Origin of the sequence: Coprococcus eutactus, from assembly GCF_025149915.1 — a bacterium.
Classification (GTDB): Bacteria; Bacillota; Clostridia; order Lachnospirales; family Lachnospiraceae; genus Coprococcus; species Coprococcus eutactus.
Genome location: NZ_CP102278.1, coordinates 576,715 through 634,385 on the forward strand (window position 1 = coordinate 576,715; position 57,671 = coordinate 634,385).

At 43.8% G+C, this 57,671-nt stretch carries 48 protein-coding genes, 1 pseudogene and 1 other annotated feature (2 of these 50 only partly in view); of the genes and pseudogenes, 48 read left to right on the forward strand and 1 reads right to left on the reverse strand.

Translation table 11 applies throughout. The features are described 5' to 3' along the window. The 35 genes and pseudogenes from NQ536_RS02470 to feoB form a co-directional block, all read left to right on the forward strand. Positions 1–796, forward strand: partial view of a Rossmann-fold NAD(P)-binding domain-containing protein gene (locus NQ536_RS02470; RefSeq protein ID WP_004851489.1) — the 3' portion only. Its footprint begins 320 nt before the window's first position; the window shows 796 of its 1,116 coding nt (coding positions 321–1,116); its start codon lies beyond the left edge, outside the window; the stop codon is at positions 794–796. A 95-nt stretch (positions 797–891) separates the two neighbouring features. Beyond that, positions 892–1,728: a nitrilase-related carbon-nitrogen hydrolase gene (locus NQ536_RS02475; protein ID WP_167530860.1), complete on the forward strand. Its 837-nt coding sequence runs from the start codon at positions 892–894 to the stop codon at positions 1,726–1,728. Positions 1,729–1,771: 43 nt separating this feature from the next. Further along, on the forward strand, positions 1,772–2,380 hold the full coding sequence (locus NQ536_RS02480; RefSeq protein ID WP_004851487.1) for a cytidylate kinase-like family protein: 609 nt from the start codon (positions 1,772–1,774) through the stop codon (positions 2,378–2,380). Between the two features lie 23 nt (positions 2,381–2,403). Continuing rightward, positions 2,404–3,192 carry an ABC transporter ATP-binding protein gene (locus NQ536_RS02485; RefSeq protein ID WP_004851485.1) on the forward strand — a complete coding sequence of 263 codons (789 nt, stop codon included), beginning with the start codon at positions 2,404–2,406 and terminating at the stop codon, positions 3,190–3,192. 10 nt (positions 3,193–3,202) lie between these two features. Beyond that, complete coding sequence (locus NQ536_RS02490; RefSeq protein WP_155803848.1) at positions 3,203–4,003, forward strand: ABC transporter permease; 801 nt, start codon at positions 3,203–3,205, stop codon at positions 4,001–4,003. A 97-nt stretch (positions 4,004–4,100) separates the two neighbouring features. After that, the gene (locus tag NQ536_RS02495) at positions 4,101–5,174 is read left to right on the forward strand and encodes an ABC transporter substrate-binding protein (protein WP_004851480.1); all 1,074 of its coding nucleotides are present in this window, start codon (positions 4,101–4,103) and stop codon (positions 5,172–5,174) included. A gap of 97 nt (positions 5,175–5,271) precedes the next feature. Further along, positions 5,272–5,484, forward strand: a complete 213-nt coding sequence (locus NQ536_RS02500) for a hypothetical protein (protein WP_155803846.1) — start codon at positions 5,272–5,274, stop codon at positions 5,482–5,484. Positions 5,485–5,520: 36 nt separating this feature from the next. Next, a complete protein-coding gene (locus tag NQ536_RS02505) occupies positions 5,521–5,793 on the forward strand; it encodes a hypothetical protein (RefSeq protein ID WP_004851477.1) in 273 nt (90 codons plus the stop codon). Positions 5,794–6,090: 297 nt separating this feature from the next. Beyond that, positions 6,091–7,269, forward strand: coding sequence for a sugar transporter (locus NQ536_RS02510; RefSeq protein ID WP_004851475.1), 1,179 nt, complete (start codon positions 6,091–6,093; stop codon positions 7,267–7,269). Between the two features lie 351 nt (positions 7,270–7,620). Further along, positions 7,621–8,136 (forward strand): cysteine hydrolase family protein, encoded by a 516-nt coding sequence (locus NQ536_RS02515; RefSeq protein ID WP_044998079.1) that lies wholly within the window; start codon positions 7,621–7,623, stop codon positions 8,134–8,136. A gap of 33 nt (positions 8,137–8,169) precedes the next feature. Beyond that, the gene (locus NQ536_RS02520; protein ID WP_004851470.1) at positions 8,170–9,147 is read left to right on the forward strand and encodes an NUDIX hydrolase; all 978 of its coding nucleotides are present in this window, start codon (positions 8,170–8,172) and stop codon (positions 9,145–9,147) included. A gap of 47 nt (positions 9,148–9,194) precedes the next feature. Further along, the gene (gene pnuC / locus NQ536_RS02525; protein WP_004851467.1) at positions 9,195–9,929 is read left to right on the forward strand and encodes a nicotinamide riboside transporter PnuC; all 735 of its coding nucleotides are present in this window, start codon (positions 9,195–9,197) and stop codon (positions 9,927–9,929) included. A gap of 13 nt (positions 9,930–9,942) precedes the next feature. After that, positions 9,943–10,989: an AAA family ATPase gene (locus NQ536_RS02530; protein WP_004851466.1), complete on the forward strand. Its 1,047-nt coding sequence runs from the start codon at positions 9,943–9,945 to the stop codon at positions 10,987–10,989. Between the two features lie 237 nt (positions 10,990–11,226). After that, positions 11,227–12,114, forward strand: coding sequence for a DegV family protein (locus tag NQ536_RS02535; RefSeq protein ID WP_004851464.1), 888 nt, complete (start codon positions 11,227–11,229; stop codon positions 12,112–12,114). 140 nt (positions 12,115–12,254) lie between these two features. Continuing rightward, complete coding sequence (locus tag NQ536_RS02540; RefSeq protein WP_044998078.1) at positions 12,255–13,952, forward strand: putative bifunctional diguanylate cyclase/phosphodiesterase; 1,698 nt, start codon at positions 12,255–12,257, stop codon at positions 13,950–13,952. Between the two features lie 254 nt (positions 13,953–14,206). After that, positions 14,207–14,353: pseudogene (locus NQ536_RS02545) on the forward strand (polar amino acid ABC transporter ATP-binding protein); the annotation flags it as partial. A 59-nt stretch (positions 14,354–14,412) separates the two neighbouring features. After that, entirely contained in the window at positions 14,413–15,351 is a 939-nt protein-coding gene (locus NQ536_RS02550) for a DMT family transporter (protein WP_004851459.1), read from the forward strand. A 166-nt stretch (positions 15,352–15,517) separates the two neighbouring features. After that, positions 15,518–15,806: a binding site (T-box leader), on the forward strand. Between the two features lie 159 nt (positions 15,807–15,965). Beyond that, complete coding sequence (locus tag NQ536_RS02555; protein WP_004851454.1) at positions 15,966–17,687, forward strand: carbon starvation CstA family protein; 1,722 nt, start codon at positions 15,966–15,968, stop codon at positions 17,685–17,687. A gap of 336 nt (positions 17,688–18,023) precedes the next feature. Further along, positions 18,024–21,917, forward strand: coding sequence for a leucine-rich repeat protein (locus NQ536_RS02560; RefSeq protein ID WP_259805373.1), 3,894 nt, complete (start codon positions 18,024–18,026; stop codon positions 21,915–21,917). Positions 21,918–21,947: 30 nt separating this feature from the next. Beyond that, positions 21,948–26,021 (forward strand): InlB B-repeat-containing protein, encoded by a 4,074-nt coding sequence (locus tag NQ536_RS02565; protein WP_004851451.1) that lies wholly within the window; start codon positions 21,948–21,950, stop codon positions 26,019–26,021. A gap of 19 nt (positions 26,022–26,040) precedes the next feature. Further along, complete coding sequence (locus NQ536_RS02570) at positions 26,041–26,985, forward strand: AAA family ATPase (RefSeq protein WP_044998077.1); 945 nt, start codon at positions 26,041–26,043, stop codon at positions 26,983–26,985. A gap of 23 nt (positions 26,986–27,008) precedes the next feature. Beyond that, positions 27,009–27,599: a hypothetical protein gene (locus NQ536_RS02575; RefSeq protein WP_004851447.1), complete on the forward strand. Its 591-nt coding sequence runs from the start codon at positions 27,009–27,011 to the stop codon at positions 27,597–27,599. 3 nt (positions 27,600–27,602) lie between these two features. Continuing rightward, on the forward strand, positions 27,603–29,810 hold the full coding sequence (locus NQ536_RS02580; RefSeq protein ID WP_004851445.1) for a transglutaminase-like domain-containing protein: 2,208 nt from the start codon (positions 27,603–27,605) through the stop codon (positions 29,808–29,810). Between the two features lie 13 nt (positions 29,811–29,823). Further along, on the forward strand, positions 29,824–30,873 hold the full coding sequence (locus NQ536_RS02585) for a DUF58 domain-containing protein (RefSeq protein WP_044998075.1): 1,050 nt from the start codon (positions 29,824–29,826) through the stop codon (positions 30,871–30,873). Positions 30,874–31,024: 151 nt separating this feature from the next. Then, entirely contained in the window at positions 31,025–31,900 is an 876-nt protein-coding gene (gene nudC / locus NQ536_RS02590; RefSeq protein ID WP_044998074.1) for an NAD(+) diphosphatase, read from the forward strand. Positions 31,901–32,187: 287 nt separating this feature from the next. Continuing rightward, complete coding sequence (locus tag NQ536_RS02595; RefSeq protein ID WP_004851435.1) at positions 32,188–32,889, forward strand: YgdI/YgdR family lipoprotein; 702 nt, start codon at positions 32,188–32,190, stop codon at positions 32,887–32,889. Positions 32,890–33,055: 166 nt separating this feature from the next. Further along, positions 33,056–33,328, forward strand: coding sequence for a leucine-rich repeat domain-containing protein (locus tag NQ536_RS02600; RefSeq protein WP_004851433.1), 273 nt, complete (start codon positions 33,056–33,058; stop codon positions 33,326–33,328). A gap of 132 nt (positions 33,329–33,460) precedes the next feature. Further along, complete coding sequence (locus NQ536_RS02605; protein WP_004851431.1) at positions 33,461–34,438, forward strand: TAXI family TRAP transporter solute-binding subunit; 978 nt, start codon at positions 33,461–33,463, stop codon at positions 34,436–34,438. Positions 34,439–34,598: 160 nt separating this feature from the next. Beyond that, positions 34,599–35,786: a sodium/glutamate symporter gene (gltS, locus tag NQ536_RS02610; RefSeq protein WP_004851429.1), complete on the forward strand. Its 1,188-nt coding sequence runs from the start codon at positions 34,599–34,601 to the stop codon at positions 35,784–35,786. Positions 35,787–35,801: 15 nt separating this feature from the next. Continuing rightward, complete coding sequence (locus NQ536_RS02615; RefSeq protein WP_004851427.1) at positions 35,802–35,996, forward strand: hypothetical protein; 195 nt, start codon at positions 35,802–35,804, stop codon at positions 35,994–35,996. 126 nt (positions 35,997–36,122) lie between these two features. After that, the gene (locus tag NQ536_RS02620; protein ID WP_004851424.1) at positions 36,123–36,980 is read left to right on the forward strand and encodes a hypothetical protein; all 858 of its coding nucleotides are present in this window, start codon (positions 36,123–36,125) and stop codon (positions 36,978–36,980) included. A gap of 99 nt (positions 36,981–37,079) precedes the next feature. Further along, on the forward strand, positions 37,080–37,754 hold the full coding sequence (locus NQ536_RS02625) for a DNA alkylation repair protein (RefSeq protein ID WP_004851423.1): 675 nt from the start codon (positions 37,080–37,082) through the stop codon (positions 37,752–37,754). A gap of 35 nt (positions 37,755–37,789) precedes the next feature. After that, positions 37,790–38,434 carry a methylated-DNA--[protein]-cysteine S-methyltransferase gene (locus NQ536_RS02630; protein WP_004851421.1) on the forward strand — a complete coding sequence of 215 codons (645 nt, stop codon included), beginning with the start codon at positions 37,790–37,792 and terminating at the stop codon, positions 38,432–38,434. Continuing rightward, on the forward strand, positions 38,421–39,836 hold the full coding sequence (locus NQ536_RS02635; protein ID WP_004851419.1) for an MATE family efflux transporter: 1,416 nt from the start codon (positions 38,421–38,423) through the stop codon (positions 39,834–39,836). The genes NQ536_RS02630 and NQ536_RS02635 overlap by 14 nt, the downstream gene beginning before the upstream one ends. 159 nt (positions 39,837–39,995) lie before the next feature. Next, a complete protein-coding gene (gene feoB / locus NQ536_RS02640) occupies positions 39,996–42,332 on the forward strand; it encodes a ferrous iron transport protein B (protein ID WP_004851415.1) in 2,337 nt (778 codons plus the stop codon). A 58-nt stretch (positions 42,333–42,390) separates the two neighbouring features. On the opposite strand, the gene NQ536_RS02645 is transcribed toward feoB, so the two are convergent. Continuing rightward, entirely contained in the window at positions 42,391–43,695 is a 1,305-nt protein-coding gene (locus NQ536_RS02645; protein ID WP_004851414.1) for an MATE family efflux transporter, read from the reverse strand. A gap of 195 nt (positions 43,696–43,890) precedes the next feature. Between NQ536_RS02645 and NQ536_RS02650 the strand changes: the two genes are divergently transcribed. The 13 genes from NQ536_RS02650 to NQ536_RS02710 all read left to right on the forward strand — a co-directional run. Next, complete coding sequence (locus NQ536_RS02650; RefSeq protein ID WP_004851410.1) at positions 43,891–44,793, forward strand: AraC family transcriptional regulator; 903 nt, start codon at positions 43,891–43,893, stop codon at positions 44,791–44,793. 62 nt (positions 44,794–44,855) lie between these two features. Continuing rightward, complete coding sequence (locus NQ536_RS02655) at positions 44,856–46,364, forward strand: AAA family ATPase (RefSeq protein ID WP_004851408.1); 1,509 nt, start codon at positions 44,856–44,858, stop codon at positions 46,362–46,364. After that, positions 46,348–47,142, forward strand: coding sequence for a hypothetical protein (locus tag NQ536_RS02660; RefSeq protein WP_004851406.1), 795 nt, complete (start codon positions 46,348–46,350; stop codon positions 47,140–47,142). Before NQ536_RS02655 ends, NQ536_RS02660 begins: the two co-directional genes overlap by 17 nt. Continuing rightward, positions 47,120–47,263 carry a hypothetical protein gene (locus NQ536_RS02665; RefSeq protein ID WP_004851404.1) on the forward strand — a complete coding sequence of 48 codons (144 nt, stop codon included), beginning with the start codon at positions 47,120–47,122 and terminating at the stop codon, positions 47,261–47,263. The genes NQ536_RS02660 and NQ536_RS02665 overlap by 23 nt, the downstream gene beginning before the upstream one ends. A gap of 67 nt (positions 47,264–47,330) precedes the next feature. Next, the gene (gene trkA / locus NQ536_RS02670) at positions 47,331–48,761 is read left to right on the forward strand and encodes a Trk system potassium transporter TrkA (protein WP_004851402.1); all 1,431 of its coding nucleotides are present in this window, start codon (positions 47,331–47,333) and stop codon (positions 48,759–48,761) included. Positions 48,762–48,771: 10 nt separating this feature from the next. After that, positions 48,772–50,271 carry a TrkH family potassium uptake protein gene (locus tag NQ536_RS02675; RefSeq protein WP_004851400.1) on the forward strand — a complete coding sequence of 500 codons (1,500 nt, stop codon included), beginning with the start codon at positions 48,772–48,774 and terminating at the stop codon, positions 50,269–50,271. Between the two features lie 303 nt (positions 50,272–50,574). Then, entirely contained in the window at positions 50,575–51,303 is a 729-nt protein-coding gene (locus tag NQ536_RS02680) for a response regulator transcription factor (RefSeq protein WP_022058105.1), read from the forward strand. Between the two features lies 1 nt (position 51,304). After that, the gene (locus tag NQ536_RS02685; RefSeq protein ID WP_004851396.1) at positions 51,305–52,900 is read left to right on the forward strand and encodes a HAMP domain-containing sensor histidine kinase; all 1,596 of its coding nucleotides are present in this window, start codon (positions 51,305–51,307) and stop codon (positions 52,898–52,900) included. A gap of 168 nt (positions 52,901–53,068) precedes the next feature. Next, positions 53,069–54,061: a 2-hydroxyacid dehydrogenase gene (locus tag NQ536_RS02690; protein ID WP_044998073.1), complete on the forward strand. Its 993-nt coding sequence runs from the start codon at positions 53,069–53,071 to the stop codon at positions 54,059–54,061. A gap of 38 nt (positions 54,062–54,099) precedes the next feature. Next, complete coding sequence (locus NQ536_RS02695; RefSeq protein WP_004851392.1) at positions 54,100–54,897, forward strand: tetratricopeptide repeat protein; 798 nt, start codon at positions 54,100–54,102, stop codon at positions 54,895–54,897. Between the two features lie 125 nt (positions 54,898–55,022). Further along, positions 55,023–55,982, forward strand: a complete 960-nt coding sequence (locus NQ536_RS02700; RefSeq protein ID WP_044998072.1) for an AAA family ATPase — start codon at positions 55,023–55,025, stop codon at positions 55,980–55,982. 33 nt (positions 55,983–56,015) lie between these two features. Beyond that, entirely contained in the window at positions 56,016–57,107 is a 1,092-nt protein-coding gene (locus NQ536_RS02705) for a DUF58 domain-containing protein (RefSeq protein ID WP_004851389.1), read from the forward strand. A gap of 38 nt (positions 57,108–57,145) precedes the next feature. Continuing rightward, positions 57,146–57,671: the beginning of a transglutaminase-like domain-containing protein gene (locus NQ536_RS02710; RefSeq protein WP_167530859.1), read on the forward strand. It continues 1,631 nt past the right edge of the window; 526 of the gene's 2,157 nt are visible here — the first part of the coding sequence; it begins with the start codon at positions 57,146–57,148; its stop codon lies beyond the right edge, outside the window.

Below are 57,671 nucleotides of genomic sequence, written 5' to 3' on the forward strand. Positions count from 1 at the left end.
GAGATCAGTACTTATGATAACCTTGAATGATCCGGAGAGCTGTGAGCCGATCTCGTATATGTCGGGCAACCTGATAAGTTCCATGAGAACGGGATGTATTCCAGGGGTGTTCCTCAGATATTTCGGAAATAAGGATGCGAGGACAGCGGCACTCATTGGAACCGGACCGGTTCAAAGGGCAACGGTGCTTGCCATACATTCGGTTTTGCCTGGAGTACAGAAAATATACTGTAAGGCGGCACATATAGAGCATGCCGAGAAATTTGCAGAGTGGGTGAAACAGGAGACCGGAATTAATGCGGAGGCTGTTTTATCCATGGAAGAATGCATAGCTGCGGGAGATGTGGTGAGCATAGCAGCTTCACCAAAGGATCCACTCTATATAAAGAATGAATGGATAAAGGACGGCGCATGTGTACTGCTGACATCCCCGATAGAAGCGGATGATGATTTCTGGTTGAAAAATGGGCTGTGCTTTGACAACACGAAAATGCACATGGCTTACTACGACGAGGCGCTGGGAGTTGGAAGTATACTCAAGGCGAACAACGGCTGGGGAAAAATGTATAAGCTCATGGAGGACGGTCTTATGCCTGATCTCCGTTCCCAGATAAGTATGGGGGATGTGGTCAGAGGAAAGGCTGATGGCAGAATAGAGCATGACAGAAAAGAGATATTTGTGACAAGCGGGCAGGTGCTGTTTGACCTGGCATGGGGCTATAGGCTCTATCAGAAGGCGCTTGGATCAGGTGAAGGAACAAGATTGAAGATATGGGATGACCCATGTTGGAAATAAATAAAAGATACCAGAGGAAGAATCAAAGAAAAATTCAAAGAATGGGACAGAGAAAGCAAAGAGACAAAAAGAGAAGAAAGAGAGGCGTATGTATTATGAACAAAAAGATTTTTAAGGCGGCAGCGGTGAACATGGATTGTGAACTTGGAAATGTGAAGGCAAATCTTAAGAAGATGGCGGATTTCTGTAAGGAGGCATCGACCAAGGGTGCACTTGCCATATGTTTTCCTGAACTGGCAACGACAGGATACAGTCCGACAATACTTGGTGAGAAATACTACGAGATATCAGAGCCGATACCGGGACCTTCAACAAACTATCTGTGCAAGGTGGCAAAGGCAACAGGACTCTATATCGTGACAGGTATCTCAGAAAAGAGCGGTGTGCCGGGAAGACTTTACAATTCACAGATAGCGATATCTCCGGAGGGGAAGATCGTCAGCATTTACCGCAAGATACATGTATGGGGACTTGAAAAGCTCACATGGAGAGAGAGCATAACGTGCGAATATGGAACATTTGACATGCCGATGTGCAAGGCTGGACACATGATATGCTATGATACCTCATTCCCGGAGACAGCCAGAGTATTGTCACTCATGGGAAGCAATGTGATATTTGACTCGGCTGCATGGAGAAATCTTGAAGCTGATATATGGGAACTCAACACGAGAGCCCGTGCAGTGGAAAATCATGTGTTCATGATCTGTTCAAACAGATGTGGTGTGGAGGGGGATTCCACTCTCAACGGTGAGAGCAGGATCATAGGACCAAGAGGAAATGTCCTTGCGGCAGCAGGTCATGAGGAGGAGATCATTTACGCAGATATAGATATAGATTCCTGTATCAAGGACAATGCGATGATGCTCTCATATATGAAAGACAGAAGACCGGAGGCATATTCACTTATATCAGATACAAGAAACTTTTAGTAAGACAGAGGTTTCTGGGGAAGCTGAGAAAGGATGTATACATATGGCAAATGATATTTATATAGTGACGATCCAAAGACAGTTTGGAAGTCTTGGACGTCCGATAGCGAAGAAGTTATCTGAGATATTGCAGATTGAATATTACGACAGGGATATTGTGGAGCTTGCCAGCAGAGAGATGAATAAGTCCAGGGAGGAGCTCTCAGATTATGACGAGAAATCCTATTCTAAGATGAAGTATCCGATGGGCATAGGAACTCCAAAGATGCAGAATTATTTGTTCAGCGTTCAGCAGTGCATCATTTCGGAGATCGCGACGTATGACAAGTCTTGCATCATAGTCGGAAGATGTTCTGATTACATACTGAGACACCTGAAAAATACGATCAATATATTTATATATGCCCCATATGAGAAACGACTGAAGAACTGTATAGAGGTTCTCGGTATGAATGAAAATGAGGCGAAGGATATGATAGCAAAGGTTGACAGGGCGAGAGACAATTATCACCAGTATTATACGGGAATGCCGGCGGCAACCATAAATGGCAGACAGATAATGATAGACTCCAGTTTCGTCGGCGTTGAGCACACTGCGGAGATGCTGGCGGATATGATAAAGAAGAGAGTCGCGATGGGTTTTGAAGAATAGTGCGATAACGGGAGGTGGCAACCATGGAAGGTGCACTGGATACCAACAGAAAAAAAGCAATTGAGATAAAAGGTCTCGGCAAGAAATATGAAAGTTTCAACGATGGAGAAAGTCAGTATGTTTTGCGGGATATCAATATAGACGTCATGGAGAATGAATTTGTGTGTGTGCTCGGACCATCCGGCTGCGGAAAGTCGACACTGCTCAATCTGATATCCGGTTATATCAAACCTTCTGATGGTGAAATAGATATTTTCGGTGAAAAGGTCACTAAGGCAAGTGGCAGAGCGGGAATGGTATTTCAGGAACACGCTCTCATGCCGTGGCTCACGGTCAAGAAAAATATTATGATGGGACCGAAACTGCATCACAAGAGCAAAGAAGAATGTGAGAAGATCGCAAAGAAATACATAGATATGGTTGGACTTGGCGGTATAGAGGACTACTATCCGAGACAGCTGTCAGGCGGTATGGCGCAGCGAGTTGGAATTGCGAGGGCTCTGGCAAATGAACCAAAGATCATCTTAATGGACGAGCCGCTCGGAGCACTGGATGCCATGACAAGGGAAAATATGAGAAGAGAGCTTCTGAAAATATTTCAAAAGACCCAGATCACCATATTTTTTATCACCCACTCCGTGCAGGAGGCTGTGTATCTGGCAGACAGGGTGATCGTGTTGAAGAATGCAGCTGTTGACTGTGATGTAAAGATTGAACTGGACAGACCAAGAGATATGAAATCCCCGGATTTTGCAAAGTATATTGAGTATTTTGAAAAGAGGCTGGGTGACATACCTCTGACGAGTGATTGAGGTGGCAGATATGAAGAAAAAGAAAAGAAATAAAAAAGAACTTATATTGAGTATCACATCACTGATCCTGTTTTTTGCGATATGGCAGATAGTTACACAGATGAACCAGATGCATGAGTGGTTCAATCCAAAGTTCCTTCCGGCTCCCACAGATATCATCAAAAAGGCAGTGGAATATGCTGGTGATGGCACGCTGTGGCTGCACGCTTCCGTATCAATTAGGAGAATACTGCTGGGATTTCTGATAGGTGGAGTTTTGGCGATAACGGTTGGAATTATATTTGCAAATCAGAAACTTGTGGAGGCATGGTTTTCACCGATCATCAATCTGCTCGGACCTATCCCGCCATACGCACTCCTTCCTATCATAATAATATGGTTTGGAATCGGAGAGTCGTCGAAGATAGGACTTATTGCATATTGTACATTTATGACTATGCTGCCATACATAACCGATGGTCTAAAGAATACACCACCGGTTCTGATACGTGCGGCGACTTCCCTGGGGGCAACGCAGTTCCAGATATTTACACGGGTTATGCTTCCAAACGCCGTACCGAATATATTTGTCGGAATGAAGGTCACACTGGCAATGACATTCGGAGCACTCATGGTATCAGAGATGCTGGGCGCATCAAAGGGGCTTGGATATATGATCATCAATGCAAAGCAGTGGTTTAAGATGGACGATATGTTCCTGGCGATCATAATGATCGGTCTGATCTACATAATAATGTTCAGTATAATACAGTTTGTCGAGCATATAGTGCTCAAATGGAAGACAGATGTTACAAATGCCATCGAAAAGTAACGGCATTTCTGACATACAAAAGCAGAAGTAGTATAAGTGCTTATCAACAACTGGAAGCTCAGGGCTTTTCAGAAAAGGTCAAAATAAGGAGGATACTATGATGAAAAACAGAAGATTATCGAAGAAAGTCGTAAGTGTACTTACAGTTGCAGCCATGGGAATGGCTCTTCTGACAGGCTGTGGAGATTCAGGAAAAAGCAGCGGAACAACGGCTGCATCGTCTGATGATGGAGGTCTGATACCGGTCACAATATATGGTGTCACGGATCCACAGGAGGCTGCACAGATAGTAATAGCAAAAGAAAAAGGCTATTTTGAGGAGGAGGGTCTGGATGTCACAAACAAGCTCATCGAGTCTAGTTCGGATCTCCCGGCATATATAGCAAGCGGTGAGGCTCCGGTATCAGCCGAGTCGCAGTATACCTGTACCGAGGTTGCAGCACAGGGCGTTAAGCTTAAGACCTTGATGACGAACAGCAATACTTCAAATACACAGGGACTGATACTTGGTAAAGGTCAGACTATCAAGAGTGCAAAGGATCTTGAGGGCAAAAAATTGGGTATCATGAATGGCGCAGGATTCATGCTGGCAATACAGAATATGTGTGAGGAAATGGGTGTCGACATAAATAAGATAGACATAGTATACTTGTCTCCATCAGAGCAGGTCGCAGCTCTTGAGAATGGTTCGATAGATATGATGGCATGCTGGGAGCCTTATATGAGTCAGGCACTTGATGCCGGAGGGACCCTGCTGTTTACCGGTGTAAAGTCATACTTCCCTGAGAAGACAGGCGACGTAGACTGGTTGAATTTCTATTCAACATTTGAGGTTACAGAAGATTACTACAATGAGAACAGAGACACATGTGTCAAACTTGTCAAGGCAATGACAAAGGCAACTGACTATATCAATGCCAATCTCGACGAGTGCGCGGGAATAATTGCGAAGGAGTTGAACAACGACAAGGATGCCATATATGCGATCATGGCTCAGAATACATACGAAAATATCTTCGATGACACATTTGAAAAGGCTGTAAATGACATGGCCCAGTACATGAAGGATGCCGGAAATATCGATAATGTACCGGATTTTAATAGTTACTGTGACCCATCAGTATTGAAAGAGGTAAAGCCGGAGAATGCGACATACGAACCATCGAAGTAGAAGGCATGCTCTTTAGATAATATTTTATATGGATATACAAGAATAGGCTTTTGCGTCATTTATATAATTGGCGTGAAAGCTTATTTTTATGCAAGTGATGGCAGTGGTAGCGATAATAGGACTGGTTCTTTTATCAAAGAAAGCAAACGTGGCAAATACCGTGATGGGAATAGGATTTATCCTGAGTATAGCAACCTACATATGTGGCGGGTTTGGAACAACTGTGAAGATGTTGTGGAATGTAGCCAGATGGGGCTGGGTATTCTTTCCATTTTCAATCAGCGTATTAGCATTTGTAGTTACACTTTGATTTGGCGTAGCTGCAGTGATATGGGGCACGATCCTTATGGGGATCTCATTTGCCGACAGTTTTGAGCTGTCATTATCGATATTTACGTGTATCGTGCTTGCGCTGGCAACGATAAAGGGCGTCAAGATACTTGGTGGGAAAAAGACGGCCATGATGAGCTTTCTGATTTTGATTGCAGGAATAGTGGGATATATGTGCGACGGATTGAATGCAGCAGAGATTGCTGCTGGTGGCATTGATAGTTATAATCCTTGCGGTTGTGGTCATATTCAGAAATCAGCTTTCAACAATCGTGAAGACTGCCGGTAGCAAGGTTGTGAAGTGGATAAATGCGAATTAGCTTACAATTTGCAACCATGATATAAAGAGATAAAGAGAAGATCGACAACAGAGCTTGAGAAACATCTAACATTTGGACAGTATAATCATGCAAAATTGCATTGACTGTTTTCCCTCTTTCCTATAAGATGTGGCTGGTGATTGGAAATAGAAAAATTTATTCGTGTGAAAACGAATAAAACAAAGTCTGGTCACCCATAATATCACCACAAAAATGTAGATAAGATGTAGATAAGAACACATAATACAAAAAGGAAGAGGAATAATATGAAAAGCAGATTGACGAGAAAAGAAATGCTTCCACTTGTGGGAATGACTGTTTCGGCGTTCATATTCAACACATCGGAGTTTATGCCGATTGGCTTGCTGACCGACATCGCGAAGTCGTTCAGCATATCAGAGTCGAAGGCAGGAATGCTTATAACAGTATATTCATGGATAGTCATGCTGCTGTCCCTCCCACTAATACTTCTGGTGTCGAAGATCGATTTCAGAAAATTGTTCATGGGAACGATCGCATTGTTTGGAATATGTCAGATCATGTCGGTGCTTGCACCGAGCTATGGAGTGCTCATGGCGTCCCGAATCGGTGTTGCCTGCACCCATGCGATATTCTGGTCCATAGCATCGCCGGTGGCGATAAGACTGGTAAATGAGGAACACAGGTCATTTGCACTCAGCATGGTCGTAACAGGAACCTCCATAGCGACCATAGCCGGACTGCCGCTTGGAAGACTTGTGGGACAGTATATGGGATGGAGAGTTACGTTTCTCATTGTCGGAATCATAGCGTTTGCAGTGCTCGTATATATGGCGTTTGTTTTCCCGAAGATAGCGAGCGGAGAGCAGTTCCATGTAAAGGATCTTCCGGCACTCCTGAAGAATCCGGTGCTCATCTGTCTGTATGTCCAGACCATACTTTTTGTGCTTGGATATTACACAGTTTACAGTTATATAGAACCATTCATGCAGCAGGTCGCAAAGCTGCAGAACAATGTCATAACCATAGTGCTCCTGATATTTGGTGCCACGGGACTTCTTGGAAGTTATCTGTTTTCAAAGCTGTATGACAGACATAGATTTGCATTTATAGGTACAGTTATGGCTACGCTTCTTGCATGGTTGCTGCTTTTGCTTCCAGCATCAAAGAGCCTGGCAACTATGGTCATTCTCTGTGCATTCTGGGGAATCACGGCCATGGCGTTTAACGTAACTACTCAGTCGGAGGTCATCAGAAGTGTGGATGAGAAGGGGGCTGCCGTGGCGACAGCCATATATTCCGGACTTTTCAATCTTGGAATCGGAGGTGGAAGCTGGATCGGCGGAATAGTGTGTGACAAAGGTGCGATATCGTATATAGGATTTGTGGGTGCGGTATTTGCGGTTATATCAGTTCTATTCTTTGCATTTGTACTTCTAAGAAAATTGAGACAGAGTGTGAACTGACAGCGTATTTGCATATAATTAAATGTAATTGAAATATAATGGCGCGGCAGTGCTGACGTACAGGTTCGGTTTTGAACATGACATGTCAGGACTGCCGTTTTTTTAGTAAGTTTCAAATAATAGGTTGACAAATTATCAAAATGATAATATCATGTAAACAACTTGCAGATATTATCAAAATGATAATAATGGCAATAGTGATGACGCATGTAGATGTACTTATATGTTTTATAAGGAATCTGTGCCTTTGGGGATTTCCTCATGGAAGCAGATAGCAGAAAATTGAAAATCGAAAATTTACCAATCAAAAATTTTAAGTTGATAGTTGAATGGAGAAGGAGAAGAAGAATTATGGACAAAAACAAGAAAAAGACACTTATAGTAGTTGACATGCAGAATGATTTCATCGATGGAGCACTCGGGACAAAGGAGGCTGTTGCCATCGTGGAGAATGTGAAAAATAAGATAAAAGAGTATGCTGACCGCGGGGATGAGATCATCTTCACAAGGGATACGCATTATGAGAACTACATGGAAACCAACGAGGGAAAGCATCTTCCGGTTCCTCACTGTATAGAGGAGACCAAAGGCTGGGAGATCGCAGATGGTCTTGAGGTTCCGGACGCTATATACATCAACAAGACCAGCTTTGGATATACAGGCTGGGGAGACTTTGATCTTCAGGATGTTGAGATGGTCGGACTCTGCACAGACATTTGTGTTGTGTCCAATGCACTCATCATAAAGGCGCTGTACCCTGAGATAAGTGTGAAGGTTGATGCGAGGTGCTGTGCCGGAGTGACGCCGGAGAGTCATGAGGCTGCGCTTGCCACCATGTCGATGTGTCAAGTGGATATAATCAGATAACGACGGAAATGTACAGGAGGATGAAGCAGACTTATGAAGACATATGAGACGAGTGACGAAGAGAAGAAATTCTTCGCCGGATATGATCTGACGAAATATGACAGGCCATCTGTTGCCGCGGATGTGGTTGTATTTTCAGTTATGAAGGATGACGAGTGCAAGGATGTAAGAAGACTTCAGGAGAAGAAGCTCAAGATACTCCTGATAAGAAGAGGTGGATTTCCATATAAAGGATGCTGGGCTATGCCTGGTGGGTTCTGCAAAAAGGGAGAGGATGTCATAGATTCAGCCAGAAGAGAGCTTTGCGAAGAGACAGGTATAGACGATGCATATGTAAAGCTTGTCGGAGTGTATGGCGAGCCGGGCAGAGATCCGAGAGGCTGGGTCATATCATCAACTTATATGGCACTTATGAATGCCAGAGCCTGTCATCTGAAGGCAGGAGATGATGCACAGGATGCGAGATGGTTTACGGTTGAACTGACAGATGTTTCAACAGAGATGTCAGGTGCAGGTGGACATTCTGTGAACGAGATGTCAACAAAGGTGTCAGGCACAGGCGAAGAAATTGTTAAAAATGAAGATGAAGCTTCACGTAAAGTCCAAAATGAGAAAAGATACAGGCTGGTTCTCAAGGATGCAGATTCTGATATAAAACTTACGGCAGTGTTGCGCAGAACAGATATGAGCTCATGTGGACGAAGCTCGGACAGTTACGATATAGAGGAATGTGAAGGACTGGCATTTGACCATGCAAGGATCATAACAGAAGCGGTGCTCGGACTGCGGGAGGATGTCAGGAGAGACATGAAGCTGGCATTTGACCTGCTGCCGGAGAGATTTACACTTACTGAGCTTCAGAATGTATATGAACAGATATGGGACATGGAACTCACCACACCTAACTTCAGAAGAAAGATTGCGGAATATGTTGAGGAGACTGATGCATATCAGGCCGGTGAGAGATACAGACCTGCCAAATTATTCAGGCGCAGGACAGACGTAAGATAATGAGGTGTAGCGTAAGGGACTAACATAGAGAGAAAGGGGACAAATATATGACTTTGAAAGAATTTGTGAGAAATGAGATAGAGGGCTGGAAGAAGCTGGAGGTCGCCTGGCTGCTTATAGCATGTGCGGTCATCGTGGGACTGTCCATATACTGGGATGATACGGTTATGGGGATCATATCATCAACCACAGGCGTGATCTGTGTGGTATGCACGGGAAAGGGAAAGTTGTCAGCGTACATATTCGGTCTTGTGAATACTGTGCTTTATGCAATCATATCGTATAAGGCGGCGTTGTACGGAGAGACGATGCTCAATGCGCTATATTATGTGCCTATGCAGTTTGTTGGATTCTATGTATGGTCAAGACATATGAACAATGAGACGCATGAGGTCAGAAAGAAACACATGAAGGCAGTGGGCAGGATATTCATGGTGCTGGCGGTGGCACTCGGCACATTCCTATATGGACTACTGTTAAAGAGACTTGGGGATGCTATGCCATTTGTGGATGCATTTACAACAGTTTCATCGGTTGTGGCGATGGTTGTATCTGTAAGGATGTTCGCGGAGCAGTGGTGGATATGGATCGTAGTAGATGTGTTTACAATATATATGTGGGCACGAAACTTTATGAGTGGCAATGACAACATAGCGACGCTGCTCATGTGGATAGTGTACCTTGGAAACGCCGTTATTATGTGCGTCAGATGGGAGCGTGAAGTCAGGAGAAATCGCCTGGACGAAGCACACGTTTTCGAAGACAGTACGGCGGCAGAGTAAGGGAGGCTGACAAATGATGTATAGATATAAGGTAGGAATGTATGGGGGTTCGTTTGATCCACTTCATATAGGGCACATCCATGATATCATACGTGCTGCGGCGATGTGCGAGGAACTGTATGTGATGATAAGCTGGTGCGAGGGCAGAGAGTCTACCTCTAAGGAACTGAGATATCGCTGGATACTCAACAGCACAAGACATCTGCCAAATGTTAAGATAATCATGATAGAGGATAAGGCGGTCTCAAAGGAAGAATATAATACGGATTATTACTGGGAAAAGGGAGCTCAGGATATCAAGGACACGATAGCAAAGCCCATAGATGCAGTGTTCTGTGGTTCGGATTATCTTGGAACCGGCAGATTTGAGAGCCTGTATTGTCCGGAGAGTGAGATCGTGTACTTTGACAGGGCGGAGGTTCCGGTATCCTCGACAGAGATCCGCGAGTGGGCAACGGCACACTGGGAGTATATTCCAGAGGTGTGCAGGGATCACTACGTCAGAAAGGTTCTGGTGGTCGGCGGTGAATCCACAGGAAAATCCACACTGGTTGAGAATCTTGCACTGGCATATAACACGAATTTTGTACGGGAGATAGGGCGTGATACCTGTGAGTACGCGGGTGGCGAGGAGTTCATGGTTGAAGATGATCTGGTGGAGAACTTCATCAGACAGAAGGACGAGGTCCGCAGGGCAGCCAGGTATAGCAAAAGACTGTTGTTTGTGGATACCGATGCGCTGACTACAGGATTCTATTGTGATCTGCTCATGGATGATGACGAACAAAAACGCAGGCTCACGGATATGGCGGATGCGATAAATGCAACAAATGAGTGGGATCTGGTGTTGTTTCTTGATCCTGATGGAACTGATTTTGTTCAGGACGGAACTCGGAATGAGGATATAATGCGGGAGAGAAGACATTACAGTGATTTGCTCAAGGCGTGGTTTGACAGGCATGGAGTACACTGTGAGACGATATCGGGAGATTATCTTGACCGGTTCAACACCGCCAAGAAGCTTATAGAGGAACGACTTGCGATAACCACTGTATTTTAAATAAAAATGATGATGTATTTAAACATTCACAACATGGTTTTTAAAACAACGTGTTGTGAATGTTTTTGTCTGTTTTTTATCGTATTTATGACTATGAATAAAAAGCCAATGATGATACAATAGTAGATAATATAATAATTATATAGTAGGAAAAGGCTGAAAAAGTAAATGAAATGCAAAATTAAAACGTACAGGTGAAGACAGAACTGTACAAATATATTGGAGAGGTGGACAAACATGGCAAAGTATATCTTGAGCTGCTGCTCAACAGCAGATCTTTCAAAGGAGCATTTTGACAAAATAGATGTAAAATATATATGCTTTCACTACGAGCTTGATGGTGTGGAACATCCTGATGATCTGGGACAGACCATGCCATTTGAGGAATTTTACAGAAAGATGACAGAGGGGGCGGCTACGAAGACCTCGCAGGTGAATTCAGATGAATATTATGATTTCTGGAAACCTTATCTTGAACAGGGGTATGACATACTTCACCTGACATTGTCATCGGGAATAAGCGGGTCTATAAACTCTGCAAATATTGCCAGGGAGGATCTGGAGGAAGAATTCCCTGACAGGAAACTCTATGTGGTTGATTCTCTGGGAGCGTCCTCAGGCTATGGGCTCATCATGGACACGCTGGCAGGCATGAGGGATGAAGGCAAGTCCATAGACGAGCTGCATGACTGGATAGAACAGCATAAGCTGGACCTGAACCACTGGTTCTTCTCAACAGATCTCACATTTTATATCAGAGGTGGAAGAATATCCAAGACTGCTGGAACAGTCGGCACAATACTTGGAATATGTCCACTTCTCAACATGGATGACGAGGGCAGGCTGATACCGAGATCAAAGGTAAGAGGCAAAAAGAAGGTTATTCAGGAGATAGTAAAGCGCATGGAGGAGAATGCACAGGATGGGCTTGATTATTCAGGCAAGTGCTATATATCGCAGTCGGCATGTATGGAGGATGCCGAGGCTGTGGCAAGACTTGTCGAGGAGAGATTTCCAAAACTTGACGGCAAGGTGGAGATCAATTATATAGGAACTACCATAGGAAGTCATACAGGACCTGGCACAGTTGCCTTGTTTTTCTGGGGCAAAAGACGTCAAGGGTAGGATAATACATTGTGCATTCATTTTTCCACTGCTATAATGTAAGAAGAGTTTATATTTATTAATTTTTGATGCGCTTGGGTCGATTTTGATATTTAAGACCGGACGATACAGGCTATGTGTTGAAGGCTGGAGGAGAGAGAATGGATAATACAATTGATAAAAGCATACAAATGGACAGCCGGATGAAGGAATTCTTCGAGTGCATAGGTGGGGACGCGGATACACAGCAGCAGAGAATCCAGTGTATAAGGAATGGTCTTGCTGCTATTGCTGACAGGCTCAGGCTGGGAAAGGCGGAGATTACTGTTGATATTCCGAAAAACAGGTTTATGCCGCTTGGAGAAAGAAGCAGCGCAGTATTATACGAGGAAGAAGGGGCTGAATTGGGTATCCCCGTTGATATAGAGATGAAGATCAGAACCGGTGGCACTGTGTTTATCAAGGATTACCCATATGGTCCGGGCTATTCAGAAGAGGAGATACAGACACACAGGTTTATATTCAGGGAGATATTTATTCAGTACAACCGGACATTAGCTCAGTGCATGCTTGAAAAGATCATGCATACAGATATCAACACAGGTGTAGCCAATCAGGATTCCCTGATGTATTATGCGGTAAATCTGATAAAAAACGGACGGATTGATGATTATACAGGCATCTTTTTTAATATCCACAATTTCAAGTATGTGAATAAGGTTTTTGATTATTCACAGGGAGATGTGATACTTAGGAATTATGCGCAGATGGTGAAGTCATACCTTGACAGCGATGAGGAGATAGCAAGACTTGGAGGAGATAATTTCGTTGTAATCTGTCGTAATGAGAATGCGTCTGATTTTATAAATAAGATTAAAGATGTCCATATAAGCCATGAGTACAGATCTGACAAAAGAGAATTCCAGCTGGGTGTTACAGCGGGTATAGCAGGTCTGGAAGGCGTTGCTAAGCCGAGGGAAGTCATGGCCAGAACCAGCATTGCGTATCAGGCTGCCAGAAAAAACGGAGCGGGCTCCATAGTGGTATATACAAAAGAGATTCAGAAGCATCTTATGGATGACCAGGAGATCCTGGCTGCTTTTCCGCAGGCACTTGCTGCGGCTGAGTTTGTAGTATATTATCAGCCAAAGGTGAGGATTGCAGACAAAAGCATATATGGTGCGGAGGCACTTGTCCGCTGGGTGAGAGATGGGCAGGTGGTTACACCTGCGAGATTTATTCCACAGCTTGAGAGAGAGGGCAGTGTGTGCAGGCTTGACTACTATATGCTTGAGCAGGTATGCGGTTTTTTGAAAAGCAGACTGGATAAAGGTCAGAAGATCGTGCCTGTATCAGTCAATTTTTCCAGAAGGCATCTGGAAGAAAGTGATCTGGTAGAACGTATAACAGGTACCATAGACAGATTTGGGATAGACAGAAGTTATATTGAGATAGAGCTCACAGAAAGTGAGGATTATCAGAATTATGAGATCATGTCCAGCGTTATAAGAAGACTCAAGGAACGAGGCATAAGTACATCCATAGATGATTTTGGCACAGGATTTTCTTCACTCAACATGATCAAAAAGGTTGACCTTGATACCATCAAGATAGACAAATCCCTGATACCTTTTGATGATGTAAGCAATAATAAGCACCAGGATATAGTAATGTTTTCAAGCATAATAGACCTCATAGGCAGACTTGGGAAAAGGTCGGTTGCGGAGGGCGTTGAGACACATCAGCAGCTTGACTATCTGGGAAAGCTTGGCTGTGATATAGTACAGGGATATGTGTTTGATAAGCCCCTGCCAAAGGATGAATTTGAAAGAAGGCTGGAATGGGGATATAGTTTATGAAGGTGTTGATATGCCTTTGTATATCGAAAGAAGGATTTTAACGCTTTATCAAAATAAATTGTTGGCATATGTCTAAAATTGAATTATTATTCCGAATATAAAAAGCGGCAATGGAGCCATATGAACTCCATTGCCGCTTTTGGCGTATGTAGTAAAACGGTAAAATATATATACATGGGGACTTGTTTCTTCACCGGTAAAATGATAAAACTGTTGAGAGGATTGATAAAGAAACACAGCAAAAATTGCTGCTTGAGATGGGGTTTGCCAGGGAAGTGGCTGACCGTGTTATATTTATGGCTGATGGGATCATAGTTGAGGATGGAACTCCGGAGCAGCTGTTCGGGGATCCGCAGAATGACAGGACAAAGGCTTTTCTCAGTTCAATTCTCAACACATAATAGAGTGCCTGTATGTTGTATGCTGTGGCACGGATTAAAAAGAACGAGAGGTTTCACAGATGAAGAGTAGACAGGTAAGGAATTCACTGCTGCTGGTTTTGACAGCTTTTATATGGGGCGTAGCCTTTGTTGCACAGAGACAGGGAGGAGATACGGTTGGACCGTTCTCTTTCAACGGAATACGATCGCTGATCGGCGGTGCTGTTCTTATACCGGTCATATTTATAATTGACAGGATAAAACCGTCTGATAGGAAACCGCTCAATAGATCAGATAGAAAGAGACTTGTGATTGGAGGTATATGCTGTGGAACTGTTCTGTTCTTGGCAAGCTCTGCACAGCAGCTTGGTCTTTATATGGGAACACCGGCGGGGAAAGCGGGATTTCTCACAGCGTGTTACATATTGCTGGTTCCAATACTGAGTCTGTTTTTGAAGAAGAAATGTGGCTGGAATATATGGCTTGGAATAGTTATAGCTGTGGTGGGGCTTTATCTGCTTTGTATGAGCGGGTCACTGTCATTTCAGAGCAGCGATCTTATGATGCTTGTATGTGCATTGCTTTTTGCTGGACATATACTTGTGATAGACCACTTTTCACCTCTTGTGGATGGAGTCAGAATGTCCTGTATACAGTTCTGGGTATGTGGAATTCTCAGCATATTCCCGGCGTTTTTCTCTGAGATGCATCACAGTGTGGCCGGGATTGCGGCGTGGGTTCAGCCTCTCGGTACATTGAGTGCGTGGATTCCTATACTATATGCAGGAGTATTGTCGTGCGGAGTGGCATATACACTTCAGATAGTTGGACAGAACGGACTAAATCCTACAGTCGCATCAATGATCATGAGTCTTGAATCGGTATTTTCTGTCATTGCCGGATGGTTGATACTTGGTGAGAAGATGGGAGGCCGGCAACTGGCAGGATGTGGGCTGATATTTGCGGCAATACTTCTTGCCCAGATCCCGGCCGGACGAGAAAAGAAAGAGATGGTATGAACGTCTTGAGAGTCGATGATAAAAATACTTTGTTTTCACAAGAAAAAATATGCAGCAGGTGTACATATATCGCTGAAACACTTGAAAAAAATACGAGTTTTTATTTACTTGCAAAAATGGGTTGACATTAAAATACTTCAGTGCTAATTTATGTACCGAACAAAGAGCAAATGCAAAGAACAGAATACGGTCGTCAAAGATCGCATACTTCAGAGAGCCGCCGGTTGGTGTGAGACGGTGTATGTCCTTGATGATTATCCTCTGCGAGCAGTACACTGAATTCCTTGGTCATGAGATATCAGGGACAATAGGTGTCACCGGTTTTCTACCGTTACATAGAAGCTTATTTCAATAGACATTGAGTAGTGGTCAGGCGAGATGAGATCAGAGAGGTCATCCTTTTATGATGGCAAATAAAGTGGTAACGCGGAAGTATACAGGCTTTCGTCTTTATGAGATTGCATAGAGACGAAAGCCTTTTTTAATGTGTTTTTTATGTATAAACTCTTTGTACGAATAAATCATGTATCAGCCAGCTTGAGACCATTACGGATTCATGAGCAGGCATATACTTAAAAAAGGAGCCGCTGCAAGGCGGGAGAAAGGAGAAAGATATGAATAGTTTAGTTATCATTCTTATCGCAGTAGTAGTTTTAGGTGCTGGGTATCTTGGCTATGGAAGATGGCTTGCAAAGAAGTGGGGTGTAGATCCAAATGCAAAGACCCCGGCAGTTGCAAACGAGGATGGAAAGGATTATGTTCCTTCATCAAAGCTTACAGTATTCGCACATCAGTTTTCATCGATAGCAGGTGCCGGTCCTGTTCAGGGACCTATCATCGCAGCCATGTTCGGATGGGTTCCAGTTTTACTCTGGCTGCTTGTCGGAGGCGTATTCTTCGGTGCAGTTCAGGATTTTGGTGCACTTTACGCGTCAGTTAAAAATGGTGGTAAGTCGATAGGACTTGTCATCGAGAAGTACATAGGCAAGGCAGGAAGAAGATTCTTCTCTCTGTTCTGCTGGCTCTTTACACTTCTTGTTATAGCAGCATTTACATCGATGGTTTCATCGACATTTAACGGTTTCACAGCAGGTGCTGACGGAGCTGTGACAAAGAACTTCAACGGCGCTGCAGCGGCAACAGTTTCAATGTTGTTCATAGTAGTAGCCATGGTATTCGGTGTGGTTATGAAGACATGCAAGAATATGAAGGAGTGGCTCAAAGCTATAGTAGCCATCGTCCTCATCGTTGCAATGTTTGCGGTAGGTATGAAGCTTCCTTGGTACTTAAATGGTGCCCAGTGGAATTACGTAATCATGGCTTACCTCTTCCTCGCATCAGTACTTCCAATGTGGTTACTTATGCAGCCAAGAGATTACATGACAACATTCATGCTGGTAGGCATGCTGATCGGTGCATTTGTCGGTGTCCTGGTCGGACATCCGGACATGAACCTGAATGCTTTCAACGGTTTCACAGTTGTATCATCAACAGGTGTTAAGAGTTATCTGTTCCCAACACTGTTTGTAACTATCGCCTGTGGTGCGGTTTCCGGTTTCCACAGCCTTGTTTCATCAGGAACATCATCAAAGACAGTAAAAAATGAAAAAGATATGCTTTTCGTAGGTTACGGCGCAATGATCCTTGAGACACTCCTTGGAGTTATCTCACTTATAGTAGTTGGTGCTGTCGCAGTTGGCGGCAAGGCTCCGGAGGGTCTTACACCTTTCCAGATCTTCTCACAGGGTATCGCAGGATTCCTCGAGAAGTTCGGACTTCCAAACTCAGTTGCAAATGTATTCATGACAATGTGTGTATCAGCACTTGCCCTTACATCACTTGACTCAGTTGCACGTATCGGACGTATGTCATTCCAGGAGCTCTTCATGGGAGACACAACAGATACATCCAAGATGCCTGCATGGCAGAAGGTGCTCACAAACAAGTATTTTGCAACAGTTATAACACTGTTCTTTGGATATCTTCTCTGCAAGGGTGGATATTCAAATGTATGGCCACTCTTCGGATCAGCAAACCAGATGCTTGCAGCCCTGGTACTTATAGGAGTAGCAGTATTCCTCAAGGCTACAAACAGAAAGCATGCAATGCTCTACCCACCTATGCTGATAATGCTTGCTGTTACATTTACAGCCATAGTGCTCAATGTAATTGGCAATATACAGAAGTTCCAGGCTGGAACAGCTACATTCCTTGTAGAAGGACTTCAGCTTATAGTCGCTGTATTCCTCATCGTTCTTGGTATCATAGTGGCCATCACATGTATCAAGAAGCTCGTTCTTATGAAGAAGGAGAATGCTGAAAAGGCAGAGGCTTAATTGATGAGTGGGGGATTCCCCGTAAAGATTTTAAATATAATATCTATAGAGAGGCACCAATACTCCAATCGTATTGGTGCCTCTCGTTTTAGATTTTCGAAGGTTAAAAATATATTAATATTGCACAAAAAAAGTCTGCTATTTATGACATTGACAATAAACAACAACATGTTGTATCAATAATGGTAAAAGGGAAATTGGGCATATATGTATGTGTTGAAAGTTATACATAAAAGATAAAAAGAGGGGAGAAAACAAAATATGAAGACTACCAGATCTAAAATACTAATATTGACAGGGGTGATTATGTTTGTCCTGTCAATTCTAATATTCAATATGGCACATGTCAGTGCGGCAGATACAGAGGTATACGATACAAAGGATGGAAAATGGATGTACCAGATTGTCAATGCATCAAAAAAAACAGTCAGTCTGGTGGCGTATTGTTCTGATGACAAAAAAGATTTTCCACAGACACTTAATATACCATCATCTGTTGTCTCGGAGAAAGGTGTTAAGTACACTGTGACGGAATTAGGCTATGGTTATGTAGATTATGATGAAGTATATAATGATAATTTATTTGAATATTGCGATGGAGATTATTCTGAGAAAGTAAAAAAAATAGTTATACCCTCATCTGTACAGAAGATAAATCAGGGAATGTTTGGTTATGGTTTGCAGGCAACTGTCGCATTTGCCCAAAACAGTAAATGTACAACCATTGGAGAATATGTATTCAGTGAATCTGATATTACAGAGATCACGATACCTAAACTGGTGAAAAAAATTGACAACTATGCTTTTGAAAATTGTGAAAAACTTAAGAAAGTAAGCTTTGAAAAAGGATCACAGCTTACCAGCATAGGTTGTTATGCATTTAGCAAATGCAATGCTTTGACTTCATTGAAATTGCCTTCAGGTGTTACGACTCTGGGGGAGAGCTTTATAAGTGAATGTGATTCACTTACAACTTTTGAGATACCGGCAGGAATAAAGAATCTGGATATGGCTGCGTTTATAAATTCGACGGCTATCGTAAAGTTTGCTGCAAATTCTACATGTATAAAGATATATAATTCGCTGGGGTATTTTGACGATTCTGCAAATTTAGGTGACTTTGTAATACCTGCATCAGTCAAGGTGATAGACAATAGTTCATTTTACGGTGCAAAGGTTACGTCGGTCAAGTTCGCATCGGGGGCAAATTGCACAGGTATTGGGGGAAGTGCATTTTCCAGTTGCTCTGGACTCACAGCAGTAACGCTGCCGGCAAAGCTGACATCGATCGGTGATGGGGCATTTGAGGACTGTACAAAGCTGAAGAGTATAACGATACCGGCCGGGGTAACAAAGATAGGTGAATATGCTTTTGCTGGATGTAGTTCTCTCACCACAATTACAATGAGTGCAAATTCAAAATTGACTGAAATTCCCGATTACTTTGCACAAAACTGTGGCAAACTTACAGCTTTTACAGTGACAGCATCAATCAAAAAGATTGGTACGGAGGCATTTAGCAGATGTAGATCACTGGCATCAGTAACTTTTTCAGCAAATTCGAAATGTTCAGACATAGGTGACTATGCTTTTGCGGGCTGTTCTGCATTGAAGAGCATCAAATTGCCAGCGTCAGTAACTAAACTGGAATCAGGAGTGTTTATGTCGTGTATAAAACTTACTGAGATCGATATAGAGGCTGATAGTATAGATCTGCCGTATTGCGACACATTTGCAACAAATGCATATAGCTCTGATGAGGGTGCATGGTGGGGACTGTGGAGTGATTTGGGAACATTCAGCGGTAATATATATGTCAACAATGATGATGTAAAATACAGTGTTTCGGATGAACTTTGGGATTATCAATTGACGGATGAACCAGTAGTACCCCAAAGCTGTATTATCATACGAAATTACACAGTTGTTCTGAAAGAGATAGATAAATCACATGGAGTAAAAATAATAGCATCGAAAACAGTTGGTTATAATGAGAAGTTCAAAATATCCGATTTTGCACCAGCTGCTCCGGATGGATATAAGTATGTATGGTCACTACCTAATAGAGGCGGTCTTGTAGATCCGAATGCTGCATTTAGCAGATTATCAAAGAATGGATATTTGTCTATTCTGGGATGGCTCAGTGAATGTACATACACTGTAAAGTACGATGCAAACGGTGGAGCTGGCAAGATGGGCGCGCAGGAGGAAATCAAGTACTCTTCAGATCTGACACTTAGAACAAATGCATTCTCAAGACGGGGATACGTGTTTGGTGGTTGGAATACCAGTGCTGATGGAACAGGTAAAGCTTACGCTGACGGTGCATCTGTAAGTAAAATTACGAACAATGATGAGATCGTCCTGTATGCACAGTGGAAGAAGATAGAGAGTTTTGCATATTACCTGCCATATTCTATAAAAAATGGAAAGTTTGTATGCAACGATTATTCCCATACAGTGTACAGTGGAAATGTCGAAAGCGTAATGGATTATGATCAGGCAGCAGCTGCTGCATCGTCTGTGGGTGGAAAGACTGTGACTGATGAACTGACATACATATATATGGATGGTGAGAATAAGGAACAGACCATAACCAAGAAATGGTCTGACATAGCTGCATTTGAAGGTTGGAATACGACAGATCAGACTGATGGCAGAGTGTCATTCAGATATCCAGGCACAGCAACAGAGAGTACTTATAGAAGCGGTCAGAATATAACGATAGGGGCTTCTGTGGCACTTGTCCCTAATATAGTATATAAGAAGCTCACGATAAGCTTTGACGGCGGACAGGCAGAGGAAGATATGGTGGATGTTGTGAGTGAGCATGGACAGCTGGCAAGCGAGTCTCTGCAGAACAAGCTGAACAGGGATGGGTATGAATTTGCAGGCTGGACGGTCGCACAGATGACATCAGGAGTGAATGAGAGCGTGCTGATACCGGCGGTGGATCTGAACCGTGGTGGGCAGCTTGACGAGTCGGATGTCTATGCGCTGTACATGTTTGCGGACAGCAATCTGCATGTGACTTTGAAGCCGGTTTGGAGCAGACTGGAAACTTATATGATCCAGTTTAAGGCTAACGGCGGAAGTGGCTCTATGAAACAAATAACATATATATGTGGTGAAAAGAGAAAATTACCAGAATGTACATTTTACCGAAAGGGTTATATATTTGCAGGCTGGTCGGTGGATAGAATCGGACCGGTAAGCTACGGGGATGGCTCAGTTATAAGCCGTACAGCAGAAGAAGGCGATGTGCAGCTGTTTGCGGTGTGGAACAAGCTCAACTACACACTGGTATATGATGCAAACGGCGGAGACGGATACATGCCAAATCAGACAGTTGAAAGTCAGTCGAGGCACACTCTTAAGACTGTGGGATATGTAAAGGAAGGTGCTGAGTTCCTGGAATGGAATACCAGGGCTGATGGTTCTGGAACAGCATATCCTGATGGCGGCACTATGATACATGCAGCCCTGGCCGAGGGAGAGACGATGACTCTGTATGCGATATGGAATCCTAACATAGTAATGCTGTCATTCAATGCAAATGGAGGATTGGTAAGCAGAGCATCCAAACAGGTACAGTATGGGGAGCCGTGTGGAACACTTCCGACACCAAAGAGGACGGGCTATACCTTCAGCGGATGGTTCACAAGAAGGAATGGAGGCAGTCAGTATACAGCAGATACGATCGTAGATGTGGACAGCGATATCGTACTGTACGCGAGATGGGAGTCACAGAAGTATAAGGTGTCATTCAATGCAAACGGAGGAAAATTGAGTGGTGTCAGCACGATTGAGGTCACATCAGGAAAGTCGATTGGTCAGCTTCCAGGTGCAGCTCGAAAGGGATATGCATTTGACGGATGGTACACTTCAAGTGAAGGCGGAATTAAAGTAAATACGGTATACAAGGTGACTGGAAATGTCACATTGTTTGCCCACTGGAAGCTTACGACCAAGAAGATAAGGATAGTTATGAATGTGGCAAAGATAGCTGGGGCAAAGGGATATGAGCTTCAGTATTCCACATCTGCCGGATTTGGCGGGGCCGTGACTCTCACGGACAGGATGACAAATGCAGGAAGTTATTCAAGAGAGGTAGGTAATCTGAAAGCAGGAACGACATACTACTTCAGAGTCAGATCATATGCTGTCAAGAGAGGCAAGAAGGTATATGGATCCTGGAGCGCTGTTCAGAGAAAGACCACGTCAAAATAAATGATATAAAGGGAAAAGGGAGGAAACATTATGTTAAAGAAGATGAGAGTATGGCTGATGTTGGTGTGTGCATTTATAATGGCTGCGACAGTCGTAAGCAGTGTATCGTTTAAGTCAGATGCTGCGACTACGATACAATACACCGTCAAGGATGAGCTCAGTAGTGATGAAGCGTGGAGAATATGGGTACAGAAGGACGATGGTAAATGTATCATAAGACCTGTGACAACATCAACGATAACAGGTGTCAATTCAGGTGCGGTGGTTATCCCAACTAAAGTAACAGTTAAAAAGACCAAAAAGAGTTACACAGTCAACACGATAGGAAACAGTGCATATAAGGGAAACACAAAGATCACATCGGTCAACTTCAAGAACGCAACAGGACTTGTATCTATAAGAGAGAATGCATTCAGTGGATGTACAGGTTTGAAAAGAATATACAACCTGAACTACGCAACGGGGCTTATAACAATATCAGCTGGGGCATTCCAGGGGGATACAGCACTCACGAGTGAAAATACAGGAGGACTTGCACTTCCAGCAGGGCTTAAGACAATAGGCGCAAATGCTTTTAATGGATGTAAGAATATCAAATGTATAAATTCAGTCAGAACAAAAAATCTTACGGCAATAGGAACAGACGCATTTAAGGGTGTAAATTCAAAGTGTGTGACATATGTCGATAGTACAACACGCAAAACTTTATATACAGGAAAGGTTCCTGGAACAGTTATAGTTTATTACTATAAGATAATTTATAACAGCAATGATGGACAAAAAGATACATATACAGAAAATTTGACATATCAGACAAATAACGATAATTATTCCTGGAGTTTTATACATGATGCATCCATATTTAGCCGCAAAGGATATACTTTCCAGAACTGGAATACAAAGGCAGATGGAACAGGAACTATATATAAGCCTGATCAGGAAGTGGCCAACCTGACAAAAACAGGAACCTTCAATCTCTATGCGATATGGAAGAAAAATACATATAAGGTGCACTTTGTGAAGAATGAGCCGAAAAAATTCGACACTCTGGAGAGTTTCACGGTATCTGGAACAATGGCGGACACATCATGTACATATGATGTCTCAAAGGCAATTCCGGCAAATTCATATACGTGTACAGGTTTCGTATTTGATGGCTGGTACAAGAATGCTGATTGTACAGGAAGTGCAGTCACAAGCCTGTATAATCTGATCCCTGTAAATGGAGGTACAGTTAATCTGTATGCCAAGTGGACCCCGATATACTATCAGGTAAAGTTTGACTCAAATGGGTCAGGTGATCGCCCTGAGAGTTATAAAGTGTATTACAACTATTCGTTCAGCCTGCCAAAAGATATATTTGACAAAAAGGGATATAATTTCAAAGGATGGTCAGATACACAAACGGGCAGCGTCAAGTATAAGAGTGGACAGTCAGTCAGCAATCTGTGCAGTACTAATGACGGAGTAGTAACACTCTATGCAGTGTGGGAACCGATAAGTTATACTGTAACATTTGTAAAGCCGATACTGATGGAGAACCGTGACGAAAATATCCAGACGGCAGTGTCTGGCGAGGTAGACAATGTCAGTGCAACGTATGATGTCAGGACAGAACTCCCAGCGGGGTATACATGTAAGGGATATACATTTAAAGGCTGGAAGACGGAAGTCGGTGATAAAGTAGAAAGTATATATAACCTCACAGATAACGACTATGAAATAGTAAAGCTCTATGCGGATATGAGCCCTGTTGAGTACTCAGTCAGACTTGATAAAAATGAAGGAGAACTGAAGGACGGAACGGCCGAGTATGAACCTTTTAAGATGCTCTATTCGTATTCATATGCCATAGATGGTGACAGATATCAGAGGACAGGATATGTACTCAGCGGATGGTCAACGGAGAAGGATGGCGCAGTCCAGTACAAGACTACAGACAAAGTAGTGAATCTGAGAGATACTGAAGGTGAGGTTACACTATATGCAAAGTGGCAGCCAATCACATACACGGTGGTTTTTGATTCAAATACTGAGGATCCGGACAGTGTAGATGGGTACAAGGATTCTGTAAAGTTTACATATGATGTGGCAAAGAAACTTGGAAATTGCGGCTTTGAGCATAAGGGATATGTGTTCACAGGATGGAACACAGAGCGCGATGGAAGCGGAACGGCATTTACAAACAACCAGATAGTAACCAATCTCAGCACCGAGGATAAAGCGGTTATCACTTTATATGCACAGTGGAGGCCGATAAAGTACACGGTAGTATTTGATCTTGGAATAGGTGGAGAGGGCACAGCCCCTGACAGTATAGAGTGTACATTTGGTGAAAGCTTTAATATGCCGGAAGAAGATACGGACAAGATGACAAAACCGGGATACAGGCTTGACGGCTGGTGTACCAATATGAACGGAATTGAAGATGAGGACACGGACAAGATATTTGATCTAGGACAGGAATGCAGTGAACCGCTCACATATAATGACGGAGAAGAGGTTACACTGTATGCACAGTGGAAATCAGAGAAGTTCAAGCTGAGATATGTCACAGGCACCGAGGAGGTCATAGCAGACAGCAGAGTGACATCAACCAATTCCAGAACGGGCGTGCTGACACCGGAGGCAGAGGAATCGTACAAGAGTGGATACGAGTTTGCAGGATGGAACACAAAGGAGGACGGAACAGGTATTACGGTAGGAGATAGCTTCAGACCTCTGAACAATACAGCGGCTCTCCGCGGCGGTACAGTGGATGAGGGAGACAGTTACACAATAATAGTTACACTGTATGCACAGTGGGCACCAAAGTCCTACGAGGTGAATATCACGCTGTCCTGTCCTGGCTATAAGACGGGAAGCCTGGCAACCAATACCCCATTAAAGTACACTTTTAAGTATGGGCAGAAATTTGCATCGAAACTTCCAACTCCGACACTTAAAGGATACGATTTCCTTGGATGGGCAACCTCAGACAACAAACTTATAACAGCAGACTCAGAATATAAATATACAGACGATATAGAGGTTCACCCGGTATGGAAGATAAAGCAGTTCGCAGTGGTGTTTGACTGTAGTGGAGCAAGAATTAGTGGCAAAAATACATACACAAAAATCTATAATTATAATGAAAAAATAGGCAATATAGTACCTGTTTTGACGACTGCACAGAAAAATGCGAATAAAAAATTTATTGGATGGTATTACGTTAAAAACGTTAATGGCAGGCAGGAAAAAAAATATATTACAAAAGACTCCAAAGTAACTTTTTTGGTTACCCTGAAGGCAGATATCAGCAGACCTACATATAAAGTGACCTATAATCTTAATTACAAGAGGAATAATAGAGTAGTTAAAGGATATGAGAATGTGCTGTATAACCAGACACTGGGAGAACTGGGAGCCGGAAGTATATACAACAGGTGTAGGAAGAGAACAGGATATCTGTTTGGTGGCTGGTATTACAAGAGTGGCAACAGGTGGATAAAGGTAGGAAACAATACACGTATAGAGGGCAGTGTTACACTTACTGCAAAATGGATCAAGCCAGCAGTTGTGAAAAAAGCGACAAAGATCGATAATAAGAAAAAGATCATGATTGTGTCATGGAAGGAAGATACAAGTTTTATCGGATACCAGTATAAGGCAGCACTATCAGAGCGTGGTCTTAAGGGTGCTAGTATATATACGGTAAATAAAAAGTCAGGGAAAAAACTTGGAAATTGGTTGCAAGTGTCAACTAGTCAGAAATTTGTAGTTGTACAGGTACGGGCTATATATAAAGATTCAAATGGAAAAAAGGCATATTCTGCGTGGGCAACATTTCGTGACGTGGGATGTACCAGGGTGTCAGCGACATTTGACCCTAATGGTGGAAAGATAGGTGGCACACGGGAGGCAAGAAAAGTCACTTTTATAAAGACCAAACCGCTTATAACCAGTTCCAATTTTCTAACTGGTAAGTTATATACACCGACAAGAAAAGGATATACATTTAAGGGCTGGTATTATATAAAGGGCGGCAGATGGACAAAGGCGACAATAAATACCAGTCTTGCACCAAATACCAGAGTATGTGCAAAGTGGCAGAAAAACAAATAGCATACAGGAGACAAAGATAATGAATCAGCAGATACAGCAGCTTATAATCGAAATAAAGAAAGCAATAAAGGGTAAAGATGAGGTCATATGTAAGGTGATAATGGTAATACTTGCATCTGGACATATATTACTGGAGGATAATCCAGGACTTGGCAAGACGACACTTGCCAAATCACTTGCCAAGGCGATGTGCCTTGGCGAGGATCGTATCCAGTTTACCCCGGATACAATGCCGAGTGATATAGTTGGATATTCCATACTTAACAAGGAGACAAATAAAATGCAGTTCACCAAAGGTCCTGTATTTACGAACCTTCTTCTTGCCGATGAGATCAACAGAACATCAAGCAAGACACAGGCGGCTCTTCTTGAGGCTATGGCGGAGGGCACGGTTACAGCGGAGGGAAACACATACAAGCTCCCTAATCCGTTTATCACCATCGCAACGCAGAATCCTATCACGTCAGGCGGTACACAGGCACTACCTGACTCACAGCTTGACAGATTTATGGTAAAACTTAGCATGGGATATCCAGATGTACAGAGTCAGATGGCAATGATACTCGAGGATCACGGAGGTAATCCTATAGATCAGATAGTTCCTGTTATGAATCTGGAACAGCTTGTGGCCATGAGAACACAGGTTGCGCAGACATATATATCACAGGAGGTTGCTGAGTACATATCTCTTCTTGTAGATGCAACAAGACATCACGATAAGATTGAGTGCGGAATAAGTCCAAGAGGAACAAAAGCATTTGCCAATCTTGCAAAGGCGTGTGCATATATGAACGGAAGAAATTATGTCATCCCAAATGATGTGTCTGCCGTTATATATGATGTGTTCATGCACAGGCTGGTACTTACACCATCTGCCCGAAGAGAGAAAAATGCGGCAGAGAATATAGTTAAGGGCATTGTAGGACAGATAAAACCTCCTGCAGTAAACGGAGCGAGAAAATAGGTCTTATGTGAGGAGAATATGTGATGAGAAAGAAAATATATGGAATCCTTGTGGCGGGACTCATACTTTCGATGGCAGCGACCGGATGTACGAGACAGAAGTCAAAATTCACAATGAGAGATAATCAAAATACGGAAGAGCGAATGAACGACCAGAAGTTTGCGGATATGGCAGACAAAGATGCCGAGGATTCAGAGGAAGATTCAGGCGATAAGACTGAGGAGGAGACAACGGAAGCTACGACGGAGGCGACAACTCAGGCTACGACGGAGGCTACAACGGAGGCAACCACTGAGGCTACTACAGAGGCAACCACTGAGGCTCAGACTGAGGCTCAAACAGAGCAGCCATCTACGGAGCAGCAGGTCGATCCGTCTGATATCACAGTTGGTGAAGAACCAGACGATAGCAGTGATGATCCGGGAGCCGGAATAACGGTTGGCGACGGAGATGGTGATGACGGTGGTTCAGGCTCCGGTGGCAAAGGAACCGGCGGTAATGGCGGATCGGGCTCCGGTGGAAGCGGTGGCAAAGGCGGTAAAGGCACCGGAATCGGCGGCGATGATGACGAGCCGGGACAGGTCGACATTATAAGTATAGATGAAGTGGAGTAACTTATGGGAAATGAGATCTCAATAGACATAAGCGGAATCAAAGCTTCTTCTAGGAATACGTGGATACTCAGGGGATTTATAACATTCTGTGCAGTATTAAGTCTGGTGATGGGTATCTCTTCCGGGTTCAAGCTTGGCACAGGCGTAACTGCGGTTTTGCCCGGTGCACTTATAGGCGGCTTTTTGTTCCAGTTTTTGCTTAGAAAAAAGAAATCTGCGATCATCGGCTATGTGGCATTTCTGGTGGCTGCTACAGCGGCTGGTATTGCAATGATGAATCAGGTCGGGAATGGATTTGCAAAGCTTGCAAACGATGTTCTGACGACAGTAAATAAAAATATGGCTATGGCCAATCTGATGTTTGTTGTGGATGAGAGTACTGCAAAAACTGATGAGCTGATAACTATGATACTGCTCTCATTTGTCTCTGCTGCGGTTATGGCACTCATTATCCGGGCAAGACTCAATCTGCTTGCATCAGTGCTGGTATTTTTGGCAGTCACACTGCCGATGATATACAAGGGTGACGGTAGTGCTGTATGGCTTATGCTTGGGCTTGTCAGCGTGGTACTCATAATGTATGTAGGCAATGTCCACGGCAACATCACAGCGGATATGTATGTCCATCTTGGAATATGTATGGCGGTGATAGCGGGACTGACCATGGCAGTATATATGTTTATGGCATACAGTCCGCTTCAGGTAGTTGATGACATCAAGACCAATATGCAGTATCACGGCGAGAATGTCATATACGGTAAAAGCGATTATCCTGAGGGAAAGTTTTCCAGATATGATGACACTATCATAACCGGAGAGGAGAGATTGCAGATCAGGATGTCCCAGCCAAAACAGATGTATATGAGAGGCTTTGTTGGCTCAAAGTACACAGAGGATGGATGGGAGGACAGTGATCTCAAGATATATGGCGGTGATTATGAGGGAGTATTTGAGTGGTTTTCAAGTAATGACTATTCGCCGCTGGCAAATCTGTCAGCATATGTTACACAGTCAGCGGAAAATGGCGGTGAGGCTGCTGATAACAGTATCTATGTGGAGATATCCAACATCTCAGCAAGGAGAAAGTATCAGTATGTACCGGAGTGTGTGACATACAGTTCTTTGGAAAATCTGTATGCACCGAAGAACGATGTGAATTTCAGATCCCAGGGACTTGGCCGAGAGACGGATTATTTCTTTGATATGGTGGATGTCATAAATAATGATTACAAAGCTATATATGGAGAAAAGTGGTATCAGGATCAGACCGGTGACAAGATATTCCATGACAGCGAGAATGTATATGGTACATTTGCAAGAAAATATTACGAGGATATTCCGGATGACATGAGGGAATATTTTGACAGCCATGTGCCGAATGCGGGGCAGAAGATGAATCCGTTTGATGCCATAAAAGTTGTCCGTGATTATATGGCAGGTCAAATGTCATACAGAAATGACGCGGATGAGTATACAGGTGATGAGGATTTTGTCATCGAGATGCTGGATGGGCATAAAGCAGGATATTCAGCGCATTTTGCCACGGTGGCAACCATGCTTTTCAGATACTACGGTATTCCGGCAAGGTATGTCGAAGGCTATCTGGTAAATCCTGTTGCAGGATCAGATGTAATATCCGTTACGGATGAAGATTCCCATGCATGGGTAGAGATATATGCGGGAGGTCTGGGATTTATCCCGATAGAGGTAACGCCAGGATATTACTCTGAGGACGATGATACAGGAAAGGGCAACACAGACAGTGGAACAACACCTCAGACGATACCGCCAGAACCGGAAGATCAGCAGGAAGATAACGGCGGTGGTGGAGGCTCCATGGAGACTGTTCTGCTTATAGGATATATCATACTTGGACTGATAGCATTGTTTATAGTAGTTCTCATAATCAGAAGAATAGTATGTGCGATAGTGAGAAGAAAGAGAATGAATGATCCAGACAACGAAAAGTCCATTGCGGCATCTGGTGATTATATGGCTGCCCTGATGGCTTACCAGAAGAAGAAACTGGAGGACAACATAAGTCCGCAGCTGCTTGATCTGCTTCGGAGATACAAGTTCAGCAGATATATTCCAACGGCGGATGATGCAAAGTTTGTAAGGGAGTCAGCTTTGGAGATGAAGAAAAATGTAGTTCACGAGGAGAATATACTGAGCAGGATCAAAATGGGATTCTGGAATGCAATTAGGTAGGAGAGGTATAAATATGAAAGCAAAAATTGAATATGCCATAATAGTTATACTGCTCCTGCTAGTGTATATATGGACCAATAACCTGTATACCCTGTGGATCGCAGCTGCGGTTATCGGAGCTTGGATCATAGCTGCAGTTATCAATCTGTTCGTGGCAAAAAAGGTAAAGATAAGTTTTACAATATTGAATGAACTGTCGGAGGACAGACAGCTCCAGCTGTGTGTAGAGAACAGCTCCATATTCCCGGCATCCCATGTCAGAGTTGTATTTGGCTGTCAGAATGTGGTATTTGCCTCGGATTGCAATGCCACAGTGGACTGCTCTGTTGGCGGAAAGAAGACAAGCACATATGAGGTTCCTATAGGAAGCAAATATTGCGGAAGAATCAATATAGACATATTTGGCATAAAAGTTTATGATTGGCTTGGTATAACTGCAAAGAAACTCAGACCCCATGGCGACTGTTATTTTTATCAGTACCCGGATGAGTCGGATGAGGTGCTTCAGGAGTTCGAGGGAAATAAGTCGAGTGACAGTGATGTGAATTATAAGCATGTCAAAGGAAATGATGTGTCGGAGATACTTCAGATACGAAAGTATGTGGTGGGTGACAGCATCAAGCAGATCCACTGGAAGATGTCTGCAAAGTTCGATGACATAATGGTGAAAGAATTTGACAGGCCAAATGATATGTCAACAATGCTTGCATTTGATTATGCTTCGTCAAATGACAAGGAGGAGAACAAGAAGATTATAGAGGCTGTGGCGACCATCAGTAAGGAGCTTCAGCAGAGTGCCACAGGCCATACGGTATACAGAATGGATACGGCAAAGACAAAGGTTGTTCACCGAGATGTCTTCGAGTACACGGAGTACGATGTAATGCTTCAGGAGCTGTTGGGTACAGTGGCGAATGGTGGAGAATACAGTGTTGTTGATCATATTATAAGACACAACACCATAGAACGCTTTGCAAAGGTTATATATATTACGAGTGCAAGGGACAGGAGCAGAGCGGCAGAACTTGACAGTCAGGAGAAATGTCTGGTCATAGCAGTATGATATGGGATATAGTCTATTGTCAATTCCAGGGATTGTATGTATAATCTTAGTTGCATTATATGTTCTGATGATACTTATGTGCACAGCTTTGTACAGCTCACTTGCAAAGCGTATGAAGAAGAAATATTAGTATGCAATGGAGAATGCAGACATGATACAGGATATAGAACCACAGAGGTTTAATAATCAATATAGTAACAGGAGAGAACCAGAGGATCACGATATGGTTCTCTCTTTTTCTGAAAAAATGATATTGGCAAAGGTGATGGTCGATGAGAACCGGCTGGTGTTTATGACGTACGGAGAACTGAAGAAAATAACTGGATGCGATAGGGAAATAGGGAATCTGGTTTATCTCTTTTCAATAGATGATACCGCATATTTTCTGTGGAATGGAGATAACCGACTGACAGCGCCGGGATATGATTACCGAAGCATGTATAAGACAAGGGCTTGCCATCCGAAGACTGCGGTTCTTGCGGCGGCGACAGGCTGGCATCTGTCGCTTTGGTACAGGACCAACAGGTTCTGTGGTGCCTGTGGAGAGAGAACTGTTCATGATGAGAAAGAGAGGATGCTCAGATGTCCGTCCTGTGGCAGGCTGATATTTCCTGTCATAGCTCCTGCTGTCATAGTGGGCGTGATCGACGGCGACAGGATCATACTTACCACATATGCGGGCAGGGAGTACAAGAGATATGCCCTGATAGCGGGATTTACCGAGATAGGGGAGAGCGCTGAGCAGACCGTCAGACGGGAGGTCATGGAGGAGGTCGGCATCAGCGTTAAGAATATCACTTATTACAAGTCACAGCCATGGGGCTATGACAGCAATCTTCTCATGGGTTATTTCTGTCAGGCAGACATACCGGAGGGCGGTGACGGGCATCTGACCATAGACAGACAGGAGCTTGCAACCGGAGAGTGGGTGAACCGTGATGATATTCCAGACTATCCGGAGCACCTGAGTCTCACACATGAGATGATGGTATACTTTAAAGAGCACGGACAGGAAGTGTTTAAGTGACAAGTAGAGCTAAGATGTAATATCCATTGAATATACGGACTGGTGGTCATTGTCGTTTTCAAGTTACACACGGAGTTAAGATCGCTGTTTATTGCAGGACTCACTACAAATACCCTACGGACAGAAAAAAGATTATTTAAGTTTTAAACGGTTGTGTAAATGTATGGAGTTATTGTATTATAGACAAATCGAGGATATGGATACTTGAGAAAAATATGGGAGAATGTTTCTTTATATAATAAGACATTAAAAATGGGCTTATATCGAGAAAAAAGGGTAAATGGAATATGAAAAAGACAGGAATTGTGATATGTGTGCTTGCGGCACTGGTGGGACTTGCGGGATGTTCATCAGTGGTAAGCAGTGATAAAACAGATAGAACCAAATCGGGCATAGAGAGTCAAGGAAAGTTCAAGGTCAATACACCGGATGAGGAGTGGTTCAAGGAGACTGCCCTAGATGTGGCGGCTTCGGTGAACGAACTTGCAAATGATGAAGCTTATATAAAGATAATGGGCGGAAGTGACGAGGTTGCTGAAGCCGCAAGTGACTGGGGTGATAATATAGCCGACACAAGTGGCAAGATTGCAGTTGTGATAATCTCGGATAAAGCAGCAGAATTCATTATGGGGCAGACTGATGGTGAAACGTCCCTATCCGATACGGCCAGAGACCGTGTTGAAAAAAATGCGTGCTTGGCATTTGGAAATTATGTGACCGCCAGCGCTGGGGGAGCGAGTGCATTGGCGGCCTCATCAATACTTAGGTATGATCAGGCGTATGTAGTAAGTGAACCGGTGCTGGATCAGGTGTGGGTGATCCCAGCTGGGGAGGAATGTGCACTGTGGATAGCCTATAGTAACTGTGGTGACGGAATAGTGAGCGTCAGTGGAAGTTACATGGCACTCCCTGATGGTCAGACTGTGGAGGAGGCTGCGGATTCACTGTTCAGCACGTGGGGGTTAGAAGTAGAGGTGCACGAGTGGTAAAGTCACTTTGATATATGTGTTTTAAATAAACGGCGGAGACAATGACTCCGCCGTTTATTTTGTTTATATTCCGGAGTGCTCCGGCATTTGCAAGAAAATAAAATATGATAAAAATAATAAGCAGCAATACGGAGTTGACTTTTAAGTTTACTTATATACAATAGAAATGTGTATTTTTAGGCTGAAAATTTATATAAAGGGAGATTTATCAAAGAAAGAGCGGAATAATGCAGCATTAATAAGTGCAAAATATTGGAAGATCAGCAGTTTTAAGGGAATTAAGTATTTCCCTAATCTTAAGTATCTTGATTGTGGACACAATAATCTCACATCACTAGATCTTTCGGGAAACAAGAAACTGGAAAAACTCAACTGTGATTATAATAAGCTTACATCACTTGACTTGTCAAAGAATACGAAGCTGAAGGAGCTCTTATGATGTACATGGTATATGGACGGCGATAATAAAGGGCGATAAGCCCTTTATTTCGTGTTATACGCGATTGTTGTATGGTGGTGGTAATAGCGAAGAGAAAGATCTTTCGCCAAGTCACATAAGGAGGAAAATAAAATGAAACTGAAAAAGATAAAAAGATTGGCTGCAGCGGGGGCAGCCATGCTGATGACGCTCTCCCTTGCCGGGTGTGGAGCGGGCAGCAGATCCGTGAAGCTTGGTGCAGCGGGAGTTGGCGGTGGGTATTATGCCTTCTCAAATGCATTTGCACAGATGGCAGTGGCAGCGGACGAAGATCTTGAATTTGAAGTAAAGGCGACTGCGGGATCTACAGCGAATATAAGACTCCTGTCAGATGGGTATATTGATATGGCTATAGCACAGGCAGATCTGGTGGATGCAGCCTACAATGGAACAGGGGTCACAGATAAGAAGCGGTATCGTGGTTACTCGGCGGTTGCCAGTCTGTACACTGAGGCGTGTCAGATCGTGGTGAGGGCTGACTCAGGCATAGACAGCCTGGATGATCTTCAGGGCAAGAAAGTTTCCGTTGGCGAGGAAGAATCAGGAACCCAGAGAAATGCAGAGCAGATACTTAAGATGACAGGTCTTGTGGAATCCCTTGTAGACACAGTAAATCTCGACTATGTGGACGCGGCAAATGAACTCAAATCAGGCCAGATAGATGCATTCTTTTGTACAGCAGGTATACAGACTTCAGTGATCGAGGAGCTGTCTAAAGAGTGCGATGTGAAGCTTATCGGAATAGATGATAAGTGCAGGGATAGACTAAAATCCGTGTATGGCTTCTATACGGATTACACCATACCGGCGGGAACATACGAAGGCCAGGATCAGGACGTTGAGACTCTTGGGGTCAGAGCGGTGCTTCTTGCAAGAGACGATATGGATGAGGAAATAGTGGAGGAGCTCACAGGACTTCTCTTTGAACATTCGCAGGATATACAGTATTCCATACCACTCACTTTCCAGATCGATGAGAGTGAGGCTGTGAAGAACGTGACCATTCCATTTCATGATGGTGCGAAAGCTTATTATCAGAAAAAAGGAATAGAGATCCCGGCTGAACAGTAGTTGTCAGCTGATGATAATAAATATACTGAATGCGGAAAAGAATATATGCAGATGATATTGGGTGAAATGGTATCGCCCCTTCGCTTGCGCTCAGCGGCTACTCGGGTATCTGATCACGGATGTCTGCATGTGTATATAATATAGATAAGAGAGGTCTTACATGGAGATACAGATAGATATGTATCAGACACTGGCGGTGTCAGTTCTGGTACTTATATTGGGACAGTTTTTGAAGAAAAGAATTAATTTTCTGGAGAAATTCTGCATACCGGCGCCGGTCATAGGAGGTCTGCTTTTCGCAGTCCTGACTTGTGTGTGTTACAGTCTTGGCATAGCAGAATTTACATTTGACGACACGCTGAGAGAGGTGTGCATGGTATTCTTCTTCACATCAGTTGGATTCCAGGCAAATCTTAAGGTGTTGAAGAGCGGAGGAAAATCGTTGTTCATATTCCTTGGATTGGTTGTGGTGCTCATAGTGTTTCAGAATTTCTTGGCACTCGGGGTGAGTAAGCTGCTGCACCTTGATCCGCTTGTTGGCTTGTGTACAGGTTCCATTCCTATGGTAGGTGGTCATGGAACTGCAGGAGCGTTTGGCCCGGTGCTGGAGGATTTTGATGTCAAGGGGGCAACCACTATATGCACGGCTGCGGCAACATTTGGACTCATCGCAGGAAGTCTTATAGGTGGACCTATTGGCAAGAGACTCATAGATAGGAAGAAGCTTCTGGACACTGCAGTTGCCGAGGATGACAGTATACTGGTCGAGGATGAGAAGAAGCATGAACGCCATACAAATATGTATGCGGCAGCAGTGTTCCAGCTCATCATAGCAGTAGGAATAGGAACCATCATATCGGAGCTTCTCACAAAGACAGGACTTACATTTCCTATATATATAGGTGCGATGATCGCAGCTGCGGTCATCAGAAATATCGGAGAGTATTCAGGTAAGTTTGATATTTATATGGGTGAGATCAACAACCTTGGTGGTATCTGCCTGTCACTGTTCCTCGGAATGGCGATGATAACCCTGAAGCTGTGGCAGCTTGCAGAGCTTGCACTTCCGCTTATCATACTGCTCTCGGCGCAGCTTATACTCATGATATTGTTCACATATTTTGTTGTGTTCAACGTGATGGGCAGGGATTACGATGCGGCGGTTCTGTCCGCCGGAACATGCGGATTCGGTATGGGAGCAACGCCAAATGCCATGGCGAACATGCAGGCTATATGCGACCGTTACGTTCCTTCGGTCAAGGCGTATCTGATAATCCCACTTATAGGAAGTTTATTTGCTGACTTCCTGAACAGCCTGGTAATTACATTTTTCATAAACATACTTTAGGGGGTATAACCAACTATGAGAGAAAAAAATAAAGAACAGCATAAAAAGCATCACAGATTCAACATGTCATTTGACAATCTGGCGATCCCTGAGGTGAACACAAAGAGCCATGATGACAATGAGGATAATGTGGGTGAGGATGACTCGTCTGTGACATATGACACGGTGGCAATCCCGGAGATCCACATAAGGAAAAAGAAAGACAAATAGTGATTAAAATCGTCCGGTTGTGTTAGAATACAGTCGGGCGATTTTGTATTGAGATTATTTTATTATTGACAGGTTAATCGATATTGCTGCGAAATTGACTTGTTATTGGATACATGGGGGTTGTATATGGGTGACAACAGGGTGAAAAACGAGAATCTGATCCTGGATTTTACACATGTATACTGTGACGAGTATATAAAGGATATAGACAGGTTCAGATATATGGACTGCTCGGACATAGAAGAGACAGATATGTATTGTTCAAAAAATGCATATGAAAAAATATGGGGCAGAATAGAGCCGTACGGAATTCAGGGTATACATTATATTGATTCAGGAAATTATCATTATATTTCAAAGATAATAACGGATCATATAACCGAACCGTTTGGGCTGGTTATGTATGATCATCATACAGACATGCAGATACCGATGGTTCCAGAAATGATGAGCTGCGGAGATTGGGCGGGACAGGCTTTGAGTCAGAATAAAAACCTCAGGCAGCTTGTGATAGTGGGACCGCCGGAGTCAGATATAGAGCAGACTTTGGAAAGTTATAGTGGGAGTCAGAGCGGAAGATTGTTGACATTTTCCGCCGAAGACCTGCATGGTGATCTGCCTAAGAATAAGCTGAAACTTATTAGAACAGATCTGCCTCTGTATATATCTATAGACAAAGATGTCCTCGGAACAGAGTACACGGAGACGAACTGGAGTCAGGGGGATATGTCAATCGATGGACTTGAACGCCTGCTTAGTGTATTTCTTGGCGGTCAGGGTGAAGAAAAAAATTCTGACGCTTGTCGTGATGATGAAAGAAATGCCGGTGATATAAGACATTCAAGAATATTGGGTATTGATATATGCGGAGAGATTCAGACGGATATTTCGGTGCCTGAGTATCTTGAGGCGGAGGAGAAGAATGAGAAGGTCAATATCGAGCTGTTTCGGTTTATATCGGAGCATGTGAAGAAATTCAGATAGTATTAGATATAATAGTTGTATACAATTATGAGTCCGATTAGAAAAATGTAGAAAATGGAAAACTAACAACGAGAAAATTAGAAAGCGTAAGGTGAAAATATGGAGGAGATTCAAAAGCATCTGTTTGAATTACAGGATATGGCATACAGAGATTTTCACAGCAGGCTTATGCCAGACATCGACAAGGAGACTGTTATAGGCATAAGAGTTCCAATGCTCAGAAAATATGCAAAGAGCATAGTTGAAACAGAACTGGCAGAAAAGTTTATAAAAGAACTTCCACACTGTTATTACGAGGAAAATAATCTCCACATGATGCTCATAACCGGGATAAAGGATTATGACAGATGTATTTCGGAGATAGAAAGATTTCTTCCATATATAGATAACTGGGCAACCTGTGATTTCCCTGCGCCGAAGTGTTTTGAAAATCACAAGGAAGATTTGCTGCCGGTTATTAAGCGTTGGATCGCCTCAAGCGAGACCTATACTATACGGTATGGAATAGGAATGCTCATGAGGCTTTATCTGGATGCTGATTTTGACCCTGAGTATGTGCGGATTGTGGCAGAAGTTAAGTCTGATGAGTATTATGTCAACATGATGATAGCATGGTACATGGCGACAGCACTGGCAAAGCAGTGGGATGCGGTCATTCCGTACATAGAAGAGCACCGCATGTCCGACTGGGTTCACAGAAAGACGATACAGAAGGCTGTGGAGAGTTACCGCATAACGGACGAGCAGAAGAGATATCTTAAGGGATACAGATAATTACATAATCGCAACACAAGAAAGGGAAAATATACATGACGACAAGAGAGGAAGTACTGGCATATGGTCTCTCATTTCCTGATACATATCAGGAGGCTCCATTTCACGACCAGAACTGGCAGCTTGTGAGAGTCAAGGGAAGTAAGAAAGCATTTCTATGGACTTATGAGAGGAATGGATATATCAATCTGAACGTTAAAGCTGATTCAGAGTCGCTGGATTTCTGGAGGCAGGCATTTGAATCGGTTATACCGGGATGGCACCAGAACAAGGAGCACTGGAACACCATCATACTTGATGGAAGCGTGCCCGATGATGCGGTGAAGCAGATGATAGCGGAGAGCTATGATATAGTTACATACAGCCCGACAAAGAGGATATATGATGCGGTGAAGAAGATACCGAAGGGATGTGTTGCAACATATGGTCAGGTAGCTGAGCTGGCAGGGAATAGAAAGATGGCGAGGGCGGTCGGAAATGCGCTCCACAAGAATCCAGATCCTGATAACATACCGTGCTACCGCGTGGTGAATTCCAAGGGCGAGCTGGCGGGAGCGTTTGCATTCGGCGGGGCAGATGTCCAGGCAGAACGGCTCAGAGCGGACGGCATAGAGGTCGAGAATGGCCGTGTAGACCTAAAAAAATATGGAGTGAAAATACAAAAATATGACAACCGATAACACAAAGACAAACGAAAATCAGAACAATCCCATTGGATATGAGAATGAGGCGCATCTGCTCACAAGATTTGCCATACCATGTATCATATCCATGCTGGTGACCGCGCTTTACAATATAGTCGACCAGATATTTATAGGACACGGAGTAGGAATGCTGGGAAATGCTGCGACAAATATAGCCTTTCCTCTGTCCACGGCGTGTACCGCCATATCGCTTCTTCTTGGAATAGGAAGTGCGACCAGCTTTTCACTGAAGCTCGGTGCGGGGGATGAGAAGAGGTCTGCGGAGGCGGCGGGAAATGGAATCTGTCTCATGGCGATATTCGGTGTGGCACTCTTTCTGGTGACAAGCATTTTTCTGACACCGATGCTTAAGGCATTTGGCGCAACGGACAAAGTCCTGCCATTTGCGCAGGAGTATACAAGGATCACGGCGATAGGGTTTCCGTTCCTGATAGCGAATACCGGAATGAGCAAGCTCATCATGGCGGATGGAAGTCCGAGATATTCTATGATATCCATGCTGACAGGAGCCATCATCAACACTGTACTTGATCCAATACTGATATTTGGATTTGATATGGGTATGCGCGGTGCGGCTCTGGCCACCATCACAGGACAGATCATATCATTTGCCATAAGTCTCAGATATATGTTTCATTTCAAGACAATAAATCTTACCAGAGAAAGTTTTGTTATGCGAGGAGAGACCTGCGGCAATATATTCAGATTCGGTGCGTCGGCGTGTTTCAATCAGATAGCCATGGCGATAGTCCAGGTGGTCATGAACAATACTCTGTCAAGATACGGAGCACAGTCGGTGTATGGAGGAGACATACCTCTTGCGTGTTCAGGAATAATAAGCAAGGTCAACATGATATTTATGGCTATAGTCATAGGAATATCCCAGGGAACCCAGCCGATCATAGGCTTCAACTATGGTGCAGGAAAATACAGGAGGGTGAGAAAGACTTATCTTCTGGCGCTGGCAGCAGCATCAGCTCTGTCGGTTGTGGCATTTGTGGCATTCCAGTTGTTCCCAAGACAGATCATCAGCGCATTTGGAGAGGGAAGCGAACTGTACTTCCAGTTTTCCGAGAGATATTTCAGGATATACATGTTCCTGACCATCGTAAATGGAATCCAGCCGGTGACATCCAATTTTTTTAATTCTATAGGCAAGGCAAAACTTGGTGTATTCATGTCACTCACAAGGCAGATACTTTTTCTGTTGCCACTCATCATCATATTCCCTATGTTCATGGGAATTGATGGTGTCATGTATGCGGGACCAATAGCGGATGGAATAACTGCGATTGTCTGCGGTGTGTTTACGGTGAAGGAACTTAAGGAACTGACTTCTATAGACAGAGATGCAAATGAAAAAATCGTAAAAATATAGATGATAATCAGGATCTATATATTGCGCATAGAACTCATCGTGTTATAATTGAGAAAAATATCAATAAACACAAATAGACGGCATTCGACAGACGATTTTGTGGCATTGAAAGACTGCGGGGATGAATTTGGACGAATGATGAAAGAAGGATAATCAATTATGACACTGAGAGATTTGAAGGTGGGACAGAGCGCCAGAATAAAGACCGTTGGCGGTGAAGGAGAGCTAAGACAGCATTTCCTTGACATGGGTGTTATCCCCGGTGCGGAGCTCACCCTTGTGAAGCTTGCCCCGATGGGCGATCCCATGGAGTTTCAGATCCACGGATATGAACTTACACTCAGACTGGCAGATGCAGAGCAGATAGATGCAGAGCAGATAGAGACAAGATCCAGAGCTCACACCAGGGTTGAGACAATAGAGGAGAAGGAACATCCGGGACTTGGCGAGGAAGGAAAATATCACGTCAAAGGGGATGGCGATCCGCTTCCGGAAGGAACAAGACTTACATTTGCCTTGGTCGGAAACCAGAACTGTGGAAAGACGACACTGTTCAATCAGCTCACCGGATCAAATCAGCATATAGGCAATTTCCCCGGAGTAACTGTCGACAGAAAGGATGGTCCGATAAGGGGCAGGGAGAATACCTCCGTGACAGATCTTCCTGGAATATATTCGATGTCTCCTTATAGCAGCGAGGAGATCGTGTCCAGAAACTTCGTGCTTGACGATCACCCAAAGGCTATCATCAATATAGTTGATGCTACTAATATAGAGCGAAATATGTATCTCACAATGCAGCTTCTCGAGATGGATATACCTGTTGTCGTTGCGCTCAACATGATGGATGAGGTCACAGGCAATTCAGGCTCCATAGATGTAAATGGGATGGAGGCAATGCTTGGAACCCCGGTTGTACCCATATCTGCGGCAAAGAACGAGGGTGTGGATGAGCTTGTAAGACACGCCATACATATAGCAAAGTATCAGGAAAAACCTGGAAGACAGGATTTCTGTGATGAGAATGAGTTTGGTGGAGCTGTTCACAGGTGTATACATGCGGTGGCGCATCTCATAGAGGATCATGTAAAGGCAGCAGATCTGCCGCTTAGATTCGCTGCAACCAAGATCATAGAGGGAGATCATCTCATACTTGAAAGGCTTGGACTTGATGAGAACGAGAAAGAGACGATAGAACATCTTATAATCCAGATGGAAAAAGAGCGAGGACTTGACAGAAGTGCAGCCATAGCTGATATGAGATTTAATTTCATAGAAAAGGTATGTGAAAACTGCGTAGTTAAGCCAAAGGAGAGCAAGGAGAGGATCAGAAGCGAGAAGATAGATCGCATTCTTACGGGTAAGTATACCGCAATCCCATGTTTTATAGGTATCATGCTGGCGGTGTTCTATCTGACATTTAACGTGATTGGAGCAGGACTTCAGAAACTTCTGGAGATGGGGATAGATGCACTCACGGTTCAGGTCGGAAAGCTTCTCACCGCAGCAAATGTAAATGTGGTGGTCAAGAGCCTGGTTATGGATGGAATATTTGCAGGAGTGGGAAGTGTGCTCAGCTTCCTCCCAATAATTGTTACCCTGTTCTTCTTCCTGTCACTTATGGAGGACAGTGGATACATTGCAAGAGTCGCGTTTGTCATGGATAAGCTGCTAAGGAAGATTGGACTTTCCGGCAAGAGCATAGTTCCGATGCTGATAGGCTTTGGCTGTACGGTTCCGGCCGTTATGGCAACCAGGACACTCCCGAGTGAGAGAGACCGAAAGATGACTATTCTGCTCACTCCATACATGAGCTGTTCGGCTAAGCTTCCTATATATGCGTTCTTTGTAAGCGCATTCTTCCCTGGAAAGGGCGGTCTTATTATGGCAGGGCTTTATTTCCTCGGAATTGCGATAGGAATAATCGTAGCTATGATTTACCGAAGCACATTGTTTAAGGGCAATGCGGTTCCTTTTGTCATGGAGCTTCCAAATTACAGACTTCCGGGTGCGAAGAACGTAGGCCAGCTCCTGTGGGAGAAGGCAAAGGACTTTCTTCAGAAGGCGTTCACAGTTATATTTCTTGCAACTATATGTATCTGGTTCCTTCAGAGCTTTGATATGCACCTCAATATGGTGAAAGACTCGCAGGACAGCATACTTGCTGCGATAGCCGGACTTTTGGTACCGATATTTAAGCCGCTTGGACTTGGCGATTGGAGAATATGTACGTCGCTCATAAGCGGTATCATGGCGAAGGAGAGCGTGGTATCCACACTCGAGATTCTGTTTAACGGATCAGTGACCGCAGCCATTACAACCAGAGCTGCCGCATCGCTGCTCGTATTCAGCCTGCTTTACTCGCCTTGTATAGCAGCCATCGCCTCCATCAAGAGAGAGATGGGACACCGCTGGGCAGTCATGGTAGTGATCTGGCAGTGTGTTGTGGCGTGGCTTGCAGCATTTGTGGTGTATATGATAGGTGGAATCCTGTGATAAAAGCCTGGAGTATGGGGTTGATACATTCTGGAATACGTTTGGTATTAGTGTATTATTACACCAGTTTCTTTTCCGTCCACTTTCCACTTCGCCAGCGCAGGACCATACCCACTGCGCGCACACATTCGTCACAGGTAAGGCCTATGTAGGCGCCGGCTGCAAGGAGCCCAAGGTGCAGGCCGAACATCCATGTACCGCCGACAGCACACACGTACATAAAGACTGCTGCTATGATAGCCGGGAATACCGCATCTCCGCTGGTTTTCAGAGCCTGGCCGTAGACAAGGTTTGTAACTCTGCCAACTTCGAGGATGATGTCAATTGCAAGAAGCCTTGTGACAATATGAACCATGTCCGGGTTGTCGGTGAACAGTCTCATGGTCCATGGGGCTGTGACAGCAAATAAAGTTTCAAGACAGGTCGCCACGATCACACCGATGATGGCGGCCTTTTTGGTATCTCTTTTACATGCATCTATATCGCCGGAACCGATATGCCATCCGGTCATGATGGCATTTGCCTGGGCGAGCGCTGAGCCGACGCAGTAGGAGAAGTTGCTTATCTGGACTGCGTAGGATCGTGCCGTGACATTTATTCCGTCAGTATCCATCTGGTTCAGAAACTTGACCACCAGCATCATGGCGACATTGTACAGAACGGATTCGAATGCAGATGGCAGTCCGACTCTGATGATCTGTGAAAGGACAGTTCTGTTAGAAAGCCTTTCGGGATTTTTCCCTGCTTTTATAAGGGTGCAGGAGAAAAAGATAACAATTGCAAGGTTGATAACCTTGGATATGACTGTCGCTGTAGCGACACCCTGCACCCCTTTATGCAGCGCAAAGAGAAAAACTGCATTTAAGGCGAAGTTTACAAGGTTGCCGATTATGGTAGCGATGAGAGGCTGCTTAGTATGTCCAAATGCTCTGAGGTAGCTTGCAAATATTGGGATCAGTGCGTTCAGAAAGCAGCCTCCGCCTACGATCTCAAGATAGCTCATGGCAGGTTCCCTGAGATTTCCGGCTATTCCAATCATGTCAAGAATGCCGCCGGAGAAGACGAACAGGAATACGGACATTCCCACGCCTATGACTGAATTAAATATAAGACCAAGCTGACGAGCCTGATAGGCGATGCCAGGTCTGCCTGCACCTATGTTCTGTGTCATGACAGTCATCATTCCTGATGATATGATGGAGAACATGATGATAAACATGCCTATGTAGCTGTTGGCGGTTCCGACAGCACCCACGGCATAGTCGCCCACTGATGAGAGCATAAGTGTGTCCACCATGCCAGACAGCATATAGAATAGTGTTTCAAAACATATAGGTATAAAAAGTGCGGATAATTTCTTCATATAATCAGTACTCCTTTGGCGATGGGTATAAAATCATGGGTTATAACTAAATTGTATAATATCGCATTGGTGCCGCTCGAATCTTGTACTATTTCAATTAAAAGTTGCACATATTCCACATATGAGTTAATATAACGAAGTTGCATGATATAAAAAGCAACGCAATATATAACAAATCAATATCAGGGGATAACAATGTACGCAGAATTAAAGGAAAATCATCCGCACGGAACAAGAGAATATCCATTTTGTGAGTATCATATGCGATATTTTCCTCATGCATTTCAGATCCCGGTCCATTGGCATGATGAGATGGAGATAATATATGTGAGGAAAGGTCCGCTTACGGTGGAGATTGATGGACAGAAGTTTACAGGGGAAGACGGCTCGGTGTTTATTGCAAGTCCGGGAGTGCTGCATATGATGAGTGCCCCAGACACTCCTGTGGACTATTTTACATTTATATTTCCTCTGGAATTTATATCATTTCAGACCAAGGATGCCTTGGAGGATGAAGTGTTTTTCCCACTCAGGAATCACACCCGGGGATTCAGACCAGAGGTGGCGGATCGAAAACTGCTTGGAAAACTCATACCTATTCTTGATGAACTTGTGGAGGAGAATGGAAAGATGGGTACACACAGACAGATACAGGTAAGGATCCGGCTTTTACAGATGATGGATTTGCTTGTTGAATACAGTCAGCTTGAAGAGTTGACAAGGAATGCATCAGGTGAACTGGAAAAGGAGATACTTTTGTATATACAGGATAATTATCATGATAACATAGGGCTTGCTGAGCTATCTGAACATTTTCATTTGTCAGAAAAATACATGTCAAGGTTATTCAGCGAGAGATTTCACATGACACTTACCCAGTATGTGAACTATGTGAGACTGAGGTATGCTAGACATCTGCTTGAGTCCACAGATCTGTCGGTGACCGAGATTGCCATGAAATCGGGATATCAAAATGTAAGCTATTTTATCAGGAGATTTTCTTCTGCTATGGGAGAGTCTCCACTAAGATATAGAAATGGTAAGGCCAGAAGAGATAAGAAAAATAAAATAAAAAATTCAAAAAATGATGTCTGTTGACGAATGAAGTGGATAAACATATAATTACAGTATTAAATCAATAACATCTGAGGAGACTGTGAATGAGAATCAGACAATTTAGAGAAGACCATTGGGACAGATTGCCTACAATAAGGATACAGAAGGCCGTCCTTGATAATTTCAAGAGCGTTGAGCATGGCGAGATAGTATTTGCATGCGGAAAGAAATATGTTCCGTATGGAACGGAAGCAGATATATTGGGGCTGTATGGACAGAATGGATCAGGAAAAACGAGTTTTATAGAGGCGTTAGCTATTTTAAAATTGCTGATGATGGGTGTTGAAGTACCCGGAGTATACGCTGAATGTGTGGCAAAAGGACAGGATAAGTCCAGACTTGAGTTCACATTTGATCTTCAGTACCCGGATGGGCATATAAGAAAGGCAGTGTATGAGTTTGCACTCTCGGCAGTTGAAACTGAACAGCCTGGCGGCTTTGGACAGTACGGTGCAGACGATGCCGGCAGTTCGCAGCACTCAAAGTACAGGGTTAAGATAAGCGACGAGAAACTCAGCATGTCAGGGGATTTTGACGGCAGAAAGATCATAATGCAGCCGATCATAGATACATCCGGGGATGAGAGACCATTTGGCCCTGTGTCGAAGCAGAAGTTTTTCGTGGCGGGTGACAAGAAGTCTCTGGATGAGCTGAACATAGTGAGAAGACTTTCGGAGGAGAAATCAACATCATTTGTGTTCTCCCTTGGTGCTGCAAAGGTATTTGATGACTGTGGGCTGTACTCGGAGTTTTATCAGGTCGTGCTGGAGCTTGCGTATTACAGCCAGCTCTATCTTCATGTGGTGGATACGAAGTCTACAGGATATATAAGGCTCAACTATGGACTTCCTCTTTATACCCAGAGCGGCAGGTACCTGCTCAAGACTGACATGCCAAATATAATGCCGGATTTTGTGTTTTCAGAACTCAAGTCGCAGTTTGACAATATTAATATAGTGCTCAGTCAGATTGTACCGGGATTGAATGTAAATATGCATGAGCTTTCTCCAACAATGATGAAGGATGGCAGCATGGGGCATGTTGTGGAGATCGTGTCGAGCCGCAATGAATCAGATATGAGCAATGAGCACAATGCCGATGCTGCGCCGGATGGAAGACTTTTGATGCCGTTTCGATATGAGTCTGATGGAATCAGAAAGATCGTGTCAGTGCTCAGCCTTATCATAGATGCGTACAATGAGCAGTCGTGTACGATCGCCATAGATGAGCTGGATGCAGGAGTGTTTGAGTATCTGCTGGGGGAGGTGCTGCAGACATTCCAGGAATCAGGAAAGGGACAGTTTATTTTCACATCGCATAACCTGAGACCGTTGGAGGTCATAGATAAGGACTTTATATGCTTTACGACTACCAATCCGGAGAACAGGTATATCAGGATGAAGGGGATTGGCAACACAAATAATCTGAGAAGTACCTATTTCAGAGAGATACTTGTGGGGGAACAGGACGAAGAGCTGTATAGGAATACCAAGAAATACAAGGTCGTATCAGCGTTCAGAAAGGCGGGGATTGATAATGGGGAAACGACCTAAGAAGAAGATCGTGCTGTTTCTGGTCGAGGGAATGTCCGACAAAAATGCATTTGAGATTCCGTTTGGACAGCTGCTTGAGGACATAGATCCTGATATATTGCTTGAATTTGCCATGGTCATGAATGACGATGGACATGCCGGCGGAGATATAACGTCAAAGAATGGTATATATCCGGACAATATAGAGAGGTTCATAGATGAGATAATGGTCAGTCCATTCTTGAAACAAACTGGATTATATCCAAAGGATATTCTGGAGATAGTTCATTTTGTAGACACGGACGGTGTATATATAGATGATGCGCTGGTGGCGGCCAGCGGCAATGAGACAGATGATCCGGTATACTATCCGGATTACATAGTGACGGGTATTCCGGCTCATGTCGTGGAGAGAAATCACAGAAAGAGTGACAATCTGGATGTGCTCACATCGCTTACATCCATCAAGATCGGAAGTAAGAAGGTAAAATATTCGGCGTATTATTTTTCCTGTAATCTGGATCATTTTCTGCATGGAGATGCCAATTTCAATGAGCATGACAAGACCAGAAAGGCTCTTGAATTTTCTATAGCTCATGAGGAGTCCGGATCTTTGGAGAAGTTTTTCTTTGAGAATGAGACGGAGACTACGGATATGTCCTATGATGAGTCCTGGGATTTCATAAGGAGCGGGGAGAATTCGCTGAAACGCCACACAAATGTAAATCTGCTCATAAAGAGACTTATGAGTCTTGCGAGGCAGAGAGGAGGAACAGATGGGAAAGAGCAAAAAAGATAAAAATGATGATGGTATATATAAGAAGCCTACGCGTGGTTTCAGCAAGAAAACGAATATGATAGTGGGCATTGCATTTGTGATATTTGTTCTGGTCTGCTGCATAATAAGGATGTTCGTATAAGGTTTCAGTAAAGAAAAGCTGCGATGGTTGATTTTTAAAATCTTCATGTTATACTTTGCTTAGTTATATGAAGATATTCAAGGAGGATAGACCTGTGTTTGGTAGTAAATCAAGCAAGAAGACGGGACTGAAAATAATAATAGTTGGCTGTGGCAAGGTTGGCGTTGCGATCCTTAAACAGCTGGCGAATGAAGGTCATGACATAACGATCATAGATAAGGATCCGCAGAAGGTAGCGACATATTCCAATCAGTATGATGTGATGGGGGTTGTCGGAAATGGGGCTAATCACAGCGTACAGCTGGAAGCCGGAATACAGAATGCGGATCTTATTGCTGCGGTGACGTCATCGGATGAACTCAACATCCTGTGCTGCACTATAGCAAAGCAGGTTGGAGACTGTGCAACCATAGCAAGGCTTCGAGATCCGGACTATAGCAAGGAGGCAAGTTATCTTAGGGAAAAACTTGGACTCACTATGATCATCAACCCTGAGCTTGAGACCGCGATAGAGGTGTCTAGAGTCCTCTATCTACCGACAGCACTTGAGATCAATTCATTTGCACATGGACAGGCGGAGATGACAAGGATCAAGATACCGGAGAAGAATGTCCTTGACAACAAGAGCATAGCTGATCTGGGTAAGGATCTTGCGAATAAACAGAAACCTATCAATATACTTATAGCGGCGGTTGAGAGAGCAGGAGAGTTTTACATACCTTCTGGAGATTTTGTGCTCAAGGCAGGGGACATAATGTCATGTGTCGGAACAAGACCTATGTCCAGAAAATTCATGGAGCATATAGGCTTTAAGACTGCCAGAGTCAAGGATACCATGATAATAGGAGGCGGCAATGTCGCTTACTATCTGGCGGGACAGCTTGTCAACATGGGAATATCTGTCAAGATCATTGAGGAGAGCAAGAAACGATGCGAGGAGCTCTCTGTGCTTTTACCAAAAGCTATCATCATAAACGGTGATGGAACGGATCAGGAGATATTGAATGAGGAGGGACTTGCCGAGACCGAATCATTTGTATCGCTGACAGGAATAGATGAGGAGAATATCCTTCTCACTCTGCACGCGAGAAAGCACTCAAATGCAAAGACGATAACCAAGATAAACAGAAGCAATTTCCGCGAGGTTATAAACAGTCTGGATCTTGGCAGTGTTGTTTATCCGTGCAGTATCACAGCAGAGTCGATAGTTGCATACGTCAGGGCAAAGCAGAACTCTAACAGCAACAATATAGAGACTCTTTATCACATGTTTGATTCGCGGGCAGAGGCGATAGAATTCAGGGTCGACGTGAAGTCTGAGGTGACGGATATTCCACTCAAGGATCTAAAACTCAAGAAGAATCTGCTTATCGCGTTTATAAATAGAAATGGTTCAATACTTCTTCCTACAGGACAAGATTCCATACAGATTGGAGATACAGCCATGATAGTTACAACGGAGACGGGATTTACAGATATAAGAGATATACTGGCTTAGGAGGCGCGCTATGAATAATTCCATGATCATATACATACTCGGGCAGGTCGTGAGACTCGAGGGAATATTGATGATCATACCATGTATCACGTCTCTTATATATCAGGAGCATGAAGGGTTTGCCTTTCTTGTGGTCATCCTTGCCTGTGTGATAGTGGGTACACTTATGACTATAAGAAAACCATCGAATCAGACTATATATCTGAAAGAGGGGTGCATAGCTACGGCATTTAGCTGGGTACTGCTCAGTATATTTGGCTGTATGCCATTTGTAATATCTGGGGAGATCCCATCATTTACAAATGCACTTTTTGAGACGGTGTCTGGACTTACAACCACAGGAGCAAGTATCCTGAGCGATGTTGAGGCGATGTCCCACGGAATGATGTTCTGGAGATGCTTTACGCATTGGATAGGTGGAATGGGAGTCCTGGTATTCCTGTTGGCAATCATTCCTATGAACAGCGCATCAGGATCAAATATGAATCTTATGAAAGCGGAGAGCCCTGGCCCATCGGTGGGTAAGCTCGTGCCAAGACTTAAGCACACTGCGCGCATACTCTACGCAATATATTTTGCTATGACGCTTCTTGAGGTGGTTCTTTTACTGTTTGGACGAATGGGCCTGTTTGATGCATTCTGTACAGCTTTTGGAACGGCTGGAACCGGTGGCTTTGGTATCAAGAACGACAGTTTTACAAGTTTCTCGCCTTACATACAGTGGGTAGTAACAATATTCATGATGCTGTTTGGCGTGAATTTTAACTTCTATTATTATATACTATATAGAAATGTTAGAAAGGCTCTGTCCATGGAGGAGGTAAGAACATACTTCCTGATAATCCTTGGAGCTATCGGAATAATATTTGTCAACCTTATGCAGACCATGTCAAATGCCTGGGATGCGCTGAGACATGCATCGTTTCAGGTTGCATCTATCATAACCACAACGGGATATGCATCAGCAGACTTTGATCAGTGGACGCAGACATGTAAGACTGTGCTCGTGATACTGATGTTTATCGGTGCCTGCGCGGGAAGCACGGGCGGTGGTATGAAGGTGTCCCGACTGATAATCATGTTCAAGACGGTGGTAAAGGAACTTGGTTCGTATTTTCATCCTAAGAATATCAAGAAGATAAAGATGGATGGAAAACCGGTGGAGCACGAGGTCGTGAGGGCTGTAAACGTGTACTTTATAACACTTATGGGTATATTTACTATATCTGTTTTTCTGGTGTCATTTGAGGGAAGAGATCTGGTGACGAACTTTACAGCTGTGGCAGCCTGTCTCAACAACATAGGTCCGGGTCTTTCACAGGTTGGACCAACACAGAACTTTGGGATGTTGACGGGATTTAGCAAATATGTATTGATGTTTGACATGCTTGCGGGAAGACTTGAACTTTTCCCACTGCTGCTCATATTCAATCCGGGAGTATACAGGGATATGATAATGGGAGCAGTCAGATATGTTAAACGTAAAATTGCAGCGCGGAGAGTGAGTTAGGGCGAAATGATAAATGTTATCACTATACACATCCCTGAATGTATTGACACACAGGTAAAATTTGGATATACTCGTAGATAGTTAGACACACCTAACTATAGCTCTTCCAATCATTTTATAAAGAAAAGGCGAGGTCCTCTTATCACAACAGGTAAGAGGGCTTTGTTTTGCTTAAAATTCCTTGACAAGATTAAATAGATGTAATCAACAGACGATTATTTGTTATAATGTACACAGTTTTGGTGCAGTGCTTACTGCGCCGGCATGGATATGAATGTGTATATTTGACGAAGGAGCATGAATATGGAAAATACAGTAGAAAATATGAATGAGAACGAATCAATAAAGGTTCTCGTGGTGGATGATGAGCAGGATATAAGGACTTTGCTCAACATATATCTGAAGAGACTCGGATATGAGGTCGTTGAGGCGGCAGACGGAGTTGAGGCGGTGGAGACAGTCAGAGCCAACAGTGATATAGATCTCATAGTCATGGACATCATGATGCCAAAGCTGTCTGGAACTGAGGCGTGTGAGCAGATAAGGGAGTTCTCTTCCGTGCCGGTACTGTTCCTCACAGCAAAGACAAAGGAACCGGATCAAAATGAGGCGTATGTTGTGGGCGGAGATGATTTTCTACCAAAGCCATTTACCCAGAATGATTTCAACAGAAAGGTAAATGCCCTTATAAGGAGATACAGAGTGTACCGTGGCAAGTCAGAGGTCGACGCCAAGAATATAACAGTGGGCAACATAAGCATAGATTCATTTAAGCGTATAGTGACTAAGAATGGTGAGATCGTAAAACTCACCGACAAGGAGTATGCGCTCCTGTTCTTCCTTGTTGAGCACAGGGGTAAGCCATGGTCACTGGAGGCACTGTACGAGAATATATGGCAGGAGAAGTATCTTCCATCATCATCCAACACGGTCATGGTGCACATATTGAGACTTAGACAGAAGATAGAGGATAATTCCGCACAGCCAGAGATCATAAGAACCATATATGGAAAGGGATATCAGGTAGACTGATATGAATAAGACATTCAGACGTACGCTCAAGGTCAAGATGTTCATAGTTGTTGTGCTGGGACTTCTGACGGCGGTGATATCATTCTTTGCAGGGATGCTTGCACTGGACAGGTATGTGGCAAATGTCTACATGAGTGATGCAAATGTACAGCAGCGTTCTATGCAGCAGATCCAGAGCTTTGCCGCCTATGTGAACAGTCATTCTATGAAGGCATCTGATTCCAGGGCGCTCAGGGCGTGGCAGGGAAAGCATAAAAATGTATATATACTGATATACAACAATGATGATATAGTGTTTGATTCCCAGTGGATGATAGAAAAGCGTGGTGCATACAAGTACGTGATTACCAATTCTGTTACGGGAGAGATGGTAATCCTGATCCAGGACAATCAAGGTACCATAAGGAAGATCAGAAGACAGAACAATGGCAACAGCACAACAACAAACAAAAATAGCGGTGTTACAAAGAAACAGAGCAATGCGACAAATGGAGCGAGCGGCGGTACTGCAGTAATGGAGAAGCCGGAGACATCGGAATATGCGGAGGATACCGGGGGGCAGGAAGCGGATTATGATTTCTACCCAGTTCTGTTCAGGGATGGCGTATTCGATGTGTGCATAGTAGATTATTCGGATGACACGTTGAAAGAAGTCGGTAGGGTAGCGATATTTGTGCTCTGCAGTATGCTGTTTATAGGGATAATAATATATTATTTTGGAAGAGAGATAAGAAGACTCAGGAAACTTACCAATCAGGTCATGGATATAAAGAATGTGGACATCAATGGACCTATTACGATAAAGGGACAGGATGAGATATGTCTGCTTGCGGAGAATATAGACACTATGAGGGCAACCATCATAGAACAGCTGAGCAGAGAGAAAGAGGCATGGCAGGCAAACAGTGATTTGGTAACGGCCATGGCGCATGACATCAGAACCCCGCTCACGGTCATGGCGGGATATCTTGAGCTTATGAAGAATAAGGAATACTCCTCCCAGGAGGAACTTGATGAGTACATCAGGATAAGTTCGGAGAAGGCAGAACAGCTCAGGATGATGTCCGATAAAATGTTCAGATATTTCTATGTATATTCCAAGAGCAGTGATGAGCTTAATATGGAGACATTCCAGGCGGGACCGTTCCTCAATCAGATGCTTGGAGAGTACATGGTACTTCTCGGAGAGAATGGATACCAGTTCAATGTCGACATATCAGATAGGGAAGCGGAGATATCGGTGGATGTACAGGGGATGAAGAGGATAACCGACAATGTATTTACCAATATACGGAAATATTCAGACAAAACTAAGCCGATAGATGTTAGAGTATATGTTGATGTCCGCAGAGTAAGGATATTTTTTAGAAATTATATAAGTGCTGAGAGTGCCAGGGCAGAGAGTACACACATTGGAACATTGACATGCCAGAAGATGGCAGAGGAGATGAACGGATCGTTTGTGACATGTAGAAGGGGAAAGATCTACGAGGCGACACTTACCCTGCCGAATGTGTTCTATGACGACAATGTGGGTGTGCCGACACAGGGACTCACGGCAATATTGTCGGGAGGCGGTCATCACGGTTCAGTGTAACGTACTTTCAAAGAAAATGGACACAGATCGGGACGTGCGGGATCAGATGATTCTGTACGTCCCTTTTTAATGAGGTTTTTGATAAAATAGATTTTCTGATAAATAGGAAGTAAAAGTGGTATACTACAAATGAAAATCACGATAATTATGATGAGGAGACAAAAGCTTATGAATATTTTATTTTACGATACAAAAAAGTATGACAGAGATTCATTTGATGCCATAAAAGGTGGATACCCACAGCTTTGCATAGATTATGTGGAGGCAGATCTCTCGGTGAGAACAGCAAGACTGGCAAGAGGATATGAGGCTATATGCGCATTTGTGAGCTCGGATGTGAGCGCAGCTGTTGTAAATGCGCTGAGCGAGGTCGGCGTAAAACTCATACTCATGAGATGTGCAGGATTCAACAATGTAGATCTTGACGCCACAGAAAAATGTGGCATGACGGTGCTCAGAGTTCCCGGTTATTCACCTGAGGCAGTTGCTGAGCATGCCATGGCGCTGGCAATGGCAGTGAACAGAAAGCTGCACAAGAGCTATATAAAGGTTCGCGAGAACAATTTCAGTCTTGTTGGACTTACGGGGATGAATTTTCACGGTAAGATAGCGGGAATAGTTGGAACTGGCAAGATAGGAGCAGCCATGGCGAGGATATGTCATGGATTTGGGATGAAAGTCATAGCTTATGATATGTATAAAAACCCGGAGCTGGACTTTGTGACGTATGTGGAGCTTCAGGAACTTTTTAGAGTATCCGATCTCATATCCTTGCACTGTCCACTCACAGATGACACATATCATCTGGTGAATGCAGACACCATAGCTCAGATGAAGGATAAGGTGATATTGGTGAACACATCTAGAGGGGCGTTGATCAAAACTGAGGATTTGATAGCAGGCATAAGAAGTAGAAAATTTTTCGGCGTGGGACTTGATGTGTACGAGGAAGAGACAGGAAATGTATTTGAGAACCGGGAAGATGATATCCTGGAGACATCCATAACAGCAAGGCTTCTCTCTTTCCCAAATGTAATAGTGACTTCACACCAGGGCTTCCTGACGGAGGAGGCGTTGGAGGCGATAAGCAGGACAACCCTCGACAATGCGGTTAACTTTGAAGCAGGCAATATAGACAAGGCAAATCTCGTTGTGTTATGATGGACAAATGAGGTCGTTATTTAGCGGAGGAAGACCGGATGAACATCAATGAAATATTTGGCAGACTGGACAAGCTGTTTGCAGAAAACAGAATATCTGAGGTTGAGCGTTATCTGACGCAGGCACTGAGCGAGGCTGAGTATGACGGAGATCGTGAAACCATGCAGGCCATATACAATGAACTTATCAGCTTTCACCGGTCTACAGGGGAGTATGACAAAGCACTCTATTTCTGTAGACAGGTGATAAGGCTGGCGGAGAAGATGGAGATAGACGATACTGTGCCATACGGAACAACGCTGATGAATGTGGCAAATACCAACAGAGCCGCTGGAAATCTTCTGGAGGCACTGGCCTATTTCAGGCAGGTCAGAGATATATACCAGGGACAGGTGAGTCCTTATGATATACTGATGGCAACATATTACAACAATGTTGCCATGCTCTATCAGGATCTGGGGGATTTTGACAAGGCTGTTGATTCATTTGAACAGGCACTTGTCATCATAGAGAGACATGATAAGGCGGGAAACGAGATAGCTACAATCTATGTGAGCCTCGGTGAGAGTCTTCTCAGGGCGGGCAGGCTGGATGAGGCGAAGGACAGACTTGCTGAGGCAGTCAGGCGATATCAGCTTATGGGGGAGCGCGGATATCACTACAGTGCGGCGCTGTCAGCTATGGCGGAGACTTTTTACAGACAGGGAGATCTTGTACAGGCGCTCAAGTACTACGAGCTGGCGGCGGAGGAGATATACGGGATCTATGGTGACAATGATACATACAGAGTCATAATGGGAAACATAGAGACAGTAAAATCACAGCTTATGAATTGAATATGAAATATCGGGAGGAAGCGTGCTGTGTCCTCCCGATATATGTATATATTAGGTCTGAATGTGAAACAGATAGATATAGTATTTCGGTAAATAGAGATAAATTAAGATAAATGGAGATAGGTATGAATTACAATGGTAAGGTGCTTGACGTTATAGAGGAAGTAAAGAAGGTCGTTGTTGGAAAGGACATATGTGTTGCCAAGATAATGGCATCTATAATCGCTGGTGGAAATATACTCATGGATGATGTTCCGGGAGTTGGAAAGACGACCATGGCTCTGGCATTTGCAAATGCAATGGGGCTTGAGAACAAGAGAATGCAGTTTACACCGGACGTATTACCGGGGGATATAACAGGATTTACGATGTACGACAAGGCAACGAACAAATTTGTGTATAGACCGGGTGCTGTGATGTGCAATCTCTTCCTCGCAGATGAGATCAACAGAACATCACCTAAGACACAGTCGGCACTTCTGGAAGTTATGGAGGAAGGGCATGTGACAGTGGATGGTGTCACGTATCCTGTTCCTGAACCGTTCATAGTTATAGCAACGGAAAATCCGATAGGAAGCGCCGGAACTCAGCTCCTTCCGGATTCCCAGCTGGACAGATTCATGGTGTGCTTAAAGCTTGGTTATCCATCCATAGAGAACGAACTGGATATAGTCAAGGGAAGGACATCAGCCAATGGATTTGAGGAGATCCATCCGGTGATCGGTGCGGCAGAGCTTCGCATGATCAGAGAGGAAGTCACACAGGTGAAGGTCAGCGATGAGGTGTACACATATATAGGCCAGCTAGTAACGGAGACCAGGGACAACCCTAGCCTTGAACTGGGAGTCAGTCCAAGAGGAACAATCGCCCTCACGAAGATGGCGAAGAGCTGGGCATATATAAGCGGAAGAGATTTTGTCATACCTGAGGATGTTCAGATGGTATGGAAGGATGTTGTGCGGCACAGGATCATTTTGAATGCCAAGGCGAGGGTAAACCATATTACCCCGGAGGCTGTGCTCAAGGACATCATGGAGCATGTGTATAAGCCAACTGTGAGACGAAGAAACAGTCCAAAAAGATAGTCCGTTGCAGGATGCGGAGATAGTGGGTAGATTATGAAAAGAGGAATAATATATATTTTACTGATCCTGGTCTGCATATATATAGGAATCATTAATCGGGAAGAGGCTTATTTCTACGTGGCTGCACTTATGCTGGCAGTCATGGTATGCCTCCTTGCGGGGCTGTTTACCAGGTTTTTCAGGACAGGCATAAGTATGCAGATGAACATACCGGTGGTTGAGAAGAACAGAACATTTCATCCTGAACTTACCGTGAGATCGAACTCAGGTCAGGTACCTTATGTGTCAGCAGTTTTCAAGGTCATGGCAGCGGGTATGAAGAAGAAACAGAACAGCACTTTTAGGCAGATTGACAATGAAAATGGGGTATGTCAGGGGGCTATGTCCCTTGCTGTCAGCGGCAGATATGAGATCGCAGCGGCAGATGTGAGGGTGTATGATGCATTTCATATGTTCTATATAAAAAAGAAGATAAAGAACTCGGCAAATGTATATGTGTTGCCGCAGTGTTACCTTATGCCTATAAATATCACGAAAAAAACGAGAGACTTTGTGACTGACAGTGATGTATATCATGCAGATATACGGGGGGATGACTCCTCCGAAGTTTATCAGGTCAGAGAGTATAGACCGGGTGACAGTGTGAGAAATATACATTGGAAACTGACAGCGAGACAGGATGAGATAATGGTGAGAGATATGAACAAAACATTGTCGTGTCCTGTCATTATATGTGTAAACCTCAATGGAAAGGACTGCAAGAATTATGGGCATGCCATGTCGGCAGCGCTTGAGTCTATGGTATCTTTAAGTTTTTCACTTATAGATATCAGGGTACCGCATTTTATAGCGTGGTATGATCCTGAGAAAATGTCTATAACTAGGTACAGGATAATAAAAGAAGAGGATGTGTATGACGCGGCAGCTCGGATGTCCTATGTAGATGCGAGAAGTATGGATTGGTATGATGTGATAGGCATGTACAGAGAGAAGTATCGCGGCGAGGATTTCACCAGTTTTATAGATGTTGATATGAAAGGAAATATACAGTGCGGGGATGACAGATATCATGTTAAATTTGAGACATTGAAGGAAGATATTACTCATATTTGTCTCACAGTTTAGGTGAGGTTACAGATGTAGTTGCAGATAGAGGTGCAGATTTGAAGATTATATTGGGCCTGGCGGTGTGGATGCTTTCATCAGGAATTGCGTATCTGGTGGGGGATATAGCATTTAGCTCAGATATATATAAATATATGGAACCGACCAATCTTATGATGTTATGTGTGATCGGAGGATTGGTCATAGCGGCTGTGTACAGCTGCTGGTATCTACTTAGAAAAGAAAAAAGACTTACAGACATACTTGTTCCGGTGTGTACGCTTCTGGTATGGGGACTTGCCCGAAGAAAGATGCTTTACACCGGCGGAAGAGGTATGATATATAGCATTGCTTACGAGATAAAAATGGCATATGGAGTCAGGACAGGAGCTGTGGATCTCGACTACATAAGTGTAGGTGCGATGTACGAGTTTATTCTGTTTGTCACGGCTGTAGCCATGTTTTTTGCCGCATATATGATATTTAGGTGCAGCAGTATATTGATAGGCGTCGGGCTTGCATTTCTGTTCATGGCGGCAGGAGCCATGTTGGACGTACATGTGAGTCCGGCTGGAATCGTACTCA

What these genes read in the sequence shown, in the direction of transcription:
- NQ536_RS02475 (WP_167530860.1), top strand. Translation starts at nt 892, where the DNA reads ATGAACAAAAAGATTTTTAAGGCGGCAGCGGTGAACATGGATTGTGAA.
- NQ536_RS02480 (WP_004851487.1), top strand. Translation starts at nt 1,772, where the DNA reads ATGGCAAATGATATTTATATAGTGACGATCCAAAGACAGTTTGGAAGT.
- NQ536_RS02485 (WP_004851485.1), top strand. Translation starts at nt 2,404, where the DNA reads ATGGAAGGTGCACTGGATACCAACAGAAAAAAAGCAATTGAGATAAAA.
- NQ536_RS02490 (WP_155803848.1), top strand. Translation starts at nt 3,203, where the DNA reads ATGAAGAAAAAGAAAAGAAATAAAAAAGAACTTATATTGAGTATCACA.
- NQ536_RS02495 (WP_004851480.1), top strand. Translation starts at nt 4,101, where the DNA reads ATGATGAAAAACAGAAGATTATCGAAGAAAGTCGTAAGTGTACTTACA.
- NQ536_RS02500 (WP_155803846.1), top strand. Translation starts at nt 5,272, where the DNA reads ATGGCAGTGGTAGCGATAATAGGACTGGTTCTTTTATCAAAGAAAGCA.
- NQ536_RS02505 (WP_004851477.1), top strand. Translation starts at nt 5,521, where the DNA reads ATGGGGATCTCATTTGCCGACAGTTTTGAGCTGTCATTATCGATATTT.
- NQ536_RS02510 (WP_004851475.1), top strand. Translation starts at nt 6,091, where the DNA reads ATGAAAAGCAGATTGACGAGAAAAGAAATGCTTCCACTTGTGGGAATG.
- NQ536_RS02515 (WP_044998079.1), top strand. Translation starts at nt 7,621, where the DNA reads ATGGACAAAAACAAGAAAAAGACACTTATAGTAGTTGACATGCAGAAT.
- NQ536_RS02520 (WP_004851470.1), top strand. Translation starts at nt 8,170, where the DNA reads ATGAAGACATATGAGACGAGTGACGAAGAGAAGAAATTCTTCGCCGGA.
- pnuC (WP_004851467.1), top strand. Translation starts at nt 9,195, where the DNA reads ATGACTTTGAAAGAATTTGTGAGAAATGAGATAGAGGGCTGGAAGAAG.
- NQ536_RS02530 (WP_004851466.1), top strand. Translation starts at nt 9,943, where the DNA reads ATGATGTATAGATATAAGGTAGGAATGTATGGGGGTTCGTTTGATCCA.
- NQ536_RS02535 (WP_004851464.1), top strand. Translation starts at nt 11,227, where the DNA reads ATGGCAAAGTATATCTTGAGCTGCTGCTCAACAGCAGATCTTTCAAAG.
- NQ536_RS02540 (WP_044998078.1), top strand. Translation starts at nt 12,255, where the DNA reads ATGGATAATACAATTGATAAAAGCATACAAATGGACAGCCGGATGAAG.
- NQ536_RS02550 (WP_004851459.1), top strand. Translation starts at nt 14,413, where the DNA reads ATGAAGAGTAGACAGGTAAGGAATTCACTGCTGCTGGTTTTGACAGCT.
- NQ536_RS02555 (WP_004851454.1), top strand. Translation starts at nt 15,966, where the DNA reads ATGAATAGTTTAGTTATCATTCTTATCGCAGTAGTAGTTTTAGGTGCT.
- NQ536_RS02560 (WP_259805373.1), top strand. Translation starts at nt 18,024, where the DNA reads ATGGCACATGTCAGTGCGGCAGATACAGAGGTATACGATACAAAGGAT.
- NQ536_RS02565 (WP_004851451.1), top strand. Translation starts at nt 21,948, where the DNA reads ATGTTAAAGAAGATGAGAGTATGGCTGATGTTGGTGTGTGCATTTATA.
- NQ536_RS02570 (WP_044998077.1), top strand. Translation starts at nt 26,041, where the DNA reads ATGAATCAGCAGATACAGCAGCTTATAATCGAAATAAAGAAAGCAATA.
- NQ536_RS02575 (WP_004851447.1), top strand. Translation starts at nt 27,009, where the DNA reads ATGAGAAAGAAAATATATGGAATCCTTGTGGCGGGACTCATACTTTCG.
- NQ536_RS02580 (WP_004851445.1), top strand. Translation starts at nt 27,603, where the DNA reads ATGGGAAATGAGATCTCAATAGACATAAGCGGAATCAAAGCTTCTTCT.
- NQ536_RS02585 (WP_044998075.1), top strand. Translation starts at nt 29,824, where the DNA reads ATGAAAGCAAAAATTGAATATGCCATAATAGTTATACTGCTCCTGCTA.
- nudC (WP_044998074.1), top strand. Translation starts at nt 31,025, where the DNA reads ATGATACAGGATATAGAACCACAGAGGTTTAATAATCAATATAGTAAC.
- NQ536_RS02595 (WP_004851435.1), top strand. Translation starts at nt 32,188, where the DNA reads ATGAAAAAGACAGGAATTGTGATATGTGTGCTTGCGGCACTGGTGGGA.
- NQ536_RS02600 (WP_004851433.1), top strand. Translation starts at nt 33,056, where the DNA reads ATGTGTATTTTTAGGCTGAAAATTTATATAAAGGGAGATTTATCAAAG.
- NQ536_RS02605 (WP_004851431.1), top strand. Translation starts at nt 33,461, where the DNA reads ATGAAACTGAAAAAGATAAAAAGATTGGCTGCAGCGGGGGCAGCCATG.
- gltS (WP_004851429.1), top strand. Translation starts at nt 34,599, where the DNA reads ATGGAGATACAGATAGATATGTATCAGACACTGGCGGTGTCAGTTCTG.
- NQ536_RS02615 (WP_004851427.1), top strand. Translation starts at nt 35,802, where the DNA reads ATGAGAGAAAAAAATAAAGAACAGCATAAAAAGCATCACAGATTCAAC.
- NQ536_RS02620 (WP_004851424.1), top strand. Translation starts at nt 36,123, where the DNA reads ATGGGTGACAACAGGGTGAAAAACGAGAATCTGATCCTGGATTTTACA.
- NQ536_RS02625 (WP_004851423.1), top strand. Translation starts at nt 37,080, where the DNA reads ATGGAGGAGATTCAAAAGCATCTGTTTGAATTACAGGATATGGCATAC.
- NQ536_RS02630 (WP_004851421.1), top strand. Translation starts at nt 37,790, where the DNA reads ATGACGACAAGAGAGGAAGTACTGGCATATGGTCTCTCATTTCCTGAT.
- NQ536_RS02635 (WP_004851419.1), top strand. Translation starts at nt 38,421, where the DNA reads ATGACAACCGATAACACAAAGACAAACGAAAATCAGAACAATCCCATT.
- feoB (WP_004851415.1), top strand. Translation starts at nt 39,996, where the DNA reads ATGACACTGAGAGATTTGAAGGTGGGACAGAGCGCCAGAATAAAGACC.
- NQ536_RS02645 (WP_004851414.1), bottom strand. Translation starts at nt 43,695, where the DNA reads ATGAAGAAATTATCCGCACTTTTTATACCTATATGTTTTGAAACACTA.
- NQ536_RS02650 (WP_004851410.1), top strand. Translation starts at nt 43,891, where the DNA reads ATGTACGCAGAATTAAAGGAAAATCATCCGCACGGAACAAGAGAATAT.
- NQ536_RS02655 (WP_004851408.1), top strand. Translation starts at nt 44,856, where the DNA reads ATGAGAATCAGACAATTTAGAGAAGACCATTGGGACAGATTGCCTACA.
- NQ536_RS02660 (WP_004851406.1), top strand. Translation starts at nt 46,348, where the DNA reads ATGGGGAAACGACCTAAGAAGAAGATCGTGCTGTTTCTGGTCGAGGGA.
- NQ536_RS02665 (WP_004851404.1), top strand. Translation starts at nt 47,120, where the DNA reads ATGGGAAAGAGCAAAAAAGATAAAAATGATGATGGTATATATAAGAAG.
- trkA (WP_004851402.1), top strand. Translation starts at nt 47,331, where the DNA reads ATGAAGATATTCAAGGAGGATAGACCTGTGTTTGGTAGTAAATCAAGC.
- NQ536_RS02675 (WP_004851400.1), top strand. Translation starts at nt 48,772, where the DNA reads ATGAATAATTCCATGATCATATACATACTCGGGCAGGTCGTGAGACTC.
- NQ536_RS02680 (WP_022058105.1), top strand. Translation starts at nt 50,575, where the DNA reads ATGGAAAATACAGTAGAAAATATGAATGAGAACGAATCAATAAAGGTT.
- NQ536_RS02685 (WP_004851396.1), top strand. Translation starts at nt 51,305, where the DNA reads ATGAATAAGACATTCAGACGTACGCTCAAGGTCAAGATGTTCATAGTT.
- NQ536_RS02690 (WP_044998073.1), top strand. Translation starts at nt 53,069, where the DNA reads ATGAATATTTTATTTTACGATACAAAAAAGTATGACAGAGATTCATTT.
- NQ536_RS02695 (WP_004851392.1), top strand. Translation starts at nt 54,100, where the DNA reads ATGAACATCAATGAAATATTTGGCAGACTGGACAAGCTGTTTGCAGAA.
- NQ536_RS02700 (WP_044998072.1), top strand. Translation starts at nt 55,023, where the DNA reads ATGAATTACAATGGTAAGGTGCTTGACGTTATAGAGGAAGTAAAGAAG.
- NQ536_RS02705 (WP_004851389.1), top strand. Translation starts at nt 56,016, where the DNA reads ATGAAAAGAGGAATAATATATATTTTACTGATCCTGGTCTGCATATAT.